This window comes from Cupriavidus numazuensis (genome assembly GCF_905397435.1).
GTDB lineage: Bacteria > Pseudomonadota > Gammaproteobacteria > Burkholderiales > Burkholderiaceae > Cupriavidus > Cupriavidus numazuensis.
Genome location: NZ_CAJPVI010000025.1, coordinates 57074 through 113803, shown reverse-complemented (window position 1 = coordinate 113803; position 56730 = coordinate 57074). Strand labels below are relative to the sequence as shown.

Annotated in this window: 51 protein-coding genes (1 of these 51 running past the window's edge); 38 read left to right on the top strand and 13 right to left on the bottom strand. The window is 65.9% G+C overall.

All coding sequences use genetic code 11. The annotated features are described in order from the left end of the window. Positions 1-259: 259 nt before the first annotated feature. From KHO41_RS20350 to KHO41_RS20320, 7 genes are all read left to right on the top strand, one after another. Positions 260-517 (top strand): hypothetical protein, encoded by a 258-nt coding sequence (locus KHO41_RS20350; protein ID WP_342344472.1) that lies wholly within the window; start codon positions 260-262, stop codon positions 515-517. A gap of 514 nt (positions 518-1031) precedes the next feature. Further along, the gene (locus KHO41_RS20345) at positions 1032-2267 is read left to right on the top strand and encodes a hypothetical protein (protein ID WP_211955095.1); all 1236 of its coding nucleotides are present in this window, start codon (positions 1032-1034) and stop codon (positions 2265-2267) included. Between the two features lie 110 nt (positions 2268-2377). After that, positions 2378-3295, top strand: a complete 918-nt coding sequence (locus KHO41_RS20340) for a formylglycine-generating enzyme family protein (RefSeq protein WP_211955094.1) — start codon at positions 2378-2380, stop codon at positions 3293-3295. Between the two features lie 96 nt (positions 3296-3391). Beyond that, on the top strand, positions 3392-4903 hold the full coding sequence (locus KHO41_RS20335) for an arylsulfatase (RefSeq protein WP_211955093.1): 1512 nt from the start codon (positions 3392-3394) through the stop codon (positions 4901-4903). A gap of 82 nt (positions 4904-4985) precedes the next feature. Beyond that, on the top strand, positions 4986-5858 hold the full coding sequence (locus tag KHO41_RS20330) for a bile acid:sodium symporter family protein (protein WP_211955092.1): 873 nt from the start codon (positions 4986-4988) through the stop codon (positions 5856-5858). Between the two features lie 39 nt (positions 5859-5897). Further along, the gene (locus KHO41_RS20325; protein WP_211955091.1) at positions 5898-6362 is read left to right on the top strand and encodes a YidH family protein; all 465 of its coding nucleotides are present in this window, start codon (positions 5898-5900) and stop codon (positions 6360-6362) included. Positions 6363-6372: 10 nt separating this feature from the next. Next, entirely contained in the window at positions 6373-7116 is a 744-nt protein-coding gene (locus tag KHO41_RS20320) for a hypothetical protein (protein WP_211955090.1), read from the top strand. Positions 7117-7187: 71 nt separating this feature from the next. Here KHO41_RS20320 and KHO41_RS20315 read toward each other — a convergent pair whose 3' ends face one another. Genes KHO41_RS20315 through KHO41_RS20305 form a run of 3 tightly spaced genes read right to left on the bottom strand, consistent with a single transcriptional unit; the run spans position 7188 to position 10814 of the window. Further along, positions 7188-8294 (bottom strand): lipase family protein, encoded by a 1107-nt coding sequence (locus KHO41_RS20315; RefSeq protein ID WP_211955089.1) that lies wholly within the window; start codon positions 8292-8294, stop codon positions 7188-7190. After that, positions 8281-9528, bottom strand: a complete 1248-nt coding sequence (locus tag KHO41_RS20310; protein ID WP_211955088.1) for a hypothetical protein — start codon at positions 9526-9528, stop codon at positions 8281-8283. The genes KHO41_RS20315 and KHO41_RS20310 overlap by 14 nt, the downstream gene beginning before the upstream one ends. After that, positions 9525-10814: an LssY C-terminal domain-containing protein gene (locus tag KHO41_RS20305; protein ID WP_211955087.1), complete on the bottom strand. Its 1290-nt coding sequence runs from the start codon at positions 10812-10814 to the stop codon at positions 9525-9527. Before KHO41_RS20305 ends, KHO41_RS20310 begins: the two co-directional genes overlap by 4 nt. 565 nt (positions 10815-11379) lie before the next feature. On the opposite strand from KHO41_RS20305, the gene phbB reads away from it, so the two are divergent. From phbB to KHO41_RS20285, 4 genes are all read left to right on the top strand, one after another. Next, the gene (gene phbB / locus KHO41_RS20300) at positions 11380-12123 is read left to right on the top strand and encodes an acetoacetyl-CoA reductase (protein WP_211955086.1); all 744 of its coding nucleotides are present in this window, start codon (positions 11380-11382) and stop codon (positions 12121-12123) included. A 9-nt stretch (positions 12124-12132) separates the two neighbouring features. Next, positions 12133-12468, top strand: a complete 336-nt coding sequence (locus tag KHO41_RS20295) for a hypothetical protein (protein ID WP_244873921.1) — start codon at positions 12133-12135, stop codon at positions 12466-12468. A 149-nt stretch (positions 12469-12617) separates the two neighbouring features. Beyond that, positions 12618-13691, top strand: a complete 1074-nt coding sequence (locus KHO41_RS20290; RefSeq protein ID WP_211955085.1) for a maleylacetate reductase — start codon at positions 12618-12620, stop codon at positions 13689-13691. A 38-nt stretch (positions 13692-13729) separates the two neighbouring features. Further along, positions 13730-14614 carry an NAD(P)-dependent oxidoreductase gene (locus KHO41_RS20285; protein WP_211955084.1) on the top strand — a complete coding sequence of 295 codons (885 nt, stop codon included), beginning with the start codon at positions 13730-13732 and terminating at the stop codon, positions 14612-14614. Positions 14615-14653: 39 nt separating this feature from the next. Here KHO41_RS20285 and KHO41_RS20280 read toward each other — a convergent pair whose 3' ends face one another. Beyond that, on the bottom strand, positions 14654-15568 hold the full coding sequence (locus KHO41_RS20280; protein ID WP_211955083.1) for a LysR family transcriptional regulator: 915 nt from the start codon (positions 15566-15568) through the stop codon (positions 14654-14656). 221 nt (positions 15569-15789) lie between these two features. Here KHO41_RS20280 and KHO41_RS20275 point away from each other — a divergent pair, with 221 nt between their 5' ends. Genes KHO41_RS20275 through KHO41_RS20235 form a run of 9 tightly spaced genes read left to right on the top strand, consistent with a single transcriptional unit; the run spans position 15790 to position 24256 of the window. After that, complete coding sequence (locus tag KHO41_RS20275) at positions 15790-17145, top strand: amidohydrolase family protein (protein ID WP_211955082.1); 1356 nt, start codon at positions 15790-15792, stop codon at positions 17143-17145. Positions 17146-17163: 18 nt separating this feature from the next. After that, positions 17164-18663, top strand: coding sequence for a sugar ABC transporter ATP-binding protein (locus KHO41_RS20270; RefSeq protein WP_244873922.1), 1500 nt, complete (start codon positions 17164-17166; stop codon positions 18661-18663). Beyond that, a complete protein-coding gene (locus KHO41_RS20265; protein WP_211955080.1) occupies positions 18656-19630 on the top strand; it encodes an ABC transporter permease in 975 nt (324 codons plus the stop codon). Before KHO41_RS20270 ends, KHO41_RS20265 begins: the two co-directional genes overlap by 8 nt. Then, entirely contained in the window at positions 19627-20589 is a 963-nt protein-coding gene (locus tag KHO41_RS20260; protein ID WP_211955079.1) for an ABC transporter permease, read from the top strand. The genes KHO41_RS20265 and KHO41_RS20260 overlap by 4 nt, the downstream gene beginning before the upstream one ends. A gap of 56 nt (positions 20590-20645) precedes the next feature. Then, positions 20646-21614, top strand: coding sequence for a sugar ABC transporter substrate-binding protein (locus KHO41_RS20255; RefSeq protein WP_211955078.1), 969 nt, complete (start codon positions 20646-20648; stop codon positions 21612-21614). Between the two features lie 30 nt (positions 21615-21644). Continuing rightward, a complete protein-coding gene (locus KHO41_RS20250; protein ID WP_211955077.1) occupies positions 21645-22550 on the top strand; it encodes an intradiol ring-cleavage dioxygenase in 906 nt (301 codons plus the stop codon). Positions 22551-22555: 5 nt separating this feature from the next. Continuing rightward, a complete protein-coding gene (locus KHO41_RS20245) occupies positions 22556-22858 on the top strand; it encodes a YciI family protein (protein ID WP_211955076.1) in 303 nt (100 codons plus the stop codon). A gap of 41 nt (positions 22859-22899) precedes the next feature. Continuing rightward, complete coding sequence (locus tag KHO41_RS20240; protein WP_244873920.1) at positions 22900-23223, top strand: Dabb family protein; 324 nt, start codon at positions 22900-22902, stop codon at positions 23221-23223. Positions 23224-23254: 31 nt separating this feature from the next. Beyond that, on the top strand, positions 23255-24256 hold the full coding sequence (locus tag KHO41_RS20235) for a Gfo/Idh/MocA family protein (RefSeq protein ID WP_211955075.1): 1002 nt from the start codon (positions 23255-23257) through the stop codon (positions 24254-24256). Between the two features lie 23 nt (positions 24257-24279). On the opposite strand, the gene KHO41_RS20230 is transcribed toward KHO41_RS20235, so the two are convergent. From KHO41_RS20230 to KHO41_RS20215, 4 genes are all read right to left on the bottom strand, one after another. Next, positions 24280-25272: a 2-hydroxyacid dehydrogenase gene (locus KHO41_RS20230; RefSeq protein WP_211955074.1), complete on the bottom strand. Its 993-nt coding sequence runs from the start codon at positions 25270-25272 to the stop codon at positions 24280-24282. Between the two features lie 58 nt (positions 25273-25330). Further along, positions 25331-26923: an aspartate:alanine exchanger family transporter gene (locus KHO41_RS20225; protein WP_211955073.1), complete on the bottom strand. Its 1593-nt coding sequence runs from the start codon at positions 26921-26923 to the stop codon at positions 25331-25333. Positions 26924-27177: 254 nt separating this feature from the next. After that, positions 27178-28164 (bottom strand): Bug family tripartite tricarboxylate transporter substrate binding protein, encoded by a 987-nt coding sequence (locus KHO41_RS20220; RefSeq protein WP_211955072.1) that lies wholly within the window; start codon positions 28162-28164, stop codon positions 27178-27180. 104 nt (positions 28165-28268) lie between these two features. Further along, positions 28269-29729: an amidase gene (locus KHO41_RS20215; RefSeq protein WP_211955071.1), complete on the bottom strand. Its 1461-nt coding sequence runs from the start codon at positions 29727-29729 to the stop codon at positions 28269-28271. A gap of 137 nt (positions 29730-29866) precedes the next feature. Between KHO41_RS20215 and KHO41_RS20210 the strand changes: the two genes are divergently transcribed. Then, entirely contained in the window at positions 29867-30790 is a 924-nt protein-coding gene (locus KHO41_RS20210; RefSeq protein WP_211955070.1) for a LysR substrate-binding domain-containing protein, read from the top strand. 20 nt (positions 30791-30810) lie between these two features. Here the strand turns inward: KHO41_RS20210 and KHO41_RS20205 are convergent, their stop codons facing one another. Beyond that, a complete protein-coding gene (locus tag KHO41_RS20205; RefSeq protein ID WP_211955069.1) occupies positions 30811-31245 on the bottom strand; it encodes a VOC family protein in 435 nt (144 codons plus the stop codon). A 151-nt stretch (positions 31246-31396) separates the two neighbouring features. Between KHO41_RS20205 and KHO41_RS20200 the strand changes: the two genes are divergently transcribed. Beyond that, the gene (locus KHO41_RS20200; RefSeq protein ID WP_211955068.1) at positions 31397-32272 is read left to right on the top strand and encodes a LysR family transcriptional regulator; all 876 of its coding nucleotides are present in this window, start codon (positions 31397-31399) and stop codon (positions 32270-32272) included. A 2-nt stretch (positions 32273-32274) separates the two neighbouring features. Here the strand turns inward: KHO41_RS20200 and KHO41_RS20195 are convergent, their stop codons facing one another. From KHO41_RS20195 to KHO41_RS20185, 3 genes are all read right to left on the bottom strand, one after another. Next, positions 32275-33069 (bottom strand): GntR family transcriptional regulator, encoded by a 795-nt coding sequence (locus KHO41_RS20195; RefSeq protein WP_211955067.1) that lies wholly within the window; start codon positions 33067-33069, stop codon positions 32275-32277. A 70-nt stretch (positions 33070-33139) separates the two neighbouring features. Continuing rightward, positions 33140-34135: an HpcH/HpaI aldolase/citrate lyase family protein gene (locus tag KHO41_RS20190; protein WP_211955066.1), complete on the bottom strand. Its 996-nt coding sequence runs from the start codon at positions 34133-34135 to the stop codon at positions 33140-33142. A 213-nt stretch (positions 34136-34348) separates the two neighbouring features. Further along, a complete protein-coding gene (locus KHO41_RS20185; RefSeq protein WP_211955065.1) occupies positions 34349-35410 on the bottom strand; it encodes a MaoC family dehydratase in 1062 nt (353 codons plus the stop codon). A gap of 265 nt (positions 35411-35675) precedes the next feature. Here KHO41_RS20185 and KHO41_RS20180 point away from each other — a divergent pair, with 265 nt between their 5' ends. The 11 genes from KHO41_RS20180 to msrA all read left to right on the top strand — a co-directional run bounded on the left by KHO41_RS20180 (position 35676) and on the right by msrA (position 49056). Continuing rightward, positions 35676-36842: an acyl-CoA dehydrogenase family protein gene (locus KHO41_RS20180; RefSeq protein ID WP_211955064.1), complete on the top strand. Its 1167-nt coding sequence runs from the start codon at positions 35676-35678 to the stop codon at positions 36840-36842. 13 nt (positions 36843-36855) lie between these two features. Continuing rightward, the gene (locus KHO41_RS20175; RefSeq protein WP_211955063.1) at positions 36856-38220 is read left to right on the top strand and encodes an MmgE/PrpD family protein; all 1365 of its coding nucleotides are present in this window, start codon (positions 36856-36858) and stop codon (positions 38218-38220) included. A gap of 22 nt (positions 38221-38242) precedes the next feature. Next, positions 38243-39484, top strand: coding sequence for a CaiB/BaiF CoA transferase family protein (locus tag KHO41_RS20170; RefSeq protein WP_211955062.1), 1242 nt, complete (start codon positions 38243-38245; stop codon positions 39482-39484). 205 nt (positions 39485-39689) lie between these two features. Next, the gene (locus tag KHO41_RS20165) at positions 39690-40652 is read left to right on the top strand and encodes a Bug family tripartite tricarboxylate transporter substrate binding protein (RefSeq protein WP_211955061.1); all 963 of its coding nucleotides are present in this window, start codon (positions 39690-39692) and stop codon (positions 40650-40652) included. Between the two features lie 22 nt (positions 40653-40674). Then, positions 40675-41589 carry an SDR family NAD(P)-dependent oxidoreductase gene (locus tag KHO41_RS20160; RefSeq protein WP_211955060.1) on the top strand — a complete coding sequence of 305 codons (915 nt, stop codon included), beginning with the start codon at positions 40675-40677 and terminating at the stop codon, positions 41587-41589. Between the two features lie 10 nt (positions 41590-41599). Further along, entirely contained in the window at positions 41600-42769 is a 1170-nt protein-coding gene (locus tag KHO41_RS20155; RefSeq protein WP_211955059.1) for a thiolase domain-containing protein, read from the top strand. A 22-nt stretch (positions 42770-42791) separates the two neighbouring features. After that, positions 42792-43190, top strand: a complete 399-nt coding sequence (locus KHO41_RS20150) for a Zn-ribbon domain-containing OB-fold protein (RefSeq protein WP_211955058.1) — start codon at positions 42792-42794, stop codon at positions 43188-43190. A gap of 36 nt (positions 43191-43226) precedes the next feature. Further along, positions 43227-45344 (top strand): acetate--CoA ligase family protein, encoded by a 2118-nt coding sequence (locus KHO41_RS20145; protein ID WP_211955057.1) that lies wholly within the window; start codon positions 43227-43229, stop codon positions 45342-45344. Positions 45345-45406: 62 nt separating this feature from the next. After that, positions 45407-46639 carry an acyl-CoA dehydrogenase family protein gene (locus KHO41_RS20140; protein ID WP_211955056.1) on the top strand — a complete coding sequence of 411 codons (1233 nt, stop codon included), beginning with the start codon at positions 45407-45409 and terminating at the stop codon, positions 46637-46639. A 28-nt stretch (positions 46640-46667) separates the two neighbouring features. Then, positions 46668-48422, top strand: coding sequence for a long-chain fatty acid--CoA ligase (locus KHO41_RS20135; RefSeq protein ID WP_211955055.1), 1755 nt, complete (start codon positions 46668-46670; stop codon positions 48420-48422). A gap of 127 nt (positions 48423-48549) precedes the next feature. Beyond that, the gene (msrA, locus tag KHO41_RS20130) at positions 48550-49056 is read left to right on the top strand and encodes a peptide-methionine (S)-S-oxide reductase MsrA (protein ID WP_211955054.1); all 507 of its coding nucleotides are present in this window, start codon (positions 48550-48552) and stop codon (positions 49054-49056) included. Positions 49057-49072: 16 nt separating this feature from the next. Here the strand turns inward: msrA and KHO41_RS20125 are convergent, their stop codons facing one another. Continuing rightward, the gene (locus KHO41_RS20125; protein ID WP_211955053.1) at positions 49073-49783 is read right to left on the bottom strand and encodes a GntR family transcriptional regulator; all 711 of its coding nucleotides are present in this window, start codon (positions 49781-49783) and stop codon (positions 49073-49075) included. Between the two features lie 177 nt (positions 49784-49960). Between KHO41_RS20125 and KHO41_RS20120 the strand changes: the two genes are divergently transcribed. From KHO41_RS20120 to KHO41_RS20100, 5 genes are all read left to right on the top strand, one after another. Beyond that, positions 49961-51640 (top strand): GMC family oxidoreductase, encoded by a 1680-nt coding sequence (locus tag KHO41_RS20120; RefSeq protein WP_244873919.1) that lies wholly within the window; start codon positions 49961-49963, stop codon positions 51638-51640. A 36-nt stretch (positions 51641-51676) separates the two neighbouring features. After that, positions 51677-53413 carry a hypothetical protein gene (locus KHO41_RS20115; protein ID WP_244873918.1) on the top strand — a complete coding sequence of 579 codons (1737 nt, stop codon included), beginning with the start codon at positions 51677-51679 and terminating at the stop codon, positions 53411-53413. A gap of 67 nt (positions 53414-53480) precedes the next feature. Beyond that, positions 53481-54374, top strand: coding sequence for a TauD/TfdA dioxygenase family protein (locus KHO41_RS20110; protein ID WP_211955051.1), 894 nt, complete (start codon positions 53481-53483; stop codon positions 54372-54374). A 19-nt stretch (positions 54375-54393) separates the two neighbouring features. Continuing rightward, positions 54394-55815, top strand: coding sequence for an aldehyde dehydrogenase family protein (locus tag KHO41_RS20105; RefSeq protein ID WP_211955050.1), 1422 nt, complete (start codon positions 54394-54396; stop codon positions 55813-55815). A 115-nt stretch (positions 55816-55930) separates the two neighbouring features. Beyond that, positions 55931-56730, top strand: the 5' portion of a protein-coding gene (locus KHO41_RS20100; protein WP_211955049.1) for a PQQ-dependent dehydrogenase, methanol/ethanol family. It continues 1357 nt past the right edge of the window; the window shows 800 of its 2157 coding nt (coding positions 1-800); it begins with the start codon at positions 55931-55933; the stop codon falls past the right edge of the window.

Below are 56730 nucleotides of genomic sequence, written 5' to 3'. Positions count from 1 at the left end.
CGCCCCTCCGCTGGTATGGCTTCATTCATGCAGGACGTGTCCGCATTCATGCCGATTCCTCATGGATCGGCGCGCCGCGAAGCCCTTGCCAGACTATACGGTCGCAAGCGGGGAATTGCGCTTGTAGTTTTCCTTGATTGGCACCCACCCTCGTCGAGCGAGCCGGCATGCTTGACCCTACGTCTGCCCGACTAAGGCAACTTGCATAGCGGGCGACGAGCGTCCCCACCTCGAAACTCGAACAGCGCTCGGCCGTCCAATGCGATGGGGGCTCTCGCCCCTTGCATCAACGGCCGCACCAGTCGATGCGGCCAGCACTGAAACCATGGAGGCCGACATGAAGAGTTCCATGCACCACTCGACCGCGCCGAAAAAGTCCTCCGCTCCCGGCACACCGATGACGCAATCGGCGGCGTCACGCATCCAGTCCGCGACTGCCAGGGCGAGCGGCGGCGGCGTGCCCAAAGGAGGCTTCGCAGCCAGGGCTCAAAGAGCAGCCACCAAGCGAGGCCGTTAGTCCACAGCATCGCCTTTCTTGTTGGTCTTATTTCGAGCTAGTGGAACCGGCGGTCAGATCTCTCGAACTCGGGCGCTCGCCGATATCGCATGACGGAGCTCGGGTTCGGGTTGACCCGCTCGCCAGCTGTCCTATACTTCAAACGCTGACTGAGACACGCTGTAGCAAGGCGAAGGTAAGTCAGAAAAACGATCATGCTTCATAGATGGAACGTGATCGTGCAGGCTGAATACCTGCACATCCGAACCGGATCAGCTGACCCGGTTCGGATGCATCCCTCGACGGCTGAGCCCCAAGCACCTGTATGAGGTGCTTTTTTGTTGGTTCATCACCGAATGCAGGGGTGATGGCTCTTGGCTGGCGCCGCTGTTTCACCGGCGTAGTCATGTCGGTTCGCGCCGGCACATACCGCGCTCGATTCATTGAGCAACCTTGTCCGTCGCACTATGCTGGACGATATCTGGAATCCGGTTCGCGACGGGCCTGTCGGTCGTCTCGCCAAGGAGTCAGAGTGATGCCCGCAGAACCGGGAGTGCCGTCCGTGACACCTGGCCTGACGACGGATGGTGAATCGGCGGCAGTGGACGACGGTGCGAGCCTCTCGCTGGTCAGTGGCGACGCGGCCTATCGCCTGCAGCGGCGCATCGGGCTGATTCCGGCGAAGGGCCTCGGTATTGGCCGCCGCCTTGTCATCCTGCCGCTGGTAGCGTGGCTGCCGATGGCGATCTGGGCCGCGCTGAACCATCGTGCGCTGGCCGGTGCCGTCCAGGAACCGCTGCTCAGCCACTACGGCATTCATGTGCGGTGTCTGGTTGCGATTCCCCTGTTGCTGGTCGCGGAAGCCCTGGCGCAGGGCGTGATGCCAAAGCTGATTCCGTACTTCGTCACATCCGGCCTGGTGCCGGCGGATTGCCGGGATCGCTTCAGGCAGATTCTCAGCAACATCCTCGTGCTGCGGGACCGGTGGCTGCCCTGGATCGTGATCCTTGGCGTCGCCTTTGCCCTAAGCACCATCGATTCTTTCCGGCAAGACATCCATGAAGTCGCGTGGGCCGCCAGTGACGCGCCTGCAGGGCTAAGGCTGGGATTCGGCGGTTGGTGGTACCTGCTGGTGGTGCGGCCCCTCTATGTCTGCCTGATCCTGACCTGGGTCTGGCGCCTGGTCCTGCTGGCCATCCTGTTCTGGCGGGTGAGCGGCTTGCCGCTGTCGCTGGTGCCCACACACCCGGACCGCGCCGGGGGACTCGCCTTCGTCGAGCGCTTTGCCGTGGTGTTCAGCCCGGTGCTGCTGGCGCACTCCGCCGTGCTGTCGGCGTCATGGGCCCACAGCGTGATCTACCACGGCGTCGAGATCACGGCACTGCGCGCCGAGATGGTGGCGGCGGCCATCCTGCTGGTCGTCGTCTTCGCGCTGCCCTACCTGTCCTTTGTCCGGGCGCTGGGTCATGCCAAGCGGGAGGCAGAACTCGAGTACGGCGTGTTGGCGGGGCGGCACGGACGGCTGGTGCGCGAGAAATGGATTCTTGGCAAGCAGGTCGGAGAGCCCCCGGTTCTTGACGCGCCGGAACTGGGCCCCGTCGCCGATATGGTTGGTTTGTACGGAGCGGTCGCCGGCATGCGCGGCCTGCCGCTGGGCAAGCGCGGCCTCGCCATGATCGTGCTGCCGGTAGTGGTGCCAATGCTGCTGGTGGCCGCCATCCAGGTGCCCGTCAAAGACCTGCTGATGAAGGTGCTCGGCACGCTGGTCTGATGCCCTCTGCGCAGGGCGATGTCACCGGACAACGTATGTCTCAAAGATTGCTTAGCGAAGGTCGCGACCTGGACAGCGCCCTCCCCGATGGCGCCGCCCGAACCGCCGGCATGGCGAGAATCCCCGGCGGCACATTCCTCATGGGTTCGGACTGCCACTATCCCGAGGAGGCGCCGGCGCACAAGGTCTGTGTCCGCGCATACTGGATGGACCGGCATACCGTGACGAATGCCGAGTTCCAACGCTTCGTGGAAGCCACGGGCTACGTGACGCTGGCCGAGCGTCCGGCCAACCCTGAGGACTATCCGGGCGCGTTGCCGGACATGCTGGCGCCATCGTCCGTGATGTTCGCCAAGGCGCCCCATCGTGTCGGCCTGCGCGACCACTACAACTGGTGGGTCTATACCGCCGGCGCCGACTGGCGTCATCCGCGCGGGCCGGCCAGCTCGCTCAAAGGTCTTTGGGACCATCCCGTGGTGCATGTGGCCTATGAAGACGCCATGGCGTATGCGGCATGGGCCGGCAAGGAACTGCCGACCGAGGCCGAGTGGGAATTCGCCGCACGCGGCGGCCTCGACGGCGCGGAGTTCGTGTGGGGAAATGAGTTTGCACCGGGTGGCAAGCACATGGCCAATACCTGGCAAGGCGAGTTTCCCTGGCAGAACCTGCAGGAGGACGGCTACGAGTGGACCGCGCCGGTAGGCGCGTTCGCCGCGAACGGGTACGGGTTGTACAACATGGCCGGTAACGTGTGGGAGTGGACTACCGACTGGTACCAGGACCACGGCCAGATCGTGAAGGCCTGCTGCACGCTGGACAACCCGCGTGGCGGCAACCGGGAAGCCAGCGTCGATCCCCGCACACCGCAGATTGCAATCCCGCGCAAGGTAATGAAAGGCGGGTCCTACCTCTGTGCGCCGAACTACTGCAGGCGTTACCGACCCGCGGCGCGAATGCCGCAGCCAGTCGATACGTCCACCTGCCATCTGGGCTTCCGTTGCGTAATTCGCGACGACCCAACTGGATAAACAAGGATGCGATGAAGACCTCGGGAGGCCTGGCAACCGCTTGCCCCGGGGAAATCCACTACCGGTGACGGTAGCTTCGCTACAAGGAGTGTAGCTATGACAGCCAAGAAGAAACCGAATTTCCTGATTCTCTGGGGCGACGACATTGGCCAGTCCAATCTCAGCATCTTCACCAAGGGCCTGATGGGGTATCGCACCCCAAATATCGACCGCATTGCCGAGGAAGGCATGCTGTTCACTGACTACTACGGGGAGCAGAGCTGTACCGCCGGCCGCGCGTCGTTCATCACGGGACAGTGCGGGTTGCGCACGGGCCTGACCAAGGTGGGCCTGCCCGGCGCCGAACTGGGCATGCGGGCGGAGGACCCCAATATCCCGGAACTGCTCAAGGAGCTTGGATATAGCACCGGCCAGTTTGGCAAGAACCATTTCGGCGATCGCGACGAGCATCTGCCGACCATGCATGGTTTCGACGAGTTCTTCGGCAACCTGTATCACCTCAATGCGGAAGAGGAGCCGGAACTGCCCGACTACCCGGATGCCAAGGAATTTCCCGACTTCAGGAAGAAGTACGGCCCGCGCGGCGTGCTGCACTGCTGGTCCGATGGCAAGGGCGGCCAGAAAATCGACAATACCGGCCCGCTCACCAAGGAGCGCATGAAGACCATTGACGCCGAGTTCCTCAAGTCGGCCAAGGCATTCATCCAGAAGGCCCACAAGGACGACAAGCCCTTCTTCGTGTGGTTCAACACGTCGCACATGCACTTCCGCACGCACATCGAGGACCGCATCCGCGGCCAGGCGGGGCGCTGGCAGTCGGAATACCACGATTGCATGGTCGAGCACGACAAGCAGATCGGCGAGATGCTGGCGCTGCTCGATGAACTGGGCATCACGGACAACACGATGGTCATGTACAGCACCGACAACGGGCCGCACATGAACTCGTGGCCGGATGCGGGGATGACGCCGTTCCGCAGCGAGAAGAACTCGAACTGGGAGGGCGCATTCCGCGTGCCCTGCATGGTGCGCTGGCCGGGCGTGGTCAAGCCGGGCACGGTGTGCAACGAGATCGTCAGCCATCTCGACTGGCTGCCCACGATTGTCGAGGCGGCGGGCGATGCCGGAATCAAGGAGAAGCTGACGAAGGGGCACAAGGCCAACGGCAAGACCTTCAAGGTGCATCTCGACGGCTTCAGCCTGGTGCCGTACTTCACCGGCAAGGCCAAGAAGCCAGACCGCAAGGGCTTCTTCTATTTCACCGATGACGGCGACCTGGCCTGCCTGCGCTATGACAACTGGAAAGTGGTCTTCATGGAGCAGCGCACGCTCGGCACCATGCGGATCTGGGCGGAGCCGCTCGTCACCTTGCGCGTGCCCAAGATCTTCAACCTGCGTACCGACCCCTATGAGCGGGCGGATGTCACCTCCAACACCTACTACGACTGGCTGCTCAACCACGTCTTTATCCTCGTGCCCGCACAGGCTGGCGTTGCCGAATTCCTGCAAACCTTCAAGGAATTCCCGCCAAGGCAGAAGGCGGCCAGCTTCGGCGTGGACCAGGTAGTGGAGAAGATGCTGGAAGCGGCCGGCGGCGGCAGCCGCTAGCCGCACTTCGCGTGCCGGTTCGGCCGGGCCCGGGCGACGTGCAAAGCAACGCCGTCCGGGTGCACCACTGTCAGGAGATGCCATGGATCCCAAGGCACTCATTCTCGGCGCGTTCCACGTCGCGATCGCCGGGACGGTTTTCTGTTATGGCCTCCAGGCCACCCGGGAAGGCCTGGCCTACCTGCTCCACCGGCCCGGCCTGCTGGGGCGTTCCCTCCTGGCCATGCTGGTGATCGTTCCGATCGTCGTGGTGGTCTGCGTCAAGAGCCTGAACCTGCCGCATGCCGCCGCGGTCGTGCTGACCGCGCTGTCGATTTCACCCATTCCCCCCATGCTGCCGAAGAAGCAGTTGAAAGGGGGCGGCATGGCGCCCTACGGACTGGGACTGCTGCTCGTTCTCGGGCTCGGCTCCATCGTGACGGTGCCGCTGTGGGTCGCGTTGCTCGAGAACGTGTTCGGGCTGCCGCTGTCAATGCGGCCTGACGCCATCGTGAAGATCGTGCTGACCATGGTCGTGGCACCGCTGCTGGTCGGCATGCTCTGTGCAAAGCTGATGCCGCGCCTGGCCCAGGCGCTTCTGGAACCCGTGCGCAAGCTGGCCGGGCTTCTGCTGATTGCCGGCGCCCTGGTGCTGCTGGCCGGCACCTGGCGGGCGATCTGGTCCGCCACCGGCCACTGGGCTGTCGTGTCGATCGTTGCCTTCGTCCTGCTGGGCCTGCTGGTCGGGCATCTCCTGGGCGGGCCTGAGCAGGAGCATGCCTCCGTGCTGGCACTGTCGGCGGCCTCGCGGCATCCGGCGATTGCCCTGACCATTGCTTCGGCCAGTTTCCCTGATGAGCAGTTTGCCCCGACCCTGGCCCTCTACCTGATCGTCTGCACGGTGGTGGTGATTCCCTACGTGAAATGGCAGCGCCAGCGGAGCGCGCACGTGCCCGACCACATTCAGGCGAACTGAGTGCAAGGCGAAAGCCGGAACGTCCAGGAGGTGCCCACCATGGCTATTCCTACCGACCGCGAAGCTGCCATCCCAAAGCAGGAGATACCGCGAGATCCGCAACCCAACGAAAGCACGCTGCTGGCGCGGCAACGAACCACACTTGCGCTCGAACGCAGCTTTCTGGCCGTCGAGCGCACGCTGATGGCGTGGCTGCGCACGTCGCTGTCGATGATCAGTTTCGGCTTTACGCTGGCGAAGTTCTTCCAGTATCTGGAGGGCCAGCACGGCGGCACGCAAGTCGTCGGCCGGTTCGGCGCAACGTGGTCGCCGAGGGCGGTGGGAACGGCCATGGTGCTGATCGGTACCGGGGCCCTGATCGCCGCGGTCATCCAGCACCGGCGTCGCGTGGTTGCGCTGCAACGCGAGGGCCTGCTGCCACAGTGGAACCTCGCGTATTGGGTCGCCCTCATCCTGGCGGCACTGGGTGCCTTCGCGCTGGTCTCGCTGGTTCTCGGCACATGATCGCAGCGGCATGGGCCATCTGACGGCATCGCTCGTCGCCGCCCTGCTGGTCGCGGCCGTATTTCCGGTGGGGGGATGGTTCTCATCCTCGACCGCCGTCGAGAAATTCTGGTCGCGCCGCAGGTGGATCTCCGCGGCCGCCGGCATCTCCGTGGCCTATATTTTTGTCGACGTGCTGCCCGAACTGGAGCTGCAACGCCGGGCACTCGTGGAAGCCTCGGAGATCGTCTTCTTTGCCGAGCAACGTGTCTATGTGCTGGCCCTGCTGTCTTTCGTGGTCTTCTACGGGATCGAGCACATCGTTCTCGTCAGCCGGGAGCATCGTCAGCAGACTGCGGCCATGGGTCAGACCAGCCCCATCTACCTGCTTCAACTGTCGGGATACGCCGCGTACAGCGCGTTGATCGGCTACCTGCTCGTCGAGCGTGCGGAGCGCGGCGGGATTTCGCTCACGTTATACGCGTTTGCCATGGCCGTGCATTTCCTGATCGTCGACCATTCGCTCGGCGAAGAGCATGAACAGGCCTACGGTCGCCGCGGCCGCCGGGTGCTGGCAGCGAGCGTCATCCTCGGATGGGTCATCGGCGCCTCGATGCCGCTCTCGGAGGCCGTGGTTGCGCGGCTCTTCGCGTTGCTGGCCGGAGGCGTCGTCATCACCAGCCTGCAAGCGGAGCTGCCCGATGAGCGCGAAGGCCGGTTTTGGCCGTTTTCCGCGGGCGCACTGTGTTTCGCGTCGCTCCTGCTGCTGGCTTGAGAGCCCCCCGGCTGCCGAAGAACATGGTCTTCGGCGTGCCGGTGCAGGAACCGCTGCGCGCCAGCCGCCTCTCAATGATCCAGGTCTTCCTCGACAAACCTTAGTACCGCCTCGGCCAGTGCTTCGCGCGGATAGGCATTCTGCGTGACGAACAGCGTCCCGATCGTCCCGTGCGTCCGCGCAATGGGCAAGGCCAGCGCCCAGTGGTCAGCATTGACGTAGCCGAGCAGCGTGCTCCCGGGCACGATCTGGTCAAAGAAGATTACCTGGCTGTCGTTGCGCGCATCGACCTTCGAGAGCTTCGTATAGCTGGGCCAGAGAATTGACGAGATGCGCTCCGGGTTGGGGAACGTCGCCAGCGAGTAGTACCGCAGGGAATCTGGCAGCGTGTGGCTGGCGAGCCAGGCCCGGCGCACGCCCGGGCGCAGGCTCTCTACGCCGCCGCCGTCGCCAGGGGTGCAGTTCGCGTCCGGAAAATGGCGCAGCAGGTCTGCCTGGTACTGCTCCGCGTCATTGGCCAGCGGCGAGCCGCCGACGGCGCCCGCCACGCTGACGACGGCCGCGACGCGATCGCGGATCTCGGGATACGTGGCCACCGCGTCGAGGATGTCGGGGGCACCCTTCGAGTAGCCGATCAGGACCAGCTTGGGGCCGCCGCCGGCCGCGGGCATGGCAACGATGGCATCGCGGATCTGGCGGGCATTGGTGGCCGTGCCCGAGAGCGCATCGACCCGGATCAGCGTCAGCGCATAGCCGAACTGGCGCAGGTGCGCGGCGACCGTGCCAGGCGCCTTCAGCCACGGCTCGATACATGCATAGCCGATGCCGGGAACCATCACCGCGACCAGCTGGCGCCGCGACTGGCCCAGGTCGACGGGCCGGCCGGTGCCGGCGGGCTCGCCGCCGACGCGGGTCAGTGCATCGTCGCAGGGCCGGTGGTCGGGGACGCTGGAGGCGCGCGCCGTCAGCACCGCGCAGTAGATCTCGCGGAAGCGGGCCCTGCCATCGCGCACGCCGGCCTGGGTGGCGGGCACGAGGACCAGCGGGGGCGTATCGGCCGAGTAAGGCACCAATGGGGAAGCACAGCCGGCCATGCCGATGCTGGCGGTCGCGGCGAGGGGCAAGGCCCAGCGGGCCAGCCGCACACGTGCAGGCACGCGGGGCTCACTTGCGCTCATGGTTGGCTTCCTCTTGTGGTTGGCGCTTCTGCAGGTCCAGGAACGGTACCCAATCCAGGATGTCCACTTCCGACAGGCTCAGCGGGCGCTCCGCGAAGAACATCACCGCGCGCAGCCCGTCGGTGCGGTACGGGGCGCCTTCGAGCGCCCCGCCCGCCGGTGATGGCGAGGCGATGCCGCTCCCGCTCCCGCGGACAAAGCCGAGCTTGTCCAGCCCGCCGGAATACATCATGTCCTGGATCAGCAGGTTCCTGGCCTCGTCGACTTCGGGGTGCAAGCGTGCCCCGGGCTCGGCAAACCGTCCGCCAGCCGGACGCCCGACCTGCACCAGGTAGACCGGCCGCCCCTGGAAGCGCACCGGTGCCAGCCACGCTCGCAGGAAGGTCGACGGCGCGCTGCCTTGCCCCTGCTTGCGCGTCACCACATCCGGGTGGCGCGCAAAGACCTGCAGGGCCTTGTCGGCATCGCGCATGTCGCGCCGGTAGTTGCGCCGGACCAGCGCCGCGCCGATATCGGCAAGCTCGCCAATGATGACCACATTCAGGGGTTCGCCCGGGGCGTTCGGACCAGCGCTGGTAGCGCAGCACGGCATGCGCTCCAGCGCCGCACGCAGCGCGGCCAGGTCCTCGTAGTCCCGGACCTCGGATTCGGGATATGCGAACGGCTGGACGGGCTGGCCGACCTGTCCGACCTGTCCGGCGTCGCCCGGCACCGGCAGGAACAACGTGAAGGGCACCAGCATCTTGCGCCCCAGCAGGTCGATGTTGAGCAGCTTGGTCAGATGCTCGGGATTGGTGAAGAGGATCCCCGAATGCGTCGCGCCCGGCGGGACCGGGTTGCGGAATCGCAGGCTGTTGAAGTGGTTGTCGATCTCGGCATTGGTCTTGCCGCCCAGCAGCACGTGCGCCGACCATGCCACCTCGTGCGCCGAAAAATAGTCAGGATCGGTGCCGGAACGCAGTAGCCAGAGCGGCTGCGACGTCTGGTTCCGAACCTCGATCCACACCGGTTGCACATTGGTGGCGTTGACATCGGCGCCGAACATCCGCGTGCTGTCCGTCGGCGACAGCACCGCGGCGGCAACGGCGACACCGTCCTTGTCCATCCTGATGGCGCGCTGGCGCAACGGCGCATCGTCGGTCATGGCGGGCGCCTGCCATCCCGCGCAAGCGCAGAGCACGAGCGCAAGCCATGCCGCGCATGCGGCGCGCCATGGCTGCGCGATGGGCATCATGGGCGCGTCCCCGCACCCTGCTTCATGGACAACTCCGAGGTTTCCCAGGCAAAGGACTCGATCTCGGCGAGCGATGTGGGCGAGCGATCGAACACCAGCACCTGCCGGTAGCCGTCGGTGTAGTAGGGATCCGTAGTGAGGTTCCCCCGCGGCGCAGCCTGTGTCGCCGCCCCGACGCCCCCCACGCGCCCCAGCTTCACCAGGCCCTGGGAGTACGCCATGTCTTCCGCGAGGGCGGCACGCGCCTCGTCCACGTCAGGATCGATCTTGTGGGTGGTCAGCGTCGGCGAATGGATGGTCAGGCGGGAGCCGATGTCGCGGCTGATCTGGCCCACCCACACGGGTTTGTCGTGATAGCGCATCGGGCTGAGCCACAGCCGCAGGTGGTTGCGCTGGTGGATGTTGTCGCGCGCCTTCTGCAGGGCCAGGTCCTGCCGCCGCCCGAAGGCGTAGAGATCGCTCACGGGAGCATTGGGATACCGGTCGCCGGCCAGCGCCGAGGTCACCATGCGCAGGATGGCGCCCGACCATTTCGCTTCGGTCGGGCGCCAGCCCCGTCGCACCAGCGCGGGAAAGGCGTCGTCCAGCCCGCCGACCACCACCAGGTTGAGCGGATCGCCCTGGCGCGACCCGTCCTCGTTGGTGGCACAGCAGGGCAGCGCTTCCAGTGCGGCACGGAAGGTGTCGTCGTCAGTAAAGTTGGTGATGGCCTCCGGCGGATAGACTTCACGCCAGAACACGTTGCTCATTTTGTAGTCGGCGTGGAAGCCCGGGACGACCATCAGCTGGGAAAAGGACCGGGCCCGCCCGTTGGCGACCAGGTCGATCTGGACCAGCTTGGCGCCCTCGGCAAGGTGCGTGAGAACGAAGCCAGACACCGTCTGGCCAGGATGGATCGGGTTGCGGAACGCGAGTTGACTGAAGCGCGACTCCAGGTCGCGGCGCGCTGCGGGATCCAGCTTTGCGGAATACGCCTCGGCGGCTTCCGAGGCCGGGAAGAAATCCGGATCCAGTCCTGGCGACAGCAGGAAGTAGTCCTGGCTCTCGCCGTTCCGGACTTCAATCCAGACTGGCTGGATGGATCTGTCTGCCAGTGGCACCCCATAGACCGCGGCGCTCTCTTCGGCCGATAACACGGATGCCGAGACCCGCATGGCGCCGTCGGTGCGCTGCGTGGCGCGCGTGAGGTAGTCGGTCGCAGCGTCGGGCGGGACAGGAGTCGAACACGCGGCCAGCGCGCAAGCCAGACCGAAGGCAGCCAGCAAGGGCATGGAGGTGCGTGTCATGGTTTGCCTCGCATCCTGTCGAGCGTGGATGGCGGTGTCCCCGGCTCGCAAACGACGCTTGGAGTATAGGACGCGGCGTCGGACAAGGCACTCCCGGGGGCTCGCGACAAGTCATCTCACGACGCCACAACTCCGATTAGCAGATTCGCCGTCCAAAATGGATGGATTACGGTACATGTCCTCCCCGTTCCGGTTGTCATAGGACTTCATTAGGCTGGCTGCTCCGAACAGTTTGTCGCGTTGCCGCCCACGTCGGTGATGCGGGCCGTGGTGGTGAATGCCTGACGATTGACATTGCCGACATTGACGACTCACAGTTGCAGGACATCGCCACAAGGCTCAGCCAATCCCCATGGCTGTTGACGGCGACAGTTGAGCAACCTCCTGCGCGCACCCGCCCGCACTTGATCGCCCATCGATATGAAGGATGTTCCGGCCCCTGGCCAGGCCAGGGTACGGAAAAGGTACACCGCCTGGTGCCGATGGCGATCGGCCATCGGCACCATACCGGTCAATTGGGTTAATCAGCCCAGGCAGACAGAGACAGGACAGGAGACTTTCGATCATGACAAAGCGAATTGCGCTGGTAACCGGTGGCATGGGCGGCATCGGCGAAGCGATCAGCACCAGGCTGTACGACGCAGGCTATACGGTGGTGGTCACGCATTCGCCAGGCAATGCAGGTGTGGCGGACTGGCTGACTCGCATGGCGGAAAGCGGGCGCCGTTTTGCCGCCTACAGTGTGGACGTGGCCGACTATGCGTCGTGCCAGGCGTGCGCGGCGCGAATCCAGGAGGAAATCGGGCCTGTCGATATCCTGATCAATAATGCCGGCATCACGCGCGACAGCAGTTTCAAGAAGCTCGAAAAGGTCAACTGGGATGCGGTGGTTCGCACCAATCTCGACTCCCTGTTCAATATGACCAAGCAGGTCTGCGATGGCATGGTCGAGCGCGGCTGGGGCCGCATTGTCAATGTCTCGTCCGTCATCGGGTCCAAGGGCGGTTTCGGCCAGACCAATTACGCGGCGGCCAAGGCAGGCGTGCATGGGTTCACCAAGGCACTTGCGCTGGAGGTCGCCAAGCGAGGCGTCACCGTGAATACCGTGTCGCCCGGCTATATCGCTACCAAGATGGTCATGGCCGTGCCGCAGGAGATTCTGGATACCAAGGTGCTTCCGCAGATTCCCGTGGGGCGGCTGGGCCAGCCAGACGAGATTGCCGCACTGGTCCAATACCTGTGCTCCGCCGAGGCGGGTTTCGTCACCGGCGCCAATATCGCCATCAATGGCGGACAGCACATGCAATGAACGCGCATAATGAGCGGCAGGACAATAGCCGGGCAGCGTACTCGCGGGCGCGAACGCGCCCGGCTGCCGCTTGACGAATGGCAGGACCGCATGGATATGTCGCGCAAATCGATTTCAGCCCTGCCGAGCGGCCACTATTGGGCCGTTCCGCATGCCCCCGTCCTGCTGGATGGACCCGATGGCCATGAGGAGGTGTTTCCTGGTGCCCATTGCATCAGCGACGGCAAGTGGGTCAGCTTCTACAAGGACGACGAAGAGGTCTGGTCGTGCAATGCCCTGTACGCTGCCGCCCATTTCGACTTTGTCCCCCTCCTGAACACCACGCGCACGACGACGGACGCCTGACGCGCGACCTGCCTTTGGTGCCCACGCGCCCCACCCCGATTCTTCCGCCTGCCTGAAGACTGTTTTCCTCGGGCCCTATTTCCTTTCCGCTCCCGGAAATATAGCGTTCTGTCTATTCGGTCCGAATGACAGCGCTTGTCAGCAAAACCATGAAATCATCACAGCCATTCATCTATGAGGCCCACGCGGCGCGCGTCGTGTTTGGCGCGGGCTCTTCAAGCCAGGTTGCCGCCGAGGTCGAACGGCTCGGCGCCAAGCGGGCCCTGGTGCTCTGCACGCCGAACCAGCAGGCGGAGGCCGAGCGCATTGCCGGCCTGCTTGGCCCGTTGTCCGCCGGCGTGTATGCGGGCGCCGTCATGCACGTGCCGATCGAGAGTGCGCGGGATGCAACAGCGCGGGCGCGCGAGGCCGGCGCGGATTGCGCAGTGGCAGTCGGCGGCGGCTCGACCACGGGACTTGGCAAGGCCATCGCCCTGGAAACGGGAATGCCGATCGTGGCGATCCCGACCACTTACGCGGGCTCCGAAGTGACGCCGGTCTATGGCCTCACCGAAGCCGGCACGAAGCGCACCGGCCGCGATCCGCGCGTGCTGCCGCGCACGGTGATCTACGATCCCGCGCTGACTGTCGGCCTGCCGCGCGGCCTGTCCGTCACGAGCGGATTGAATGCAATTGCTCATGCCGCCGAGGGTCTGTACGCGCGCGATGCCAACCCCGTGATGTCGCTGATGGCCGAGGAAGGCATTCGTGCTCTCGCGGCAGGCATTCCTGCGGTATTCAGCGATCCGGCTGACCTCGACGCGCGTTCCCAGTGCCTGTACGGAGCGTGGCTGTGCGGCACGGTGCTTGGCGGCGTCGGCATGGCGCTTCACCACAAGCTGTGCCACACGCTGGGCGGCAGCTTCAACCTGCCCCACGCCGAAACGCACACCATCGTGCTGCCGCATGCCCTGGCCTATAACGCCGCCGCCGTGCCAGAGGCAATGGCCCGCATCCGCAGGGCGACCGGCGCCGGCGAGCAATCCGCTGCAGCGACGCTGTTCGACCTGGCCCAGCGCCATGGCGCCCCGGTCACCCTGCGGGACATCGGCATGCGCGAGGAGGATCTCGACCGCGCGGCGGACATCGCGCTGGCCAGCCCCTACTGGAACCCGCGCCCGATCGAGCGCGAGCCGATCCGTGCCCTGCTCCAGGCTGCCTACGAAGGCGTGCGGCCGGACTGACGCCGCGTGGCACACAGAATTTCGAGACAGGAGCAGACATGAAGATCGGATTTATTGGCACCGGCAAGATGGGCCTGCCGATGGCGCGCCATATCGCCGCTGCCGGCCATGAGGTCGCCGCCTATGACATCGCACCGGAACAGGCATCGGCCGCGCGCCAGACCGGCCTGGCGGTAGCGCCGTCCCTTGCGGACGCTGTGGGCGCGGCCGAGGTCATTTTCAGTTCGATGCCGAATGACAGCGCGTTCAGTGCGGTAGCGGGCCAGATTGCCAAGGCGGCCCGGCCCGGCGCGCTCTATATCGACACCAGCACGGTTTCTCCCGCGGCCTCTGCCGCAGTGGCGCCGCTGCTAGCGGAGCGTGGTATCGGCTATCTGCGTGTCACGGTATCCGGCAACAACCACATGGCCGAGGCCGCGAAACTCACGGCACTGGTATCCGGGCCCGCTGACGCGTACGAGCGCGTAAAGCCGTTGCTGGCCGCATTGGGTCCGGCCCAGTTCTATCTGGGCGATGCCGAACAGGCCCGGCTGATGAAACTCGTCGTCAACCTGCTGATCGCCCTGACAGGCGGCATGCTGGCCGAGGCGCTTACGCTGGGCAGCAAGGGCGGGCTCGGCTGGCAGGCGATGTGGGAAGTGATCACGGCCAGTGCGGTCGCCTCACCGATCGTCAAGGCCAAGGCCGAACAGCTTGCCGTGCATGACTACACGCCGACGTTCACGGTCGAGCAGATGCTCAAGGACGTTGGCCTGATCCTCGATGCCGGCTCGGACCTGCACGTGCCGATGGGGCTGACTGCCCTCCTAGGCCAGATGCTGCATGGCGCCGCCGCGCAAGGCATGGCCGGCGACGACTATGCCGCTGTCATCAAGTCCGCTGCGCTGGCTGCGGGCATGCAGCCGGGCCAACGTCAACAGTAGCCTCCAGACCGCCCGCCACGCATTTGCAGGGCGGGCGCGTCATGATGTCCACTTGCGTTCGTAATCCATGCGTTCGAAGTGCGACACCAGCAACTCGATAAACAGGCGTATGCGCGCCGGCATGTGCGTCCGGTTCTGGAACGCGATATTGATCGTCAGCCTGGGCAGGTCCCAGTCATCGAGCACCGGGATCAGCCGGCCGGCGACGATATCGTCATAAAGGATGTACTTGGGCTGGACGAGGATGCCCATGCCCTCCAGCGCCGCGGCGCGCAGCACCTGGCCGTCGTTGGATTCCATCTTGCTGCGCACCGTGACGACCTGCTTTTCATCGCCGCGCGTGAATGAGAGTTCATTGGGGCGATTGGCGTACGAATAGATCAGCATGGAATGATCCGCCAACGCTTCGACGGTGCGTGGAATGCCGTGCGTGTCCAGGTAGCGCGGCGTGGCGGCCAGCACGCGGCGCGTCTGCGCAAGGCGGCGCACCGTCAGGTTGGAGTCCGGCTCGAACTCGCGCGTGCGGATGGCCAGATCCGTGCCGCTGTCCATGATGTCGTAGTAGCGGTTGGCGGCCAGCACATTGACATTCACCTTCGGATAGCGCGTCGTGAACTCCGGCACCAACGGTGCCAGATGCTTCATGGCGAACGACAGTGATGCCGTGATCGTCAGCGTGCCGGTCGGCTCCAGTACGGCGGCGCTGACATCGGCCTCCGCCTCCTTCATCTCCGCCAGCAATTCCTTGCAACGCCGGAAGTACTGCTCCCCCACCTGGGTCAGGTATAGGCGGCGCGTGTTGCGCTCGATCAGGCGTGCCGACAGCCGCCGTTCCAGCGAACTCAGGTAGCGGCTGGCCGCGGCATTGGACATCTCGAGGCTTTCGGCGGCGCGCGAGATGCTGCCGAACTCCGCGGTTTGTACGAACAACTCGATTTCTGTCCAGCGATCCATGCGTTGTCTCCACCGCCTGATACGCCAGCCGAGTTTCTCTCCAGGTGGAAGAAACATTTCCTCTGGCGGCGTTTTTTATCGTTCGGAGGGAGTATAGACTCATCTGCGTCGGGACTGCAAACGTTTGTTTCCGCGTCCAGACCGCAAAACACAAGAAGACCAGAACGAGTACAAGCACCAGGCGAAAGTGGCGTTGCCGCATCGCCAAGGAGACAGGTTTTATGACGCGCACCCTGATTCGCGGGGCCACGCTCGTCACGATGGAAGCCGCCCATGGGGAGTTCATTGGCGACTTGCTGATCGACGACGACCGGATTGCCGCGCTTGCGCCGCATCTCGACGTGGCGGATGCCGCCGGAACCGAGCAGATCGACGCACGTGGCTTCATCGTTGCGCCGGGCTTCGTCAACGCCCATATGCATACCTGGCAGACCGCGCTGCGCGGCGTGGCCGGTGGCTGGACGCTCACGGAATATTTCCGTCAGATGCATGCAGGACTGGCAACGCGCTTCACGCCGGAAGACATCCACGTGGCCACGCTGGCCGGCGCGTGGAACCAGCTTGACTGCGGCACCACGACGCTGGTCGACTGGTGCCATAACAACCCTACCCCCGCACATAGCGACGCAGCCATCGATGCGCTGGAGCGCTCGGGCATCAGGGCTGCGTTCCTGCACGGATCGCCCAAGCCTGATCCCAAGCCCGGCATGCCGCCGTTCTGGGAGACGCCGCACCCGCGCCATGAGGTCGATCGCCTTGCGCAGCGCTTGCAAGGATCGAAACTGCTCAGCCTGGGCCTGGCCATCCTCGGGCCGCACTACGCCACGATGGAAGTAGCGCTGCACGATTTCGCGCTGGCCCGCGAGTTCGGCCTGCTCGCCAGCATGCACCAGGGCGGCGGCGCGGCGCGCACGCCTGACGGCTGGGCCCGGCTGGAGGCGGCCGGTCTGCTGGGCCCGCACATCAATATCGTCCACGGCAATGATCTCAGCGATGCCCAACTCGCGCGTTTCGTCGATGCCGGCGTGAGTTTTTCGCTGACGCCGGAAAACGAGCTGACGCAGGGCCACGGCTTTCCGATTACGGGGCGGCTGCGCAAGCTGGGCGTGGCGCCGTCGCTGGGCGTCGATCTCGAGTCCGGCTTGTCCGGTGAGATGTTCACGGCGGCGCGCGTCGCGCTTGGCGTGCACCGCGCGCTGGATCACGCGGCATACCGCGCGGAGCACGGTGCTATCGCGCCGCACCACGAGGTGAGCTGCCGCGAGGCGCTGGAGTGGATCACGCTGGCCGGCGCACGCATGCTCGGCATGGCTGACCGCATTGGCTCGCTGGCGGTCGGCAAGCAGGCCGACCTCGTCCTGATCGATGCGCGGCGGCTCAACATGATGCCCGTGCATGACCCCATCAACGCCGTCGTCATGCAGGCCAGCCTGGCCAATATCGACAGCGTCTTCGTGGCCGGCGTCGCGCGCAAGCGGCATGGCCGGCTGCTGGCCGATGGCGTGCCGCGCACGCTCGACGCGCTGCGCGCATCCGGCGAGCGCCTGCTTGGCGCACAGGCCCACGCCCTTGCATAGGAGACCCTCGTGAATGCAATGACCCAGGTCAGCCCACTGCTTGAGATGCGTGGGATCTGCAAGACATTTCCCGGCGTCAAGGCGCTGGACGACGTGTCCTTCGACATCTATCCCGGCGAGGTGCACATGCTGCTGGGCGAGAACGGCGCAGGCAAATCGTCGCTGATGAAGGTGCTGTGCGGCGTCTATGTGGCCGATGCCGGCGAGTTCCACCATCAGGGCCAGCGCGTCGAGGTATCGGGCCCGGCGGACACGATGCGGCTCGGCATCGCGGTGATCTTCCAGGAATTCTCGCTGGTGCCCTACCTCGACATCGCGCAGAACATCTTCCTTGGTCGCGAGCCGCGCGGGCGCGTGCCGGGCTCGGTGGACCATGCAAAGATGCATGCCGAAGCGCGACGCCTGCTGGACACGCTCGGCATGGACATCAGCACGCATACGCCCGTGCATCGCCTGGGCGTGGCGCAGCAGCAGATGATCGAGATTGCCAAGGCGCTGTCGCAGAACGCACGCATCCTCGTGCTGGACGAGCCCACGGCTGCGCTCTCCGAGCGCGAGACCGAGAAGCTGTTCGGCGTCATTGCGCGCCTCAAGGCCGACGGCGTGTCGATGATCTATATCTCGCACCGCATGGCGGAAGTGTTCGCGCTCGGTGATCGGATCACCGTCATGCGAGACGGCCGCAAAGTCGGAAGCTACATGCCCGGCGATGCCACGCCCGATGAGCTTGTGGCACGCATGGTCGGCCGCAAGGTGGACATGGGCTACACCCGCACACGCGGCGGCCCGGTCGGCGAGGTGGCGCTCGACATGCAAGGCGTCAGCGCCGACAACGGCATTGAAGACGTCACGCTGCAGGTGCGCGCCGGTGAGATCGTCGGGCTGGCCGGGCTCGTCGGCTCAGGGCGCAGCGAGGTCGCGCGTGCCGTATTTGGCGCGGACCCGGTGCGCACGGGCGAGATCCGCATCTTCGGCAAGGCCATGCGCGGCGGCCCCGACAAGGCACGCGCGCTCGGCGCGGCGCTGATTCCCGAAAGCCGCAAGACCGAAGGCCTCGCGCTGATCCGCTCGGTGCGCGACAACCTGTTGCTGGCCGGCCTGCGCCGCGCCTTTCCCGCGCACTGGTATCGCAGCGGCAGGGCGGCGGAGCTATCCACGCGCGAGATTGGACGGCTGCGCATCGCCACGCCGAACGGAGAGCAGCTTGCGCAGTTCCTGTCGGGCGGCAACCAGCAGAAGATCGTGATCGGCAAGTGGCTGGTCGCCGAGTCGCGCCTGTTCATCTTCGACGAGCCCACGCGCGGCATCGACGTTGGCGCCAAGGCCGAAATCTTCGCGCTGATCGACGGGCTGGTGAAGCAAGGCGCCGCCGTGCTGCTGATCAGCTCCGAGCTGCCCGAAATCATCAACGTATGCGACCGCACCTATGTCATGCGCGGCGGCCGCATCGCCGGCGAGCTTGCGCATGACGCCATGACCGAGGAAAGCATTCTGCAACTGGGGATGAACGATGCCTGATACGACTGCCGCCACCGCTTCCCGCGCGCTGCCCCTGCCCTTCGCGCCGATACTCGGCAAGCTGCCCGGCGCGGCCTGGGTGCTGCTTCTGCTGACCCTTGCCTTCGCGGCAGTGGGCCAGGGCTTTCTGTCGACGGCCAACCTGCTCAATATCGGCACGCAATCCACGATCCTGCTGCTGATCGCGCTGCCGATGACGCTGATCATCATGACCGAGGGGCTGGATCTCTCCATGGGTGCGGTGCTCGCGCTGTGCGGCGTGGTGCTTGCGATGGTGATCGTGGCCACCGGCTCGCTGCTGCTGGCCCTGGCCGCTGCGATCGGGGTGGGGCTCGCGTTCGGCCTGCTCAATGGCCTGCTGGTGGCACGGCTGGGCATTCCGCCGTTCGTGTCGACGCTGGGCACGCTGGGTGTGGCCCAAGGCGTGGCGCTGGTATTGACCGACGGGCAAAGCGTGGTCGGCGTCGGCGACACGATCCCCCTGCTCTATTCCGGCGAACTGTTCGGCATTCCGGTGCCGCTGTGGCTGGCCGTTGGCACCTACGCTCTCTTCCACTGGCTTCTGTATCGCACACGCTTCGGCGCCTATGTGTTCGCACTGGGTGGCAACCGCGAGGCGCTGAAGTTCGCGGGCGTCTCCGTCAATCGCTGGCTGATCGCGGTCTACATGCTCGGTGGCGCCATGGCGGGCGTAGCGGCGCTGCTGCTGACCGCACGCATGAATGCCGGACACCCGACTGCCTCCATCGGACTGGAGTTCGAGGCGATTGCCGCGGTAGCCGTCGGCGGCACCACGTTCGACCGCGGCAACGGCTGGCTGCCCGGCACGGTGCTTGGCGTGCTCGCCGTCGGCGTGCTGCGCAACGGCCTGAATCTGATCGGGGTGCAGTCTTCGGTGCAGGTGGCGGCCATCGGCCTGCTGGTGCTGGTGGTCCTGTTGATCGAGTCCTTCAAGGGGAAAGCATGAGCTCCGCCATCCTGAACATGCCGCTGTCCGCGGACTCCCGCGCCTTTGTCGGCCGCCTGCTGGCGCTGGCCGTGCTGTGCGCGCTGCTGTCGGTATCGTCGGACGCATTCCTGACGCTGGGCAACCTGCTCAATGTGCTGCGGCAGGCAAGCCTGCTGTTCCTGCTCGCTTCGGGGCTGACGCTCGTGATCCTGACCGGCGGCCTCGACCTTTCCGTCGGGGCCAATGTGGCGATGTCCGCGTGTCTGGCGGCAAGCGTCATGAAGGCGACGGGATCGACCATGCTCGGCGTTGGAGCCGGGCTCGGTAGCGGCGTGCTGATCGGCCTGGCCAACGGCATGCTGGTGGCTGCGCTGCGTATCCCGCCGTTCATTGCCACGTACGGCATGTTGTGGGTGCTGCATGGCCTGACGTACTGGTTCATGGCGGGTGAAACTATCCACGGATTCGCGCCGGAATTCCGCGCGATTGGCAGCGGCTACCTGTGGGGCGTGCCGGTGCCGGTGTTCCTGATGCTGGCCTTCCTGACGGCTGGCACGGTGATCTCCCAGAAGACCACCTACGGCCAGGAGATCTATGCAATCGGCGCCAATCCGGTCGCAGCGCGGCTCTCTGGCGTGCCGGTCACGCGCCGCCTGCTGCTGGTCTACGTGGTCAGCGGCGCCATGGCGGGGCTCGCCAGCCTGGTGTTCCTCGCCCGGCTGAACTCGGCCGAAGGCGATATCGGCGAAACGCTCACGCTCCCGGCCATCGCCGCGGTCCTGATCGGCGGCACCTCGTTGTTCGGCGGCGTGGGCCGGGTATCCGGCACGCTCGTCGGCGCCATCCTGCTGACGCTGGTGCTCAACGGCATGAACCTGCTCACCGTCAGCGCCAACTGGCAGCCGCTGGTGACCGGGGTCATCGTGGTGCTGGCCGTGTTCCTCGACACGCTGTCCCGTCGCCGTCTCGGCAAGTAACGAAAGCAAGTTCCCACGCGTACGGAAAACATTCCAACGATCCCAGGAGACAAGACATGCAAGCACGCAACCTGAAATCACTCGCCGCCCTGCTCGCCTTTGGCGTGCTGGCCATGCCCGCCGCGCATGCGGACGGCGAGCGCATCGCCGTCTTCACGAAGAACCAGACCAACCCGTATTTCCAGGTCCTGCGCCAGGGTGCGGACGCGGCCGCCAAGAGCATGAACGCGCGCATTACCCACTACATCCCGACCAAGCCGGACAGCATTCCCGAGCAGATGAGCCAGATCGAGGACGTGATCGTCAAGAAGGCCGACGCCGTGGTGTTCGTGCCGGTCGACTACAAGGCGATGGGCCCTGGCGTGAAGAAGATCAATGCCGCCAATATCCCGGTGGTCAACGTGACCGACCGCAGCGACGTGGGCAACTTCGTCTCGTTTGTCGGTGCCAGCGACTATGACCTTGGCCTGAAGACCGCTACCTACCTGTTCAAGACCATGGGCGGCAAGGGCAACGTGGTGGTGCTGGAGGGCATCAAGGGTTCGCTGACCAATGTCGACCGCATCCGCGGCGTGCAGGATGCGCTCAAGACCTTCCCCGGCATCAAGGTGGTGGCGTCGCAGCCGGCCAACTACCAGCGCCTGCAGGCCCTGCAGGTGATGGAAAACCTGATGCAGTCGTTCCCGAAGATCGACGCCGTCTTCGCCGCCAACGACGCCATGGCCATCGGCGCGATCGAAGCGCTGGAGGGGGCCAACCGCAAGGCGCTGGTCACCGGCATCAACGGTACCAAGGAGGCCGTCGACGCCATCAAGGCGGGCACCCTGCTCGCTACCGGCGACTACAACGGCTTCGTCCAGGGATGCCTGGGCACCATGGCCGCCATCCGCAAGCTGCGCGGACAGCCGGTCAAGCAGGACATCGTGCTGCCTGCTACCGTGATTGACAAGACCAACTACCAGCCGCTCGACGTGCCCGCCGACAAACGCGCCTGCCCCCGCTGGGAAGACGCGACCAAGGCCTGACGCGCGCGGGTTTTTCCAGGAGCCACCACCATGCGCAATCTCGACGAAGAAACCATCACCCAGGCAGTGCTGGCCCGCAATGTCGACATGAAGGACCGCCGTCTCAAGGAGGTCATGACCAGCCTGATCCAGCACCTGCACGCGTTCGCGCGCGAGATCAAGCTGACCGAGGAGGAATGGGCGGCGGGCATCCAGTTCCTGACCGAAGTGGGCCACACCTGCAGCCCCAGCCGGCAGGAGTTCATCCTGCTGTCCGACACGCTGGGCCTGTCGACGCTGGTGACCGCGCAGAACCACCGCAAGCCGCGTGGCTGCACCGAGGCGACCGTGTTCGGGCCGTTCTATGTGGACGACGCGCCTGACTATGAACTTGGCGACGACGTTGGCAATGGCATGGCCGGCGAGCCCTGCTATGTCAGCGGACAGGTGCGCAGCATCACCGGCGAGGCCGTGCCAGGCGCGAAGATCGAGGTCTGGCAGGCGGATGCCGAAGGCTTCTACGATGTGCAGAATCCTGACCGGAGCCATGCGCAGGGCCGTGGCACGCTGACGGCTGACAAGACCGGCAACTTCCGCTTCCAGTCCATCGTCGCCGAGTGCTACCCGATCCCGCATGACGGCCCGGTCGGCCGCATGCTCGACGCCATGGGCCGGCACCCGTGGCGGCCGGCCCACCTGCACTTCATGATCTCCGCGCCCGGCTACGAGACGCTGGTCACGCACGTATTCCGCAACGACAGCGACTACCTCGACTCGGACGCCGTCTTCGGCGTGCGTTCGTCGCTGGTGGCGGACTGGGTCCGGCATGAGCCGGGCAGCACCCCGGATGGCGGGGAAAGCGCCGTGCCCTTCTACACGCTCGACTACGACTTCGTGCTCAATCCGGCAGTCCCGGCCGCGCCGGCCGCCGCCAACCCCCAACAAACAACGAGGTAAGCGCCATGCTTTTTGCATTCCACCTGATCGACAAACCCGGCGTTGGCGAACTGCGTCTGAAGGTCCGCCCGGATCACAAGATCTACCTGGGCGCCGTCAAGGACCAGATCGCGTTTGCCGGTCCGCTGCTTGCCGAAGACGGCGAGACCATGGTCGGCAGCCTGCTGGTGATCGATTTCCCGACACTGGCCGCCGCGCGCGAGTGGCTGTCCCGCGAGCCCTTCACGCGTGCCGGCATCTATGGCGCCAGCAGCGTACTGGCCTTCAACAATATGTGGCCGCAGAAGACCGGCTTTCCCGCTGTCTGAGCTGCGGCGCCTGAACCCTTACATCAGCCCGGGAGCCGATCTTGGAAGTCGTCAAACATATCGTGATGTGGAACCTGCGCGGGCAGACCGAGCATGAAAAGCGCGATGCCATCGCGCAGCTCAAGGCGGCCTTTGAAAGCCTGCGCGGCCGGATTCCGGGCATGCGCCACCTGGAGGTCGGCGTGGACTCGAGCCGGGTCGACTACGCCTGCGATGTGGTGCTGTACACGGAGTTCGACTCGCATCACGCGCTGCAGGCCTATACGAATCACCCTGAACACCTGCGCGTCAAGCGCGAGCTTGGCGACCTGCGCATCGCGCGGCACCAGGTCGACTACCACGGCGAGGCGCTGCAAAGTGAGTAACGGTCCGGTGACGACAACGAGGAGACAGATCGTGAACGTAGCAGTAGCAGGGCTTGGTTGGTGGGGCAAGCAGATCATCCGTTCGCTGGCCGGCACCGGCAAGCTGAAGGTATTGGTCGCCGTGGACCCGATGGCCACGGAAGAAGCCAGATCGTTCGCGCGCGACGCGGGCGTGGAACTCGTTGCCGATCTGGCCGAAGCACTCGGCCGCAGCGATATTGACGGCGTGATCCTGGCCACGCCGCACGCTGTCCATGAACAGCAGACGTTGTCCGCGTTCGAAGCCGGCAAGCATGTGTTCTGCGAGAAGCCGCTCGCCATGACGGCGGCAGGCGCGCAGCGCATGGTCAAGGCGGCCGCACGCAGCGGCAAGGTGCTGGGTGTCGGGCACGAGCGCCGGTTCGAGCCGGCCATCGCCGAGCTGATGCGCATGGTGCGCGCTGGCGAGCTTGGCCGGCTGCTCCATCTGGAGGCCAATGTCAGCCACGACCTGTTTCGCAAGCTGGATGCGTCGAACTGGCGCCTTGACGCGAAGCATGCGCCCGCGGGCATGCTGACGGCGGTCGGCATTCATGTCACGGACATCTTCGTGGCCCTGGCGGGGCCCGCCCACCGCGTGCAGGCGCGGTCCGAGTCGCTGGTCATGCCGGCACCGGTGCGCGACTACACCACCGCCACCGTAGCGTTTGCATCCGGTGCGCAAGCCACGGTCAGCTTCCTCTCTGTCACGCCATTCCACGGACGAATTGCGGTGTTCGGCGACAAGGGATGGGCGGAAGTCGTGTCGGAAGGCAATGTCGACCAGGGCCTGCCAACGCGGCTGATCCATTGCAGCGGCACGGGCCTGCCGCGCAATGAACGGGTCTTCGAGGCAACCGACGCGGTATTGGCCAACTTCGAGGCGTGGGCCGATGCGGTCGCGGGCGTGCGGCCCTACCCGTTCGCGGCCGAGGAACTGGTCGACAATATCCGGCTGTTCGAAGCCATCGTGCAATCGTGCGAACGCGGCGGAGATGCCGTGCCGCTGCACTGAGCGCATCGAACAACTCGAACCCGTCAGGCCGTGATCTCATTCGTCAGTGCCTGCCCGGACTCGAATTCCGTCATGCTGCGCAGGGTCGTCTGGCAGATCGTCGACACGGCTTCCCGCGTGAGAAAGGCCTGGTGTCCGGTCACGATGACGTTGGGAAACGAGACCAGTCGTTGCATCACGTCGTCGGCGATGATGGTGCTGGAGAGATCACGGAAGAACAGGTCCGCTTCCTGCTCGTACACGTCCAGCGCCAGCCCACCCAGCTGGCGGCTCTGCAGTGCATCGATCGCGGCCGCGGTATCAAGCAGGCCGCCGCGGCTGGTGTTGACCAGCAACGCCCCGGGCTTGGCGCGCGCCAGAGCGTCCGCATTGATGATGTGGTGCGTCTGCGGTGTCAGCGGGCAATGCAAGGAAATGATGTCGGCACTCGCGCCGATTTCGCCGGGCTGGGCGTAGCGGCCGCCCAGGGCCTCGAATTCCGGTGAGGGATATGCATCGTAGCCGATCACTTCGCAGCCAAACCCGAGCATGATGCGCGCAAATACACGCCCGATCTTGCCTGTGCCGACCACGGCCACGGTCTTGCCGCAGAAGTCGAACCCCATCAGGCCGTCGAGAGAGAAATTGAAGTCTCGCGTGCGGTTGTAGGCGCGGTGGATTTTCCGGTTGATGGCCAGCAGCAAGGCCACGGCATGCTCTGCCACCGAATTGGGCGAGTACGTGACGACGCGTACCACCTTCATGCCGAGACCCGCAGCGGCGCGAAGGTCGACATTGTTGAATCCGGTGCAGCGCAGCGCGATCAGCGAAGTGCCGCCGTGACGCAGCGCGTCGAGCACGGCGGCATCCGCCACATCGTTGACGAAGATACAGACCGCGCCATGGCCAGCGGCCAGGCCGGCAGTGTCGATGTCCAGCGAGACATCGAAGAAGTCGAGCTGATGGCCTTCGGCAACATTGGCTGCGTCAAGATACTCTCGGTCGTAAGGCTTGGCGCTGAATACGGCAGCTTTCATCGCTTCTCTCCGGATCGGAACCAGGTCCCCGGGCTTCGGGCAGGCATGCCAGATTGCCCTACCCGCCAGCCAGGACCATGACAATCTCCACGAACAGGATCTTGGTGACCGTCATCGAAGGAAAGATCATGGCGTAGCCGATATCGGGCTTCTCCGTAGGCGCTACGCGATTGGCGAACGCCAGGATGGCCGGATTGCCGGTCGCGCCGCAGATGACGCCCGCGGCGACATCGAAGGGCATCCTGAAGATCCACAGGCAGGCCAGTGCCGTGACCAGCACGAGCACCAGCACAATCAGCAGGCTGTAAAGGAGCAGTGAAGCACCGGTGATGGCAATGGTCGAGAAGAACTTCGGCCCTGAAGATATGCCCACCTGTGCCAGGAAGATCGTGAGCCCGAGATTGCGCAACACCAGATTGGCCGAGAGCGGCATGGTCCAGACCAGCGGGCCGGACCGGCGGATCTTGCCCAGATAGAGCGCAACCAGCAGCAGAGCCGCCAAGCCGAGGGTCAGCTTGCCGACGCCGGGGATTGGCAATGGGATCATGCCCGCCAACAGGCCTAGCGCCGCGCCGATGCCGATGGAAATAAAGCTCAGTTCGGCAGTCCCCTTGATGGAATCGCCGAAAAGCTTGCGCATGGTCTTGGTGTGGGCGCGATTCACCAGCAGCCCGACCCGGTCGCCCACTTCGAGGATGAGCTCGGGGTTTGGCAGCATGTCGGCGTCGCCCCTTCGTACCTGGACGATCGAACCTGTAATGCCGTCGGGAAAGCGGATATCACGTAGCGCAAGCCCGACCACGGCGCGGCTTGAGGCAAACAGGCGGACATAGTCCAGGTCTTCGCGATGACTGCTCATCCGGCCGGGCTGCAACTCGCCCAGCAGGCCAGCGGCTTCCCGAAGCAATGCAGGCTCCGTGGAGGTTGCCAGCAAGACGTCGTCCGTGCGCAGGACAAGGTCGTCCGTTGGCAACTGGTTATGGTGCTCGCGACGCACCGCCGCAATGGCCAGTCCGACTGGCAGGCGCGCCTTCAACTGGGCAAGCGTGAGGCCGACGATCTCGGGGTTGCGCAGGGAAATCTCGGCCGTCTCGATGGTCTTGGCCGCTGGCGCCTCGATTTTTGCTTTCAGCAATGCGCTGAGGGCATAGAGCAACAGGATCGGGCCCGCGACCCCGAACGGGTATGCCACGCTGTAGCCAACCGCCGCGCCATCGCCCTTCATGGCCGCAATGACGGCCTGCAATGTCGCGGTGCTGGTCCCGGTGCCGGCAAAGATACCCAGCGACTCATCGATCCGCAGGCCGAACAGCGGTACCAGCGCCAGCGACGCCATGCCGGCACCGATAACACCCACGGCCGCGGCGGCATTGGCCTTCAGTCCCCGGACGCTGGTCAGCCCCTCGAAGAACTGGGCGCCGTACTGGATGCCGATGCCATAGAGGAACAGCAGCAGGCCCAGGGTCCCGACCAGCGCAGGGGGTGCCGCTTTGGGCGCGAATCCGCCGATCGCCAATCCGACAAACAGGACGGCTCCGGATCCCAGCGCAACGCCCTTGATATTGATTTCGCCGACAACGTAGCCCAGTGCAACCGTGAGGAGCAACGTGAACAAGGGCTGGGTTTCGAGCAAGGCCCGGACTGCATCCATTGCCGCTCCTTCTAGCCGGAAGATCAGCAGGACGGGCCGGCATTGTCAGCGGAAAGGGACAAGCAGGCGGGCGTATGCCCTTCCGCTCAGGGCCCGAATATGCAGAGTAGGCCAATTGCGGCTGACGTCAAAGATTCCGCGGTCGCGCTCATCGGAGTGCCGGAGCCGAGCGCGCGCGGGACTGCTGCTCACTGGGCGGACCGGGCATGTGCGGTGCACGCTGCCCGGCTGCCCGGCCGGCGGTCCTCAGTGCCCTACTCCGCCCGAATATCCGCCCTCACCGCCACCGCGCGCATTTCCGGCAGCTCCTTTTCGACGCGCGCCTTGACGGCAGCGCCATTGCCATAGGCTGGCGTCAGCGCCAGCTCGACCATCCGCGCTTTGATAGCCGGCGCATTGGCGACTTCCGCCAGCGCCTTTTCCAGCTTCTGGGCGACTGGAGCGGGCAGCCCTGCCGGCGCCATCAGCGCGAACCAGGTCCCCATCTGGAAGCCCGGATAGCCGCTTTCGGCCACCGTAGGCACCTGTGGCAGTGCCGGCAGCCGTTGTGCAGATAACACAGCAATCGGCTTGATCTTGCCGCCCTTGATCAGCGGCAGGCTGGCCACCACGGTGTCGACGGCGACCTGGACCTGCCCGCCGGCGAGCGCGGTCAGGCTCGGGGCACTTCCATTGAATGGCACGTGAACCATGCGGATGCCGGTCGCGGATTTCAGCATCTCGCCGCCGAAATGGACCGACGAGCCCGCGCCGAACGAGCCATAGGAGAACTTGTCCGGGTTCGCCTTTGCCTGCGCCACCAGGTCCTTGAGGGAATTCACCGGAACCTCGGGGTTGGCAACCAGTACCAGGCTCATGTCGGCCACCAGCCCCAGTGGCGTGAAGCTTTTGATCGGGTCGTAGGCGATGTTCTGGCGGATCGCAGGGTTCAGCGTGAGCGTGGTGCTCGCCGCCAGCAGCAGCGTGTAGCCGTCGGGCGCCGCCTTGGCGACCTGTGCGGCGCCGACTACGGTGCTTGCGCCGGGCTTGTTTTCCACCACCACCGTCTGTCCAAGCTTCTCGCCAAGGCCGACTGCCAGCAGGCGGCCCAGCAGGTCGGTGGCGCCGCCGGCGGCAAAGGGCACCACCAGCCGGATCGGCCGGTCCGGATACGACGGACCCTGCGCGGCGGCAGGCGCCGTGGCCAGCACGGCGGCCAGGCTGGTGCATGCAAGGAAAAGCTTCGTGGGCGTTGCGGTCATCGGTTCAACTCCTGCCTGCTGTTTGGGGGGAAGACGAAGCCATACGGTTACGGTCAACACGGCCAGCACGTGCTGCCCGTGGACAAACACGATGAGTCGGGTAACTACGCCAGCCAGGGGCTGCGCACGCGCGAGAAGCCGCCTGCCTGATCATAGGCGTGGCCAAGCTGCAGCACCGCGGCATCGGCCTGGGCCGGGCCGATGATCTGGAGGCCGGCCGGCAGCCCGTCGCGGCCGAAGCCTGCGGGCGCGGCCAGCGCTGGCAGGCCCGCCATGGTCGCGGGCACCACCGCCTGCATCCAGCGGTGATAGGTGTCCATGTCGCGCCCGTCGATCGCATGCGGCCAGTCCATATCGGCGTCGAACGGGAACACCTGCGCGGCCGGCATGACGAGGTAGTCGAAGCGCTCGAACAGCGTGCGCAGCGCCTGGTACCACGCGCTGCGTATCGCCATGGCCTCGTACACGCGGGAGCCTGACAGCGCCAGCCCGCGCTCGATTTCCCAGACGGCCTCCGGCTTGAGCAGCGCGCGTTTTGCGGGATCGCGGTACAGCGCGCCGTTGGCGCCGGCCACGGCAAAGCTGCGCAGGTCGATCCATGCATGCCACAGGCGTTCCAGGTCGAACTCCGGCAGTGCAGCGTCGACCGTGCAGCCGAGCGTACGCAGGTGGCTGAGCGCCATGACGCAGGTGTCGAGCAGGCCGGGTTCGGTCGGCAGGTGCCCGCCAAGGTCGCCGAGCCAGCCGATGCGCACACCGGTCCAGTCGCGCTCGGGCGGCAGCGTGAAGCTGCCGGGCGCTTCGGCGCGGCGCGTCAGCGGCAGGCGCGCGTCGAAGCCCGCCTGCACCGACAGCAGCAGCGCCAGGTCCGGCACATTGCGCGCCATCGGGCCGGCCACGCTGAACTGCTGGAAGAACACTTCCTCGGACGGGCCATGCGGCACGCAGCCGAACGAGGTGCGTAGCCCATAGACATGGTTGAACGCGGCCGGCGTGCGCAGCGATCCCATCATGTCCGAGCCATCGGCCACCGGCAGCATCCGCAGCGCCACCGCTACGGCCGCCCCGCCGCTGCTGCCGCCGGCCGAGCGTGCCGGATCCCAGGCATTGCGGGTGGTGCCGTAGATCGGGTTGTACGTGTGGCCGCCCAAACCGAACTCGGGTGAATTCGTGCGGCCGACGAACAGCGCCCCGCCGGCACGCATGCGTTCGAAGACTACTGCGTCGGTCTGGCTGACTTGTCCGGCGAAGATCGGCGAGCCCTTGGTGGTGACCATGCCGGCGGCCGGCATGATGTCCTTGGGCGCCTGCGGAAAACCATGCAGCGGTCCGCGGCTGGCACCCCGGGCCAGTTCGTCATCGAGACCGGCAGCCTGCTTGCGTAGCGGATCGCGGTCGACCGGAGCGACGATGGCATTCACACGCGGGTTGTGGCGATCGATCTGGCCCAGGCAGGCGTCGAGCACCTCCACGCACGACACCTCGCGCGCATGGATGGCCCGGGACAGGGCAACGGCGTCGAGATCAATGATGGAATCGGTCGGACTGCTGGGAATCGCGTTCATGGGAAGCCTGTCTCCTGTCTGGTCAGCAAGAGCATAGGGGCCGCGTGGGTTTCCCACAATCGATGAATTTTTCAAATACCCTTGCGTAAAACGCAAACGTGGTACAAACCCGGAAGCCAATCCCGGAGCCCCGATCGATGCTGTCGCACCGCCTGCAGGACACCTCGCTGCGCTATTTCCTGGAAGTCGTACGCACCGGCTCGCTGACCGAGGCGGCGCAGCGGCTCAATGTCACGGTGTCCGCGGTCAGCCGGCAGGTCGCGGCGCTCGAGTCATGGCTGGGGGTGCCGCTGTTCGACCGGCGGCCGCGCGGCATGGTGGCCAGCGCGGCGGGCGAGTTGCTGGCCGCCTATGCGCTGCGCAATGCGCTGGAGGCCGATCGCGTCGTGACGGAGATCGATGCGCTGCAAGGGCTGCGGCGCGGACGCGTGCGGGTGGCGAGTTCGGCCGGCTTTGCGATCGAATTCCTACCCCGCGCCATTGCGGAGTTCCGCGAACGCTATCCGGGGCTGCATTTCCATGTGCGCGTGGCACCGCCGGCCGAGGTAACGGGCATTGTGCTGCACGGCGACGCCGATATCGGCATCACGTACAGCCGCGCCGCCGAGCAAGGCATCCGGGTCGAGCACCGGCAGGCGGCGCCCGTGATCGCCATCATGCGGCCCGACCATGCGCTGGCCCGTTTTCGCAGCATCACGCTAGCGCAGATGCACCCCTATCCGCTGGCATTGCCCGAGGGCGACAACACGGTGCGCCAGCTCTTCGACATTGCCTGCAGCGAGCGCGGTATCGCGTTCGAGCCGGTGCTGGTCAGCAACCAGTTCGAGACGCTGACCAGCTTCGTGCTGCACGGTGGCGGGCTGTCGATCTCGGGCGGTGTCACGGTCGGAGACCGCCTGCGCCGTGGCGAACTGCACGCTGCCACGATCCGCGAGCGCGGCATGAAAGGCCGCGCCATCGAACTGCAGACGCTGGCTGGCCGCACGCTGCCCGAAGGCGTGCGCACCTTCCTTGGCTTCGTGCGAGACCGTCTTGTGGAGGAGGCCGGTATCGCGGCGTGAACGCGTCCGGCCAGAGACGCTTACTTCGCGAACAGCGACGACATGTCGGCAAACGCCTTGAATTCCAGCGCATTGCCCGACGGGTCCAGGAAGAACATGGTGGCCTGCTCGCCGACCTGGCCCTTGAAGCGGATATGCGGTTCGATCACGAATTCCATGCCGGCCGCGCTCAGCTTGTCCGCCGCGGCTTGCCAGGCTTCCATCGACAGCACCACGCCGAAGTGACGCACCGGCACGTTGTCGCCATCCACCGCGCTGGTGCCGCGGTGGCCGCATTCGTCGGGCGACAGGTGCGCCACGATCTGGTGGCCGTAGAAGTTGAAGTCGATCCACGCATCGGAACTACGGCCTTCCGGGCAGCCGAGCAGTTCGCCGTAGAACTCGCGCGCGCTGGCAAGGCTGTGGACGGGAAAGGCCAGGTGAAACGGGGGCACGACGGCAGCGGCTGCGCTCATGGTATGGGGGGCTCTCAATGGATGACGGTTTTGGGGGGCGGGCCGGCCAAATCGTGCGCCGACCCATGGAGCCAAGTCTAAGCATGACGAATGATGATGAAAAGCGATATATTTTCGCTCTGAGCAACATAAATTTCGATCATTCGCCATCATGCTGCGTGAACTGCGCACTTTCATCGCCGTGGCTCGCCACGGGACCTTTGCCGGCGCTGGTGCCCGGATCGGCCTGACCCAGTCGGCCGTCAGTGCGCAAATCCAGCGGCTGGAGGAAGAAGTCGGTTTCCCGCTGTTCGATCGCACCGGGCGCTCGGCGCGGCTCAATGCCGCCGGCCGCGACACGCTGGCGCTGGCCGAGGAACTCGTCGCGCTGTATGAGCGCATCGGCCACCAGGGGCCGGACGCGCAGGGCGGCATGGTGCGTATCGGCGCCATTGCTTCCGCGCAGGTGACGTTCCTGCCGGATGCCATCGCCCGCTTCCGTGCCGAACTGCCGGGCTGCCGCGTGCGCATGGTGCCCGGCGTTTCGCTGAGCCTGCTCGGGCAGGTCGATGCCGGGGATATCGATATTGCAGTGCTGATCCGTCCGCCCTATGCGCTGCCGGCTGAACTGGACTGGCGCCCGCTGTTGCGTGAGCCGTTCGAGCTGCTGGTGCCGGCTGCCATGGCCGGTCTTCACTGGCGTGAAGCCATCGAGTCCGCACCGTTCATCCGTTATGACCGGGGTTCGTTCGGTGGCCGGCTAGTCGACCAGTTCCTGCGCCAGCAGCGCGTGGTGGTGCAGGAGGCCATCGAACTCGATGAACTGGAAGGTATCGCGCAGCTCGTGGCGCGTGGGCTCGGCGTCGGGCTGGCGCCGCGTACGCTGGCTGGCGGCCAACGGCCGGCCGGTGTCACCGCGCTGTCGCTGGGCGACGATACGTTCTATCGCGAAGTCGGGCTGGTCGAGCGCGCGCCGCATAGCCGCCAGCCCGTGGCAAGCCGGCTCGCGGAGCGAATCGGAGAAGCGGCCAAGGCGCTGGCCGGATAGCGCTACAGCCCGATGGCTGGTCCCCGGCTCCGCTTGAGCTGGAACGCTACCGAGACGCGGTCGGCCGGATAGACAGTGTCCGTGATCTCGAGGATCTTGCCCGAGCCGTCCTTGTAGTGGCGGATCAGCCGCAGACCCGCCGACCCGGATGGCACGCCGAGCTGCGTGGCCAGTGGTTCCTCGATCAGCGTGGCGGTCACCACCTGCCGGATCTCCGCAATGGCGGTCGCGCGTTCGCGCTCGATCAGTGCGCTGACCAGCGTCTGCGGATGATTGCGGATGGTATCGACGAGTCCGGCCAGCGAAGCGTCGATGTAGATGTCGGCGCGTGCCACCGGCGTGCTGCCCTTGCGCGCGTCCACACGCGTGCCGCTCAGCAGGACCCATGCGCTGCCCACCGGCGCTTCGAGCCGGCGTGCCAGTGCCCGGTCCAGCGTGACATCGTGCACGTCGTCGATCGCCCGCACTTCGGTGGCCGCAACGCGCACCAGGTCTTCGGCAGTGCCGAAAGACTGCGTATAGGCCGCATTCGGGTTGGCGTTCTCGACGATCGTGCCGACCGCCTTCTTGCGCGAGATATAGCCGAGATCCTGCAGCATGCGCAGCGAGGCGCGCACCGTGTGGCGGCTCACGCCGTGCTGTTCGGCCAGTTCATGTTCCGTCGGCAGCAGGCTGCCCACCACGCGGCGCCCTTCCACGATGTCCTTCACCAGCATGCTGGCGAGTTCGGCGTATCGGGTCGGGGCACCCGGCAGATCGGGTTTGGGCTTGCTGTCCTTCAGGGTCGCGGCGGTCATGGCGGCGGGGCGGAAAAATCGGAGGGTGCGCACATTTTACGATGCCGGTGCGGTTCCCCTCCTGGCGCCATCAGTTCGCGAAGAAGCGGCGGTCCGCTTCGGCCGGCACCGCCATGCCGGTGACCTTCGCCTTCTGCAGCACTTCCCAGAAGTAGCGGTAGGTGGCGCGGTCGTGCAGTTCGCCCTTGTACTGGATCGGACCCCAGTCGGCGTCCTGCGCAGCCACCAGGATGCCGGCGGCATCTTCCACTTCGGTGAAGTCCGGGCGCATGGCGTTGACGATCGGCTGGATCTGCGCCGGATAGATGCTCCACATGCGCAGGAAGCCGAACTCGTTGCGCGCGCGGCGCGCGTCGCTGGCGATGACCTCGGCGTCCTTGAGGTTCAGGCACACGTTATGGGCCGGCACGATGCCGTTGGCCAGCGCGGCGGCGACCATGTCGGCCTTGGCGCGCGCGAGCAGCGCGTGCTCGAACTGGCCGGGGCTGCGCATGGCGGCGGCCGGGATCGCGCCGTGGTGGCCGCTGACGAAGTCCATCAGGCCGAAGTCGAGCACTTCGATATTCGGCAGCTCGGCAATCTGGAACACGTCGCGCAGCGCGCCGTGGGTTTCGATCAGCACGTGCACCGGCACGGGCTTGTCCAGGCCGGCGCGCTTGGCGACGTCGCCGATATAGCGGATCACTTCCGCCACTTGCCCGCTGTTGGTCGCCTTGGGCACCGTGATATAGGCCAGCCGGCTGCCGGCGCCGTTCACGATGATGTCCACGTCCTGGCGCCAGGCCGGGTGCGACGGATCATGGATGCGTGCGCCGGCACGGCCGTGGATGTTGCGATCCGAGGCGATCATGCGCGCGACCATTTCGGCGTGCTCGCGCTCCTGGCCGGCGGCGGCGCCGTCTTCGCAGTCGCAGGTCACATCGAAGACCGGGCCGTACTCGACCTGCAGGTCCATGGCCTTGCCGATCAGTTTTTCACTGCCGGCAAAGTGCTCGCAGGCGGCCAGCACCGGAAAGGATTTTTCGCCGGCAAACAGGGCGTCGTTCGGATGCGTTGCGGTGGTCATGTCTTGTCTCGCTGATAGGTGGTGTGCATTGGTCTGTCGACATCGACGAGACCTTAAGGGCTGGCCGTCTGTTTGCGCCCCTCTCCCACGCCAGTGGGAGAGGGGCTGGGGGAGAGGGCCGGTGCGTCTCGATGCGAAGGATGTCGCTCCGTGGAAGCTCCTGCCCTCTCCCCCGCCCCTCTCCCGCACGCGGGAGAGGGGAGCAAACCGGGCTTACCGCTGGCGTTTCGGGATGGCGATGGTGTAGTCGAGGTCCAGCACGACATTGGACGGGTGCGCCGCCCTGCCCTCGCCCGGCTCCGGAAAGGCAACCGAGGCACCGCTGGCGTTCTTCACGCCGATCATGCGCAGGCGCAGCGCGCCGACGTGTTCCTGGCCAAGGTCGACCTTTTCGATCACTTGCGTCGCGCACGCGATGGTGTCGCCCGCGTAGGTCGGGTTCACGTGGCTGCCACCGTTGATCGCGAGGATCGACAGGCCGTTCTCCAGCCCGTCATAGGCCAGCGCACGGCATACCGAGATGATGTGCCCGCCATAGACCAGCCGTTGCCCGCCGTTTGCGGCCATGGCGTGCCCGTCGAAGTGGGCGCGGGCCGTGTTCTGGTACAGGCGCGTGGCCAGGCTGTGGTCGCTGTCGTTGATCGTCATCGCGCCCGGGTGGTCGATGCGTTCTCCCACCGCGTAGTCCTCCCACAGGTCGCCGAAGCCCGTCATGCCCGTGATTTCGCGCACGCGCGCCGTGTAGTCGCTGCGGCGCAGGCGCTCGGCCGGCACTACGGCCTGGGTGGACGGCACCACCGCTTCGCCGCACGCCGCGCCGTGGTCGCGCTTGTGCACCATCACCCAGCGCACCCAGCTCAGCACTTCGCGGCCATGCTGGTTGCGCGCGGTCGAGCGCACGTAGACCACCCCGCTCTTGCGGTTGGAGTTCTCCTTGAGGCCGATCACTTCGGTTTCCACGGCCAGCGTGTCGCCCGGATAGACATGCGAGACAAAGCGCACTTCCGCATAGCCGAGGTTCGCCACGGCATTGAGCGAGATATCGGGCACCGTCTTGCCGAACGCCGTGTTGAACACCAGCAGATCTTCCAGCGGCCGATGCTCGAAGCCCAGTTGCCGGGCATTGGTCTCTGCGGTGCACAACGCCGTGCGGCTGCCGGTCAGCCCGATATACAGGCTGCGGTCGCCTTCGGTCAGCGTGCGCGGCGTGGCATGACTGATCTTCATGCCAACGCGGAAGTCCTCGAAATAGTTGCCGCTGCGGTCCTTCTTCATATGCGTTTCCTTGTCCCTCATGGCCCTGGCTGCGTGCTCTGGCGCCTGCTGTATGTACGTACATAGTGATTGGCGAAACGGACAATGTCAACTGGATTTCGCTGCGTCATGACCACCGTACGATCGAAAAATGGCGAATGATACCCACCCAGTTTGGGTGGGTATCGCGGATAAGTCTTGCCTATCCCCCTCCTCGTCCCGCTACTATGTCCGTACATAAACGCCGCCGATATGGCGGAATCCAGACCACCGCCAGGAGTGCAAGGTGCAGAAACTGACCGAAGAGCGGCGCATGATCCAGGAGGCTGCGCGCCAGTTCACGATGGAGCGCGTGCTGCCCATCGCCAACAAGCTGGACCCCGAAAAGGGCCAGATCCCGCGCGAGCTGATCGACGAAATGGCCGAGCTTGGCTACTTCGGCATCCTGATTCCCGAGGAGTACGGCGGCCTGGGCCTGGGTGCCTATGAGTACTGCCTGGTCGCGGAGCAACTGTCGCGCGGCTGGATGAGCGTCGGCAGCCTGATCGCCCGTGGCAACGGCCTGATCGGCGCGCTCAAGGGCCTGTCGCCCGAGCGCAAGGCCGAATACCTGCCGCGCATGGCGCGGGGCGAATTCCTCGGCGCGTTCTCGCTGTCGGAGCCCAATGCCGGCTCGGATGTGGCCAACATCTCTTGCCGCGCCGTGCGCGATGGCGACGACTGGCTGATCACCGGCAACAAGTACTGGTGCACGTTTGCCGACGAGGCCGATTTCATCCTCGTGATTTGCCGTACCGACCCGGTCATCGACCCGAAGGCACGCCACAAGGGCCTGTCGGCCTTCATGGTGGAAAAGCCGCGAGGCAAACTGCCCGAGGGCGTCAAGGGCAGCGTGATTCCGAAGATCGGCTACCACGGCTGGACCACGTGGGAACTCGCCTTCGACGGCTGCCGCGTGCCGCATTCGAAGATGGTTGGCGAGGAAGGCAAGGCGTTCTACCTGACCACGGCCGGGCTTGAGACTGCACGGGCTCACACCGCCGCGCGCTCGATCGGCCTCGCACAAGGCAGTCTCGAAGATTCGATTCAGTACGCGAAGGACCGCAATCAGTTCGGCAATCCGATCGGCAACTTCCAGGCAATCCGCTTCAAGCTCGCCGACATGGCCACGCAGATCGAGGCCTCGCGCGCGCTGCTCTACACCGTGTGCGAGAAGATCGACGAAGGCGTGCGCGCCGACACCGAAGCGTCGATGGTCAAGCTGTTCGCCAGCGAGATGTGCGAGCGCGTGACCAGCGAAGGCCTGCAGATCCACGGCGGCGCGGGCTACACCACGCACTTCGCGGCCGAGCGCTACTGGCGCGATGCGCGCCTGACCAAGATCTTCGAAGGCACCTCCGAGATCCAGATGCGCATCATCTCCGATGCCATGCTGGGCAAGGTCGCGGCCTGATCGAGTGAGCGCCATGTCGCAATCCACCATGCCCGCCTCCGGCATCACCGCGCGCGCCGCCAGCCTCGCGGTCGATGCTTCGCTTCGGTTTCCCGCGGCTGCGCTCGACATCGCGCGCCTGTCCGTCTACGACTGCCTGGCCGTGGCGATTGCCGGCGCGCAGGAGCCCGTCAGCCGGGCCGTGCGCGAGCTGGTGCGCAGCGAGGCCGGCGCACCGCAGGCCAGTGCCTTCGGCCTGGCGCAGCGCGTGCCGGCCCGCGCCGCCGCGCTGCTCAACGGGGCGGTTGCACATGCGCTCGACTACGACGACACGCATTTCGATTTTGTCGGCCACCCGAGCGTGGCGGTGCTGCCCGCCGCGCTGGCCGTTGCAGAGCGCCAGCAGGCCAATGGCCGCGCGCTGCTCGAAGCCTTCCTTGTTGGTGTCGAGGTCACATGCCGCGTAGGCGGATGGCTGGGCCGGCCGCACTACAACGCCGGCTTTCACCAGACCGCCACGTCGGGCGCCTTTGGGGCGGCCGCTGCGGCCGCGCGTCTGCTCGGCCTCGATGCGGAGCGCGCCAGCCATGCCCTAGGCCTTGCCGCCACGCGCGCCTCGGGCCTGAAATGCCAGTTCGGCACCATGGCCAAACCGTTCCACGCGGGTATGGCGGCATCTACCGGCGTGGAAGCGGCGATGCTCGCGGCGCAGGGCTTTGTCGCGCGGCCCGATGCAATCGAATGTGCCGGCGGGTTTGCCGCCACCCATGGCGCTCCGCAGGGTTGCATGGAGGATCCGTTTGCTGGACTGCCCGAGGCATTCCGCTTCGTCGACGTCCAGCACAAGTTCCATGCGTGCTGCCACGGCACGCATCCCGCGCTGGAAGCGCTCAAGACCTTGTGCGCCAGGCACGGCCTGCAGGCAGGCGATATCGGCACCGTTTCGCTGGCCATCGCCCCGCAGTGGCTGCCGGTCTGCTGTATTCCCGAACCCGTAACGGGGCTCGAAGCCAAGTTCAGCCTGTCACTGACCGCCGCCATGGTGCTGGCCGGCGTCGACACGGCGGCGCTGGCGTCGTTCTCCGATGCCAACTGCCATGCCACCACACTGACGGAGCTGGCGCGTCGGGTGGAAATCCATCCCGATCCCGCTATTGCCGATACGGCGTGCCGGGCCACCATCGTGACGAAATCGGGCGTATCGCTGGACTGCAGCGTCGAACTGAGCGACCCCATGCCCTACGCAACCCGGGCCGCGAAGTTGCGCGGCAAGGCGGAGGCGCTGCTTGGTGCGCAACCGGCGCAGGCGCTGTGGGAATTCGTCGAAACCCTGGACAAGCAGCCGGCAGCGGACCTGTATCCGCGCCTGCATACCTGGATGGCCGGCGATGCCGCCTGACCAGCCCAAGTCGGAGTCAACCATGCAAGACCAAGCCCAATCCAACGCCAAGCCTGCCGGCGCCCTCGCTGGCCTGCGCGTGGTCGATCTCACGCAGATGCTGGCCGGCCCGTTCTGCACGCAGATCCTGGCCGATCATGGCGCCGACGTGATCAAGGTCGAGGCGATGACTGGCGACGGCACGCGCGTGACCGGTCCTTTCTGTGCCGACGACACGCTGAAGGACTTTGGCGGCTATTTCCAGAGCGTCAACCGCAACAAGCGATCGATCGCGCTGGACCTGAAGACCAGCACTGGCCGTGAAATCCTGCACCGGCTGATCGACAAGGCCGATATCGTCGTCGAGAACTTCCGTGCCGGCGTGATGGACCGCCTGGGCTTTGCCTACGAAACGCTGCGCCAGACCAACCCGCGCCTGATCTACGGCACGGTGCGCGGCTTTGGCGATCCGCGCAGCGGCGAAAGCCCGTATGCGCAATGGCCGGCGTACGACGTGGTCTCGCAGGCCATGGGCGGCATGATGGGCATCACCGGGCCGGACCGCTGCACGCCGACCAAGATCGGACCCGGCGTGGGCGACACGATCCCGGCGCTGATGCTGTGCATCGGCATCCTCGCCGCCGTCAACCGCGTACGGGAAACCGGCCAGGGCCAGTTCGTCGACGTGGCCATGACCGACGCGGTGCTGGCCATGTGCGAGCGCATCGTCTACCAGAACTCGTACACCGGCGAAGTGGCAGCGCCGGAAGGCAACCGCCACCCGTTGCTGTGTCCGTTCGGCCTGTTCCGCGCGCGGGATGGCCATGTTTCGATTGCCTGCGCGACCGATGCATTCTGGGAAAAGCTGGCCGTGGCGATCGGCCGCGCTGACATGGCGACGGACCCGGACTTCGCGACCAATGCCGCGCGCGTGCAGCGCCAGCAACAGGTGATCGAAGCCATCGAAGCTTTCACCTCGGTGCGTACCAAGGAAGAGATTGCGACCGCGCTGGGCGGCAAGGTGCCGTTCGGGCCGGTCTACACCTCGGCGGAAATCTTCGAGGACAGGCACTACGCCGTACGGGAGATGCTGGTCGACGTGGAGCAGCCCGGATCGACGAAGCCCGTGAAGATCGCGGGCGTACCGATCAAGCTCAGCGACACGCCGGGCGCCGTGCGCCGCCGCGCGCCGATGCTCGGCGAGCATACCGACGAGATCCTCGGCGGGATTGGCTATGCGGACGACCTGATCCAGGCGCTGAAAGAACAGCATGTGGTGGCTTAGCAGCGCGCAACGCCATGAATGTGGACCGGTTCCTCCCCTCTCCCGCGCTAGTGGGAGAGGGGCCGGGGGTGAGGGCAAGGGCTGCAACGAAGTACAGGGCATCGAATCTGCTAGCGCCGGCCCTCTCCCCCGACCCCTCTCCCGCAAGCGGGAGAGGGGAGAAACCAGGCGCTACCAAGAGAGCAGGAAAACCAAGGAGACATGAATGAAGAAATGGATCGTTGCCGGCGTGCTCGGTGCGCTCGCAAGTCTTGCCAGTGCATCCGACCTCTACCCTTCACGCCCGGTCAAGCTGATTGTCGGCTATGCCGCCGGCGGGCCGGTCGACAGCGCGGCGAGGGTCTATGCGCAGCATCTCGGCACCGTGCTCGGGCAGCCGGTCTTGGTCGACAACCGCGCGGGAGCTGGCGGCGCGATTGCCGCGGCCCTGACCGCCAAGTCGAGCCCGGACGGCTACACGCTGTTCTTTGTCGGCAGTCCCACGCTGACCATGGCCCCGCTGGTCCAGAAGACGGCCATGTACAAGCCGCTCAAGGACTTCACGCTGGTGGGCCTGCTCAACACGTACACCAACGTACTGCTCGTCGCGAACGATTCTCCGCTCAGGAGCGTGGGCGATCTGATCGGCTATGCGAAGTCGCACCCCGACGGCCTGGCATTCGGCTCCGCGGGTGTCGGCGCGTCCAACCATCTCGCGGCCGAACTGCTGGCCCAGCGTGGCGGCGTGCGATTTCTCCATGTGCCCTACAAAGGCAACTCCCCAGCCGTGACCGACCTGATCGGCGGAAAGATCGGGTTCATGTTCGACGTGACCGGCACGGCGGTGGGCTACGTACAGGGCGGCAAGCTGCGCGCGCTGGCCGTGACCTCGCAGGCGCGCAACCCTGCGCTGCCCGGTGTGCCGACCGTCGCGGAGTCAGGGCTTGCGGGCTTCAACGTCAGCGGCTGGTTTGCGCTGATCGGCCCGCCGGGCCTTCCGCCGGCGGTTGTCGACCGCTTGGTGGCGGCCAATCAGGAGGTGGGCAACAACGCGGCCTTCCAGCAAAGCCTGGCGCGTGGCGGCTACACGCCCAGCATCACCGGGCCGGCGCAGTTCACCGAGCGCCTGCGGCAGGACCTGGCGCTGTGGGGCGACGTCATCGGCAAGGCAAAGATCGAGGTGCAATAAGCGCCACAACAGGAGCAACAGCATGAGTGCAACGATGCAAGACAAGGTAGTTCTGATCACTGGTGCGGGCGGCGGCATTGGCCGTGGCATTGCACTGGCCATGGCGGCTGCGGGGGCCAGGGTGGTGGTCAACGATCTCGGCGTGTCGATGTCGGGCGATGGCGCCGATACCGGCCCGGCCCAGCGCGTAGCCGAGGAAATCCGCGCCGCCGGCGGCCAGGCCGTGGCCAACACGGACAGCGTGTCGACCTGGAACGGTGCGCACAACATTGTGCAATGCGCGATCGACAATTTCGGCCGCATCGACGCCGTGGTCAACAACGCCGGCAACCTGCGCGACCGCATGTTCTTCAAGATGAACGAGGAAGAGTGGCGTTCGGTGATCGACGTGCACCTGCATGGCACCTTCTTCGTCAGCCGCGCCGCGGCCAACTACTTCAAGGACCAGGAAGGCGGCGCGTATGTGCACATGACGTCGACCTCGGGCCTGATCGGCAACCTCGGCCAAGCCAACTATTCGGCGGCCAAGCTCGGCATCGTTGCGCTGTCGAAGTCGATTGCGCTCGACATGCAGCGCTTCAATGTGCGTTCGAACTGCATCGCGCCGTTCGCGTGGAGCCGCATGACCAGCTCGATCCCGGCAGAAACGCCGGAAGAGAAGGCTCGCGTGGCCAAGCTGCAGAAGATGGAGGCCGGCAAGATTGCCCCCATGGCGGTATTTCTGGCCAGCGAAGCGGCCCGCGAGGTCAGCGGCCAGATCTTCGCCGTGCGCGCCAACGAAATCATGCTGATGAGCCATTCGCGCCCGGTGCGTTCGGTCCACATGAGCGAGGGCTGGACGCCGGAAGCGATCGGCGACGTGGCAATTCCCGCCATGCGCAACAGCTTCTTCAAGCTGGAGCGTTCGCCCGACGTGATCGGCTGGGATCCCATCTGAGAGCGCGGCCATGACCATCAAAGGGAAAGCCTATATCGTCGGCGCCTACGAGCATCCGACCCGCAAGGCGCCGGACAAGAGCGTGGCGCAGTTGCACGCCGAAAGCGCGCGCGGCGCGCTCGAGGATGCCGGCCTGTCGTTGTCCGACGTCGACGGCTACTTCTGCGCGGGCGACGCGCCGGGGCTCGGCGCGGTCAACATGATCGACTACCTCGGGTTGAAGGTCCGACATGTCGATTCGACCGATACCGGTGGCTCCGCCTACCTGGTGCATGTCTCGCACGCCGCGCAGGCGATCGCGACGGGCAAGTGCAACGTGGCGCTGATCACGCTGGCCGGGCGTCCGCGCTCGGAAGGTTCCACCGGCACGCAGGCGCGCAATTTTGGCGCCAACCTGCCGGACGCGCCGTTCGAGGTACCGTTCAGCCCGCTTACGGTGAACCTCTACGCCATGGTGGCCATGCGCCATATGTACGAGTACGGCACCACGCCCGAGCAGCTTGCCTGGGTCAAGGTGGCAGCCTCGCACCACGCGCAGCACAACCCGCATGCGATGCTGCGCGACGTGGTGACGGTGGAAGACGTACTGAACTCGCCGATGATCTCCGACCCGCTGCGCAAGCTCGACTGCTGCGTGGTCTCGGACGGCGGCGGCGCGCTGATCCTGGCACGCCCGGAGATTGCAGCAAAGCTGAACCGGCCGCGTATCCGCGTGCTGGGCGCTGGCGAGCATGTCAAAGGCCAGCTTGGCGGCGAGGTGGACCTGAGCTGGTCCGCCGCGCGCGTGTCAGGCGCGGCCGCGTTCGCGGAAGCTGGCGTGACGCCGGCCGACATCAAGTACGCGTCGATCTACGACAGCTTCACGATCACCGTGCTGATGCAACTGGAAGACCTCGGCTTCTGCAAGAAGGGCGAAGGCGGCAAGTTCGTCATGGACGGCAACCTGATCTCCGGCGTCGGCAAGCTGCCCTTCAATACCGATGGCGGCGGCCTGTGCAACAACCATCCGGCCAACCGCGGCGGCATCACCAAGGTGATCGAAGCCGTGCGCCAGTTGCGCGGCGAGGCCCATCCCGCCGTGCAGGTGCCCAACTGCGACCTTGCACTTGCGCAAGGCACGGGCGGCTACCTCGGTAGCCGGCACGGCAGCGCCACGCTGATCCTGGAACGCGAGCAATGAGCGACAACACGGGAGCCATCCAATGACCACCCCTCATGTCCCACTGGCCTACAAGGCCCCGGACGAACAGCCAGACAACACACCGTTCTGGCAGGCCGCGCGCGAAGGCCGCCTGCTGGTGAAAGTCTGCAAATCCTGCGGCAAGCCGCATTGGTATCCGCGCGTACTGTGCCCGTTCTGCATGGGCAATACCACATGGAAGGAAGCCAGCGGTCGCGGTACGGTCTACACCTTCAGCGTGACACGCCGTGCCGGGCCGCATCCGTTCTGCATCGCCTACGTGACGCTCGAAGAAGGCATCACGATGATGACGCACCTGGTTGACTGCGACCTCGACAGCGTGCGCATCGGCCAGAAAGTGCGGGTCAGCTTCTCGCCGAGCGATGGCGGAGCGCCTGTGCCGACGTTCGCGCCAGCCTGACGTCACTCCCTTCCGACCCACTTTGCCGCCGATTTCATGACTTCTCCTGCCCTGCCCGATATCCTGCTCAATCCGCGTTCGGTGGCCGTCATCGGCGCATCGGACGATCCCGCCCGCATCGGCGGCCGCCCGATCGCGGCGATGCGCCAGCTCGGCTTTGCCGGCCGCATCCTGCCCGTCAATCCGAACCGTCGCGAAGTCCAGGGGCTGCCATCCTATCCGAGCGTCGCGGATCTGCCCGAGGTGCCTGACGTCGCCATTGTCGCGGTGCCGGCGTCGCAGGTGATCGACGTTGTCACCGCGCTCGGCGAACGCGGCACCCGCGCGGCGATCCTGTTCAGCGCCGGCTTTGCGGAGGTCGGCGGTGACGGCGTAGCGAAGCAAGCCGAGCTGCTTGCCGTGGCCCGCCGCACCGGCATGCGCCTGCTCGGGCCGAATGCGCTCGGCCTGTTCAATGTCCACACAGGCTTTGTCGGCAGCTTTGCCTCCAGCATCGCGCTGGCTCCGGTGCGTGCCGGCAGCGTAGGCATTGTCAGCCAGTCGGGTGCGTATGGCGGCCACCTGGTCATGGCGGCGCAGGCGGCCGACATCGGCCTGTCCAGCATCATCATGACCGGCAACGAGGCCGATATCTCGCTCGGCGAAGTGGTCCACCTGCTGGTGGACGACCCGCGCACCAGCGTGATCGCGCTGTATTCCGAGGGCATCAACGACGGCGATGGGCTGGTGGCCGCACTGCAGGCCGCGCGCCGCGCGCGCAAGCCTGTGGTGATGATGAAGGTCGGGCGCAGCGAGGTTGGCGGCGCCGCCGCGCGGTCGCACACCGCCTCGATCGCCGGCGACGATGCCGTGGTCGACGCCGTGCTGGCCGAACTCGGCGTGGTTCGGGCGCGCAGTACCGAGGAAATGCTCGATATTGTAAGGCTGGCCACGCGCGGCGTTTATCCCGCCGACAACACGCTCGGCGTGATCACCGTCAGCGGCGGAGCCGGGGTGATCGTGTCGGACGCGGCCGAGGAACTGGGCCTGCCCATGCCCGAGATGCCTGCCGCCACGCAGGCGCGGCTGCTCGAGTTGCTGCCAATCTGCGCGCCGCGCAATCCGGTCGACACCACGGCGCAGTTCGTCAACGACCTTTCGCTGATCCGCCCGTTCACCGAGGCGATGGTCCGCGAAGGCGGCTACCGCTCGGTGCTGGGCTTTTTCACCTATGCCGGCGCCACGCCTGCGGTGGCGCCGACGCTGCGGGAGCAGCTTGCGCAGGTGCGCGAGCGCTATCCGGACCGCCTGTACGTGCTCGTGCTGCAGGGGCCGCGCGATGTGCTGCGCACCTATGAGGACGCAGGCTTCACGGTCTTCGAGGACCCGACCCGCGCCGTCGTCGCCATTGCCGCGATGGGCCGCTTCGGGCGGGCTTTTGCCCCGCAGGATGTGTTGCCAGCGCCCACAATCGCGCCGGTTGAATTGCCGGCCGAGACACCAAGCGAGGCGCAGGCCAAGCAGATCCTGGCCGAGGCCGGCATCGCCTGCGTGCCGGAGCGCGCCTGCGCGCTTGCCGAAAGCGCCGTGCTGGCCGCGCGCGAGTTCGGCTTTCCCGTCGTGATGAAGATCCTGTCGCCGGACATCCTGCACAAGTCCGAGATCGGCGGCGTGCTGCTCGATGTTCAGGACGAAGACGCCGTGCGCGAAGGCTTTGCCACGCTGACCGCCCGCGCGCGCAAGGCGGTGCCGGATGCGCGCATCGACGGCGTGCTGGTAGCGCGCCAGGTCAGCGGCGGCGTGGAGTGCATCATGGGCATCAAGCGTGATCCGGTGTTTGGCCCCATTGCCATGTTCGGGCTCGGCGGCGTGTTCGTCGAAGTGCTCAGGGATGTGGTGTTCCACCGCTGTCCGTTCGGCGAGGACGTGGCCGAACGGCTCATCCGTTCGATCCGGGGCGCGCCACTCTTGCTGGGTGCACGCGGACGGCCGGTAGTCGATATCGCCGCGCTGGCGCGGACGCTGTCGCGCCTGTCGGCCTTCGCGGTGGCGGCCGGGCCGCGGCTGGAGGCTATCGACCTGAACCCGGTATTTGCCATGCCGACTGGCAACGGCGCGTTTGCGGCCGATGCCGTGATCGACGTGGCCGCGCCGCCGGCGGATTCGGACAACTAAAGCACATACATACGGGCCTGGCAGGTGCCTGGCCCGCACAGAAAGCCAAGGAGACTTGCACCATGAACTTTGACATCCCCAGCGAATGGGTTGAATTTGGCGATGCCCTCATCAAGTTCGTTGACCGCGAAGTGGCGGGGCTCGAGAAAGAGCACCGGGCGCTGCTCGGCAGCGAGCGCACCGTCTACACCGCAGACGGTCGCTATGCGCCAGAAATCCTCGCCCTGCGCCGCCAGGTGCGCATGCGTTCTGCCGAACTTGGCTTCTACACGGCGCTGTCGGCGGAATCGCTGGGTGGTGGCGGGCTCGGCCCGCAGGCGGCGGTGTACATCCAGGAGCGCCTGAACGCCCATTGCGGGCCCGAGCGCCACCTGGTCCAGACCGTGGTGTTGCCCTCCCCGTTCACCAATGGCCTGTCACCGGTCCTCAAGCACCTCGATCCAGCGGTGCTGGAGTCGGTGCGGGACGGACTGGCCAGCGGCGACAAGACCATGTGCTTCGGCCTGTCCGAGCCGGACGCCGGCTCCGACGTGTTCGGCATGCGCACGCGCGCGGTCCGCGATGGGGATCATTGGGTCCTCAACGGCACCAAGCAATGGATCACCAACGCGCCATATGCCGACTACGCCATGGTGTTCGCGGTCACCGACGAAGAGAAGGCGCGCGCGCACCGCGGCGGCATCACCGGCTTCTTCCTGCCGACGGATACACCGGGTTTTTCCGTGCCAAGCGTGATTCCGACCATGGGCCACCTGGGCGCCGACATCGGCATCATCTCGCTCGAAAACGTGCGTGTGCCGGATACCCACCGCCTCGGCCCGGTCGACCGTGGCCTGTCAGTTGCGCTGGACGGCGTGAACGCCGGGCGCCTGAGCATGGCCGCGAGTTGCCTTGGCCTGGCCGAATGGGCGCTGCAGCAGGCGGTGGACTACGCCAAGGTGCGCAAGACCTTTGGCCAGCCGATCGGCGAGCACCAGGCCGTGCAGATCATGCTGGCCGAATGCGCCATGGACATCTACGCCACCAAGTCGATGGTGCGCCATTGCGCATGGCTGGTGGACAACAACCTGCCGGCGACCAAGGAAGTGTCTATCGTCAAGGCATCGGCGACCGAGATGACGGGCCGGGTCTTCGACCGTGCCATGCAGGTTCACGGCGGCATGGGGCTGACCAATGAACTGCGGCTGGAAGCCGGCTACCGCTTTGCCCGTACCATGCGTATTCCGGACGGCACCTCCGAGATCCAGCGCCGCACCATTGCGCGCCGGCTGCTCGACGGCGATATGGCATTCTGATCCCGCATCCGACTTTCCCTTGCCTGCCATGACCATGACTCCCTACCTGCCCGGCGCCGGTGACGCTGTGGCCTACCCCAGCGGAACGTTGTCCGTGGACAAGTCCGTGACGCTCGGCGCGGTGCCCTATGACTTCCATATGCCGGAAACCACGCTGTTCGAGAACCTGGAGATCTCCGCCCGGCGCTTCCCCGGCAAGACGGCTATCCAGTTCTACGGCAATGCGATTTCCTACTCGTCGCTGCTCGATGAAGTCGAGCGGCTCGCCGGCTATCTGCAGCATGTATGCGGCGTCGGCCAGGGTGACCGCGTGGTGCTGTTCAGCCAGAACAGCCCGCAGTTCATCGCGGCCTACTTCGCAATCCTGCGCGCCGACGCTGTGGTGGTGCCGGCGAATGCCATGCTGCTGGAGGATGAGCTGCGCCATATCGTTACCGACAGTGGCGCCGTGGCCGCGTTTGCCGCCAGCGAACTGCTTGGCCAGATCGCCCCGCTGATCGGCACGACGCCGTTGCGGCAGGTCATCGTCCATCACTATGGCGATGCGCTGACCGACTCGGACCTGGCGGGCGGCGGCCTGGCGATTCCCGACTGGGCCAGGCAGCGTGCGGGAGAGTCTGTACTGCCATCCGGCACCGTGCAATGGCTGAAAGCCGTGGCCGAGGCGCACCAGCCAGCGCCGCACCGCAGCACGCCGGACGACCTTTGCATGCTGCCCTATACCTCCGGCACCACCGGCGCGCCCAAGGCCTGCATGCACACGCACCGCACCGTCATGGCTTCGGTGGCAGGATCGCAGCTGTGGCGCCGTTCGCACGCCGAGTCGAGCTTTCTGGCGGTGGCGCCCATGTTCCACCTGCTGGGCCTGCAGAACGGCATTAATGGACCGGTCTATGTCGGCGGCACCATCGTGCTGCTGCCGCGCTGGGACCGCCGCACCGCGGCCGAACTGATCTCGCGCCATCGCGTGACCTTCTGGGCGGCGCCGCCGCCGATGCTGGTCGAATTCTTCGCACAGCCCGGCATCGAATCGTTCGACCTGAGCAGCCTGAGTTGCGTCGTGGGCGGCGGCGCAGCCATTCCCGAAGGCACGGCGCGCCTTATGAAGGAGCGCTACGGTCTGACTTTCGTCGAGGGCTATGGCCTGACCGAAACGGCATCGTTCATCATCGCGAACCCGCTTGCGGCGCCGCGCAACGGCCATCTTGGCGTGCGGACGTATGGCGTGGACGCGCGCGTGATCGATCCCGCCACGCTCGAAGAAGTGCCCGTCGGCGAAGTGGGCGAGATCGCCGTGCATGGCGCGCAGGTCATGCTGGGCTACTGGAACAAGCCGGAAGCCAACGCCGAGAGTTTTATCGTCATCGACGGCAAGCGGTTCTTCCGCACGGGCGACCTCGCCAGCGTCGATGCCGATGGCTACTTCGTCATGCGCGACCGGCTCAAGCGCATGGTCAACGCATCGGGCTACAAGGTGTGGCCGGCCGAAGTCGAAGCCATCCTGCATACCCATCCGGCGATCCTCGAATCCTGCGTGATCGCGGCGCGCGATCCGCATCGCGGCGAGACGGTGAAGGCTGTTATCGTGCTGCGGCCGGACGCTGCCGCGATCGACGAAGACGCACTGCTTGCGTGGTGCCGCGGCAATATGGCGACGTACAAGGCACCGCGTATCGTGCAGATCGTCGAACGCCTGCCGCGCTCGGCCACGGGGAAGATCGCGTGGCGGGAGCTGCAGGAGCAGGAAATGCAGGGTGAGCCCTTGCCGAACCTGAAGGCGTAGCGGCGCAGTCGTCCCGGTTCAGTTCCGGCATGCACGCCGCGGCGGACAATCGTGCACAATGCGCGAATGTGCCGGCGCGGCGTGTCATGCGCGGTGCGGCAGCAACCGAACAGAAAGGACGGAAACCATGACGACGCAAACCGAAACCGCCATCCTGGCAGGCGGCTGCTTCTGGGGCATGCAGGACCTGCTGCGGCGGTATCCGGGCGTGTTGGCCACACGCGTGGGCTACAGCGGCGGCGACGTGCCGAATGCCACCTACCGAAACCATGGCACCCACGCGGAAGCGATCGAGATCGTGTTCGATCCGCAGCAGATCAGCTATCGCCAGATCCTGGAGTTCTTCTTCCAGATCCACGACCCGACGACGAAGAACCGTCAGGGCAACGATACCGGTACAAGCTACCGCTCGGCCATCTTCTATCGGGACGATGCGCAGAAGGACGTAGCGGAAGACACGATCGCCGACGTCAATGCCTCAGGCCTGTGGCCTGGCAAGGTTGTGACGGAAGTTGCGCCCGCCGGCCCGTTCTGGGAGGCCGAGCCGGAGCACCAGGACTATCTGGAACGCTATCCGAACGGATACACGTGCCACTTCATCCGGCCGGGCTGGAAGCTGCCGCAGCGCGGATGATGCGACCGCGCTGCCGCTAGCGCGACAGCGTCCACTTGTAGCTGAAGCGGTCACCCCGGAAGTAGAGCTCGGCGCAGCACAAGGGGTGGCCCTCGATATCGAAGGGTGTGCTGCGAATGCGCAGCAGCGGGAACCCTTCGGGCACGTCGAGCCGCCGTGCCACCTCTCCGCTGGCCGCGATGGCCGTGGATTCGCAGGTCAGCTCCTTCAGGCGGAAGCCTAGCTGCGTTTCCAGCAGCGTCATCACATCGTTGGTTTCCAGGTCTTCTTCGGCAATGCGGCGCATGCGCGCTTCCGGTCCCATCACCTGGAAGTACCCGACCGGGGCATCGTCCCAGAACCGCACGGTGGAGATGCAGAACACACGTTCGGTCGATTCAAGCCCCAGCGTCGCTGCCGCAAAAGGTGGCGCCTTGATCATGCGGGCCGACACCAGCTTGCCATACGCGAGCTTGCCCTTGGCCCTGCCCGCCTCGTAGAAGCCGCTCAGCGGGCCAAGATCCGGCCTTTCGGACGGGCGCGTCACGAAACTCCCCTTCCCGTTGACCTTCTCGATCAGGCCCGCATTGTGCAGTCCGGCCAGCGCCTGGCGCACGGTAATGCGGCTCACCGAAAACTCTGTCGTCAGCTCCGACTCCGAAGGCAGCTTCGCGCCCGGCGCCCACGCGTTGTCGACGATGCGCTGGCGAAGTTCCTGTTCGATCTCCTTGAATCTCGGCAGCGTCACGGGGTTTCCTCTGGCTTGTGCGGTAGTGGTGGAAGGATGCTCAGGGATTATACCTATCATGACAGGTTTCTCTCAAAATCGATTGACCTGTTATAACAGGTAATGTCACTATCCTGTGGCCACGCGGTGGACCGGAAAGGCATCTCCGGAATCGCGCAAGCAACCAGGAGACCGAGAGTGAGCAGCAATGCAGCAAACGGCCGCGTGCAGGCGGCTGGAGAATTCGACTACATCGTGGTGGGCGCCGGATCGGCCGGTTGTGCCGTGGCGGCCCGCCTGGCGGAAGACGCATCCGTCACCGTGGCCCTGCTGGAATCGGGGCCGGACGACCACCACTACACCGTCTGGACGCCGATCGCGCTCGCCAAGACGGCTTTGAACGCAGGGCCGCGCAACTACGCCTACTATTCCGTGCCTCAGCCCGGCCTCAATGGACGGCGTTCCTACCAGCCGCGCGGGCGCGGACTTGGCGGCAGCTCGTCGATTAACGGCATGGTGTATATCCGCGGGCATCGCAACGACTACGACCAGTGGCGCGAGCTGGGCTGCGAAGGCTGGGGCTTTGACGACGTCCTGCCCTACTTCCGCCGCAGCGAAGCCAACCAGCGCAGCGCCAAGGGTCAAGAGGACCTCCTGCGTGGTGACAACGGCCCGCTGCATGTCAGCGACCTGCGCAGTCCCAATGTGTTCTCGCGTCGCTTTATCGATGCAGCACGGCAGGCCGGCCTCCCGCTGAATCACGACTTCAATGGCGCGCAGCAGGATGGCGCTGGCCTGTACCAGGTCACGCAGCACAATGGCGAGCGCTGGAACAGCGCACGTGCCTACCTGCACCGCGGCGATGCGAACGATCGCGGCATGAACGGCGGCCGAAAGGGATTGACGGTGCTGACGGACACGCAGACGCTGCGCATCGAATTCAAGGGCCGGCGTGCCACCGGCGTGCGCGTGGTACGGGCAGGCGTGGAGCAGAGCCTGCGCGCGCGCCGTGAAGTCATCGTCAGCGCCGGCGCATTCAATTCTCCGCAGTTGCTGATGGCCTCTGGCATCGGCCCGGCGGAACACCTGCGCGGCCATGGCATCGCGGTCGTGCACGACCTGCCCGGCGTTGGCGAGAATCTGCAGGACCACCTCGACGTCACCATCCAGAAGGCAGTGAACTCGACCGACCTGTTCGGCTACTCGCTGCGCGGCGCCGCACGCATGGTGTCGGAGATTGCGCGCTACCGCCGCAACCGCACCGGCATGGTCAGCTCTAACATCGCCGAGGCGGGCGCCTTCTTCCGCAGCCGGCCTGAACTGGCCGAGCCCGACGTGCAGTTGGCATTCGTGCTGGCACTGGTCGGCAACCGCGGCAATGCGAAGAAGAAGCCGGGCCATGGCTACAGCTGCCACGCCTGCGTGCTGCGTCCGGAAAGCCGCGGCCATGTGCGCCTGAACTCGGCCGATATGCGCGACGTGCCGCTGATCGACCCGCGCTTCCTTTCCGCCGAGGCGGACATGGACGGCATGGTGGCCGGCATCCGCATGATCCGCCGCATCTATGCGCAGGACGCGCTGATGCAGGCCGGCGGCAAGGAACTCAGGACGGATGGGTTCGGGCCGGGCGATGGCGACGAACGCGCCATCCGCGATTTCGTGCGCGACAACGCGGACAGCATCTTCCACCCGGTGGGTACCTGCAAGATGGGCGTCGATGACCTGGCGGTCGTCGACCCGGCCTTGCGCGTGCGCGGCGTGGAGGGGCTGCGCGTGGCGGATGCGTCGGTCATGCCGACGCTGATCGGCGGCAATACCAATGCGCCGGCCATCATGATCGGCGAGAAAGCCGCCGACCTGATCCGCGCCGCAGCCTGACAAGCGAAGTTCAAACGATAACCCTAGGTGTCTCTCATGCTCTCCTCGTTCCGCCTGACCCTTCGCCCGCTCGCCGCAGCATTGGCGCTCGCCGCCACGGCTGCGGTCGCCGCGCCTGCGGGTCCGGTGCCCAATCCCTTTCTCGCGCAGTCCTACAACAACCAGACGCACTGGAACGATGCCGCCACCGACAGCGTGGAATTCGCGGTGCCGCGCGGCCATTTCGAGGTCACGCCGGAATCCGTACAGGTCGTCGCGAACGAGTCGGCAAGCCTGCCGCTGGTGGCCGACCGCGTTGCCGGCAAGGACATCTACTGGTGGTGGGCGGGCTTCTCGCTGCGCAAGCTGACCGTGGAAAACGGCAAGCTGGTCGAACTGGGCCGCTCCGACCTGCCGGTACGTTTGCCCGGCTATACGCCGATCAGCGCGCAGCAGCGGCAAGAACAAGCGCAGGCGGTCAGGCGCTTCCTGGATGCCCGTGACGAGCAAGGCTTGCTCGACTACCTGAAGTCGCAGCCGAACCGGCTGATGACTTCCACCGAGGACCAGGGTGTCAACGGTTCCGTCTATGCCGTGCTCGGCCGCGACGACACGTTCTATGGCTGCAACGGCCGGCAGGTCTTCCGCATCGCCCAGAAGGACCCGCGCGATCCGGCATCGGCGATGGCGGCGCCGGTGGCGGTCACCCTGCCCGCTGCGCTGTTCGACAATGACAAGGCCCGCAAGGGCACGCGCATTCCGGCCGACATCCTGTTCGGCATGGGCATGACCTACAACGGCTACCTCGTGTTGAACACGGCGTCGGGCAAGGTCATCACGCTGAACCGCGAGACACTGGCGCCGATCGACGTGTTCACCGTGGCCGGCAGCGAAGAGCAGTTCCTGAACAGCTTCGCGACCGGGCCGGAAGCCGGCGGTGGCGCGATCTACGTGGCGTCCAACACCACGATGTACCGCCTCGTGGTGGACAAGGACGGCAAGATCCACAGCGACGAAGCCAGCGGCGCGTGGCAGGCCGGCTATGACCGTGGCGTGCGCATGCCCGCTCCGAAGCTCGGCGACGGCACCGGCTCCACGCCGACGCTGATGGGCTTTGGTCCGGACGAGGACAAGCTGGTCGTCATTACCGATGGCGCGCGCAAGATGCGGCTGGTGGCCTTCTGGCGCGATCAGGTGCCGGCGGGCTGGAAGCAGAAGCCGGGCACCTCGTCGCCGCGCGTCGCGGACCAGGCTGAAGTGGACATGGGCCCGGACATGGAATCGGTCCAGTCCGAACAGTCGGTGTCCGCCTATGGCGACTATGCCTTCGTGGTCAACAACATCCCGAGCCGCGATGCCCCGCAGCTGAGCCCGGCCAGCTTCTACGTGACGCTGATCAACGGCGCGACCCGGCCCGGCCCTGCCGGCGCCGCCGCGCTGAAGTGGCAGCACAAGGCGCACCGCTGGGAGCGGCTGTGGACGCGGCCCGACGTGTCGTCGATCTCCGTGGTGCCGATGATCAGCGGGGCCGGCCGCATGGCGATTGTCGACGGGTACTTCGTCGGCCGCTGGAATGACCGCTACCACATCGGCATGGACCTGGACACCGGCAAGACCGTGATGACCATCCGCACCGGCAGCGACCCGACCTTCAACGGCCTGTATTCGCCGGTCAAGGTCGATCCGCAGGGTCACATCTTCTACAGCGGCGCGTTCGGCCTGATGCGCCTGGATACCGCAAGGATGAAGCCGGTCGAGTTCCGGGACGACACCCTGACGGCGCGACAGCGCTAAGCATTGACGGCAGGGCCGCGGCCCTGCTGCATCACAACCAGCTCGCAACGAGCAAAGGAGACTAGCCATGCAAGCCGAAGCCGTACTTGCCCCCCGCCTCAAGCAGGCCGAATCCTGGCCGTTTTCCGTCGCCCCGTGCACGCCAGCCATCGGCGCGGAAATCGACGGCGTAGACCTTGGCCGTCTGGATGACACGACCTATGGTGCGCTGCGCCAGGCGCTGCTGAAGTACAAGGTGCTGTTCTTCCGCGACCAGGACATCACGCCCGCGCAGCACGTGGCGGCGGCGCGCCGCTTTGGCGAGCTGGAAGTCCACCCGATGATTCCACACCACCCGGATCATCCCGAACTCGTGGTATTCGGCCGTGGCGGCGAGAAGCGTGGCCGCGAGAACCTGTACCACTCCGACGTATCGTGGCGCCAAGTGCCGTCGATGGGCTCGATGCTGCGCTGCCTGGAATGCCCCGACATGGGCGGCGACACCATCTGGGTCAATATGGTTGCCGCGTACGAGGCACTGCCCGAAGACATGAAGGCACGCATCGCCGGACTCCAGGCCGTGCATGACGCGATGCCGACCTTCGGCCAGAGCCTGGAAGGCGAGCGCTACGACGAGATGCGCAAGCAGTATCCGCCCATGGTCCATCCGGTGGTGCGCACGCATCCGGAGACCGGCGAGAAGATCCTGTACGTCAACGAAGGCTTCACCACGCACTTCGCCAACTATGCGCGGCTGCAGCCGTACCGCATCGGCTCGGACTTCCGCATGGCCGAGATGGACCTGATGCAATACCTGTTCCGCCAGGCCGCCGCGCCCGAGTACCAGGTGCGCCTGCGCTGGCGTGCCAACACGGTTGCGCTGTGGGACAACCGCGCCACACAGCACTATGCCGTGCAGGACTATTTCCCTGCCGTGCGCCACATGAATCGCGCAACGATCATCGGCGACCGCCCGGTTTGAGCGCCAACGGAGATTCCCCATGAAGACACTCGACCATTTCTATATCGACGGGCAGTGGGTCGACCCGGCACCGGGCGCTACGGCCATGGACATCATCAACCCGGCGAGCGAGACTGTGGCCGGCAAGGTGGCATTGGGCACCGCCGCTGACGTGGATCGTGCCGTAGCGGCCGCGCGCGCAGCATTCCCTGTGTGGTCGCAGACCAGCCGCGAGACACGCATCGCGCTGCTGGAACGCATCACCGCGCTGTACAAGGCGCGCATGGCGGATATTGCCGAGGCGGTGCGCACGGAGATCGGCGCACCCGTGGCCTTGTGCAATACGCTTCAGGCCCCGATCGGCCTCGCACACCTGGCTGCAGCGACCGAAACACTGCGCAAGTTCGAGTTCGAGACCACGTATGGCAACAACTACGTGCAACATGAACCGATCGGCGTGGCCGCGCTTGTCACCGCATGGAACTGGCCGCTGAGCCTGATCTGCGCCAAGACCGCCGCTGCGCTCGCGGCCGGCTGCACGGTGGTGCTCAAGCCCTCGGAAATCGCGCCGCTCGACGCGGCGATCTTCGCGGAGATCATGCATGAAGCCGGCACCCCTGCCGGCGTGTTCAATATGATCTATGGCGAAGGCAAGACGGTGGGCGCGCGGCTGTCGTCGCATCCCGATGTGGATGTGATCTCGATCACGGGTTCCACGCGTGCCGGCGTGGAAGTTGCGCTCAGCGCGGCGCCGACCGTCAAGCGCGTCCACCAGGAGCTCGGCGGCAAATCGCCGCTGCTGATCCTCGACGATGCCGACCTGCAGGCGGCTGTCACCACTGGCGTGACGCAGGTCATGATGAACTCCGGCCAGACCTGTATTGCGCCGACGCGCATGCTGGTCCCGCGCGAGCGCTATGCCGAAGCCGTCGCAGTTGCGGCGGCTGTGGCCAACGCGATTCCTGTGGGCGATCCTGCCGACGCAGCCACCAAGATGGGCCCGATTTCCAACCGCGCCCAGTATGAAAAGGTCCAGCGCATGATCGGCGCGGGCATCGAGGAAGGCGCGCGCGTCGCCGCCGGCGGCACGGGCCGCCCCGACGGGCTGGAGTGCGGCTTCTTTGCGCGCCCGACGGTGTTCGCCGACGTGAACAACGGCATGGCCATCGCGCGCGAGGAAATCTTCGGCCCGGTGCTCGTGATGATTGCCTACGACGGCGAAGAGGACGGCATTGCGATCGCCAACGATACGCCGTACGGCCTTGCCGCGTATGTGGCATCGGGCGACACGGCGCGTGCGCGCCGCGTTGCAGCACGGCTGCGTGCAGGGTCGGTGCGCATCAACGGCGCCCAGGTAGACCTGGCCATGCCGTTCGGCGGCTACAAGGCATCGGGCAATGGCCGCGAGAACGGCGCCTACGGCCTGTCGGAATTCCTCGAATGCAAGTCCGTCATGCTGTGACGGGTATCGGGGTCGGCCCCGATATTTTGTAGCGGGCCATTTCGATAGTGTCGCTTCGCTGGCCCGCCATCCGGACGGGCTGGCATTTCCCACCGACGCAGCACGAGGAGACATCATGAGCCGATCCTTCCGGCGCGGCCGACCGGCGCAGACCGGTGCCGCCGCCCTGCTTGTCCTTGCCACCGCCTCCGCCGCCGTTGCGGCCGGTGATCCGCCCGCAAGGACATCCAACGCCCGCATCGGCGCCGCGACGCGCCAGGTCGACGGCGACTTCATCCGCAACAATGCGGCCGCCACGCGCGACTGGCCCAGCTATGGCCTTGACTATGCCGAGACACGCTTCAGCCGGCTCGGGCAGGTGAACGCCGGCAACGTCAAGGAACTCGGGCTGGCCTGGTCCTACAACCTCGAATCGACGCGCGGCGTCGAGGCGACCCCGCTGGTGGTCGATGGCGTGATGTACGTCAGCGCGTCCTGGAGCGTGGTCCACGCGATCGATACGCGCACCGGCAAGCGCCTGTGGACGTTCGACCCGAAGGTCGACAAGTCCATCGGCTACAAGGGCTGCTGCGACGTGGTCAACCGCGGCGTGGCGCTGTACCAGGGCAAGGTGTTCGTGGCGTCCTACGACGGCCGCCTGATCGCCGTCGATGCCGTCACCGGGCGCAAGCTGTGGGAGAAGGACACCATCATCGACCATAGCCGCGCGTACACCATCACCGGCGCGCCGCGTGTGTTCAAGGGCAAGGTCATCATCGGCAACAGCGGCGCGGAGTATGGCGTGCGCGGCTACATTACGGCCTACGATGCCAGCTCCGGCGAACAGAAATGGCGCTGGTTCACGGTGCCCGGCGATCCCGCGAAGCCGTTCGAGGATGCATCGATGGCGCGCGCCGCGCAGACCTGGGATCCGGC

Excerpts from the sequence above, each read along its gene's own strand:
- KHO41_RS20325 (WP_211955091.1), top strand. The coding sequence starts at position 5,898 with ATGGCTATTCCTACCGACCGCGAAGCTGCCATCCCAAAGCAGGAGATA.
- KHO41_RS20350 (WP_342344472.1), top strand. The coding sequence starts at position 260 with ATGCGATGGGGGCTCTCGCCCCTTGCATCAACGGCCGCACCAGTCGAT.
- KHO41_RS20205 (WP_211955069.1), bottom strand. The coding sequence starts at position 31,245 with ATGAGCGCAGCCGCTGCCGTCGTGCCCCCGTTTCACCTGGCCTTTCCC.
- KHO41_RS20225 (WP_211955073.1), bottom strand. The coding sequence starts at position 26,923 with ATGGATGCAGTCCGGGCCTTGCTCGAAACCCAGCCCTTGTTCACGTTG.
- KHO41_RS20275 (WP_211955082.1), top strand. The coding sequence starts at position 15,790 with ATGACGCGCACCCTGATTCGCGGGGCCACGCTCGTCACGATGGAAGCC.
- KHO41_RS20340 (WP_211955094.1), top strand. The coding sequence starts at position 2,378 with ATGGCGAGAATCCCCGGCGGCACATTCCTCATGGGTTCGGACTGCCAC.
- KHO41_RS20250 (WP_211955077.1), top strand. The coding sequence starts at position 21,645 with ATGCGCAATCTCGACGAAGAAACCATCACCCAGGCAGTGCTGGCCCGC.
- KHO41_RS20245 (WP_211955076.1), top strand. The coding sequence starts at position 22,556 with ATGCTTTTTGCATTCCACCTGATCGACAAACCCGGCGTTGGCGAACTG.
- KHO41_RS20115 (WP_244873918.1), top strand. The coding sequence starts at position 51,677 with ATGCTCTCCTCGTTCCGCCTGACCCTTCGCCCGCTCGCCGCAGCATTG.
- KHO41_RS20190 (WP_211955066.1), bottom strand. The coding sequence starts at position 34,135 with ATGACCACCGCAACGCATCCGAACGACGCCCTGTTTGCCGGCGAAAAA.
- KHO41_RS20140 (WP_211955056.1), top strand. The coding sequence starts at position 45,407 with ATGAACTTTGACATCCCCAGCGAATGGGTTGAATTTGGCGATGCCCTC.
- KHO41_RS20315 (WP_211955089.1), bottom strand. The coding sequence starts at position 8,294 with ATGAGCGCAAGTGAGCCCCGCGTGCCTGCACGTGTGCGGCTGGCCCGC.
- KHO41_RS20110 (WP_211955051.1), top strand. The coding sequence starts at position 53,481 with ATGCAAGCCGAAGCCGTACTTGCCCCCCGCCTCAAGCAGGCCGAATCC.
- KHO41_RS20170 (WP_211955062.1), top strand. The coding sequence starts at position 38,243 with ATGCAAGACCAAGCCCAATCCAACGCCAAGCCTGCCGGCGCCCTCGCT.
- KHO41_RS20255 (WP_211955078.1), top strand. The coding sequence starts at position 20,646 with ATGCAAGCACGCAACCTGAAATCACTCGCCGCCCTGCTCGCCTTTGGC.
- KHO41_RS20295 (WP_244873921.1), top strand. The coding sequence starts at position 12,133 with ATGAGCGGCAGGACAATAGCCGGGCAGCGTACTCGCGGGCGCGAACGC.
- phbB (WP_211955086.1), top strand. The coding sequence starts at position 11,380 with ATGACAAAGCGAATTGCGCTGGTAACCGGTGGCATGGGCGGCATCGGC.
- KHO41_RS20215 (WP_211955071.1), bottom strand. The coding sequence starts at position 29,729 with ATGAACGCGATTCCCAGCAGTCCGACCGATTCCATCATTGATCTCGAC.
- KHO41_RS20145 (WP_211955057.1), top strand. The coding sequence starts at position 43,227 with ATGACTTCTCCTGCCCTGCCCGATATCCTGCTCAATCCGCGTTCGGTG.
- KHO41_RS20200 (WP_211955068.1), top strand. The coding sequence starts at position 31,397 with ATGCTGCGTGAACTGCGCACTTTCATCGCCGTGGCTCGCCACGGGACC.
- KHO41_RS20105 (WP_211955050.1), top strand. The coding sequence starts at position 54,394 with ATGAAGACACTCGACCATTTCTATATCGACGGGCAGTGGGTCGACCCG.
- KHO41_RS20280 (WP_211955083.1), bottom strand. The coding sequence starts at position 15,568 with ATGGATCGCTGGACAGAAATCGAGTTGTTCGTACAAACCGCGGAGTTC.
- KHO41_RS20185 (WP_211955065.1), bottom strand. The coding sequence starts at position 35,410 with ATGAAGAAGGACCGCAGCGGCAACTATTTCGAGGACTTCCGCGTTGGC.
- KHO41_RS20175 (WP_211955063.1), top strand. The coding sequence starts at position 36,856 with ATGTCGCAATCCACCATGCCCGCCTCCGGCATCACCGCGCGCGCCGCC.
- KHO41_RS20265 (WP_211955080.1), top strand. The coding sequence starts at position 18,656 with ATGCCTGATACGACTGCCGCCACCGCTTCCCGCGCGCTGCCCCTGCCC.
- KHO41_RS20160 (WP_211955060.1), top strand. The coding sequence starts at position 40,675 with ATGAGTGCAACGATGCAAGACAAGGTAGTTCTGATCACTGGTGCGGGC.
- KHO41_RS20150 (WP_211955058.1), top strand. The coding sequence starts at position 42,792 with ATGACCACCCCTCATGTCCCACTGGCCTACAAGGCCCCGGACGAACAG.
- KHO41_RS20220 (WP_211955072.1), bottom strand. The coding sequence starts at position 28,164 with ATGACCGCAACGCCCACGAAGCTTTTCCTTGCATGCACCAGCCTGGCC.
- msrA (WP_211955054.1), top strand. The coding sequence starts at position 48,550 with ATGACGACGCAAACCGAAACCGCCATCCTGGCAGGCGGCTGCTTCTGG.
- KHO41_RS20230 (WP_211955074.1), bottom strand. The coding sequence starts at position 25,272 with ATGAAAGCTGCCGTATTCAGCGCCAAGCCTTACGACCGAGAGTATCTT.
- KHO41_RS20345 (WP_211955095.1), top strand. The coding sequence starts at position 1,032 with ATGCCCGCAGAACCGGGAGTGCCGTCCGTGACACCTGGCCTGACGACG.
- KHO41_RS20285 (WP_211955084.1), top strand. The coding sequence starts at position 13,730 with ATGAAGATCGGATTTATTGGCACCGGCAAGATGGGCCTGCCGATGGCG.
- KHO41_RS20195 (WP_211955067.1), bottom strand. The coding sequence starts at position 33,069 with ATGACCGCCGCGACCCTGAAGGACAGCAAGCCCAAACCCGATCTGCCG.
- KHO41_RS20335 (WP_211955093.1), top strand. The coding sequence starts at position 3,392 with ATGACAGCCAAGAAGAAACCGAATTTCCTGATTCTCTGGGGCGACGAC.
- KHO41_RS20260 (WP_211955079.1), top strand. The coding sequence starts at position 19,627 with ATGAGCTCCGCCATCCTGAACATGCCGCTGTCCGCGGACTCCCGCGCC.
- KHO41_RS20165 (WP_211955061.1), top strand. The coding sequence starts at position 39,690 with ATGAAGAAATGGATCGTTGCCGGCGTGCTCGGTGCGCTCGCAAGTCTT.
- KHO41_RS20135 (WP_211955055.1), top strand. The coding sequence starts at position 46,668 with ATGACCATGACTCCCTACCTGCCCGGCGCCGGTGACGCTGTGGCCTAC.
- KHO41_RS20330 (WP_211955092.1), top strand. The coding sequence starts at position 4,986 with ATGGATCCCAAGGCACTCATTCTCGGCGCGTTCCACGTCGCGATCGCC.
- KHO41_RS20270 (WP_244873922.1), top strand. The coding sequence starts at position 17,164 with ATGACCCAGGTCAGCCCACTGCTTGAGATGCGTGGGATCTGCAAGACA.
- KHO41_RS20320 (WP_211955090.1), top strand. The coding sequence starts at position 6,373 with ATGGGCCATCTGACGGCATCGCTCGTCGCCGCCCTGCTGGTCGCGGCC.
- KHO41_RS20310 (WP_211955088.1), bottom strand. The coding sequence starts at position 9,528 with ATGATGCCCATCGCGCAGCCATGGCGCGCCGCATGCGCGGCATGGCTT.
- KHO41_RS20305 (WP_211955087.1), bottom strand. The coding sequence starts at position 10,814 with ATGACACGCACCTCCATGCCCTTGCTGGCTGCCTTCGGTCTGGCTTGC.
- KHO41_RS20210 (WP_211955070.1), top strand. The coding sequence starts at position 29,867 with ATGCTGTCGCACCGCCTGCAGGACACCTCGCTGCGCTATTTCCTGGAA.
- KHO41_RS20290 (WP_211955085.1), top strand. The coding sequence starts at position 12,618 with ATGAAATCATCACAGCCATTCATCTATGAGGCCCACGCGGCGCGCGTC.
- KHO41_RS20155 (WP_211955059.1), top strand. The coding sequence starts at position 41,600 with ATGACCATCAAAGGGAAAGCCTATATCGTCGGCGCCTACGAGCATCCG.